The following is a 57,671-nucleotide window of genomic DNA, read 5'->3' as shown; positions in this document are numbered from 1 at the left end:
TGTTCTGGTGGGCCAGCGGACTGTCGCTGTGGCCGGGTGTCGCGATCCAGCTCGGTATCGCGGCCATTACCTTTGCAGTGTGCTGTGCGTTCTTCGCGATCCGCCAGATGGGCGGCGGCGATGTGAAACTGCTAACAGCGCTTGCCCTGTGGTTCCCGCCGACGAACTTCCTCGGCCTCGTCCTCATCATGGCAATGGTCGGCTGGGTGCTGACGCTGGCCATGGGCATCTGGGGCGTTGCACGCTCCAACGTTCTGGGCGGCAAGCCCGTGCGCGATACTTTTATACTGGTGGCCTGCACGCTGATCGCAGGCAACTTCGCCAGCGCCGTGCTCGGCGGGCCGAAGCTGGCGATCCCGTCCAGCGTCGTCCAGTCGCTCGGCACCAGCGAGACGGGTACCATCGCCATCGCGCTGATCCCGATTGCCCTGCTTGCAATCGCGACGCTCGTCTCGATCCGAATCATCCGCCGTCACAAGCACCAGCCGCGTGTTCCCTATGGCCTGGCCATCTCGGTCGCTGGCCTCTGGATGCTCGGCGGCAGCTTTCTTGCGGGAATTTCTACAACCGCCGCGGGCTGACAACCCGATTTTAACCAATCGCCACTTACAGATGGAAACCATAGCTGCCCGCATCCGATTCTGCGCGGGCCAACGAGGGGGCTGAATAGCCATGGATAGGAAGAAGCTTGTTCTGCTGGTAGGTGCACTGGTCATTGCGATCGGTACCGCGCTTGTTGCCCGCAGCATGATCGCCGGAGCCACCGCTCCGCAGGCAGAGGCCGCAGCGGTTGTCGAACCGCAGGGCCCGAAGGTTCTTGTCGCGCAGCGTGCTCTGCCGACCGGTACCATCATCACCGCAGATGCCATCGGCTATCAGCTGTGGCCGGAAGAGCTCGTCCAGGACGCATACTTCCTCGATGGTGAAGCCGATGTCTCCAAACTGATCGGTACGGTTGTCCGCCATGCAGTCACTGCAGGCGAACCGGTTACCCAGGGTTCGCTGGTGAGCCCCGGCGACCGCGGCTTCCTTGCTGCAGCCCTTACGCCCGGCATGCGCGCCATCACGGTGCCCGTCGATGCGAAGAGCGGCGTTGCCGGCTTCGTCTTCCCGGGTGACCGCGTCGACATGGTCCTGACGCAGACCGTCCAGGGCGAAGAAGGTGCTCCGCTGAAAACGTCGGAAACCATCCTTCGTAACCTTCGCATCCTCGCAACCGACCAGGCGACCACGCAGGTCACCGTCGACGGCAAGACCCAGGTCCGCCCGTTCCGCACGGTGACGATCGAAGTCACGCCGACGATCGCCGAGAAGGTGGCCGTGGCGCAGACCATCGGTACGCTCAGCCTCGCACTGCGTTCGCTGGCCGATAGCGAACACGAACTCGAACGCGCCATCGCATCGGGCGATCTCGTGATCCCCGACGACGCTTCGCCGGAAGAAGAAGAACGCCTGCTGCGCGAAGTCGTAGCGCGTCCCGACGATGCCAAGGGCACCTATGTGACCGGCGGCGACGTCTCGCGCTTCCAGCGCAGCTCGATGCCCGCCCAGCAGCGCCAGCGTGGCGGTGGTGGCGGCGGCGGTGACGGTGCAGCAGCACCGGTCCGCCAGGGCCCGAGCGTCATCGTTACTCGCGGCAAGGTGCAGGAACGCGTCACCGTGGGCCGTGCAGGTGCACTCAACTCCTCGGTTGCCTCGGGAACTCGCAACGCCGGAAGCACTGTTCCGGTCGCGCTGAGCACCGTCCGTTAATCCGATGATCAAGACAGGAAGCCATTCAGGGGGCCATTCCATGAAACGTCGTCTTACCGCAAAACTGCTGCTTGCCGGACTGGCGCTCGCGCCGCTGGCAGCCGCTCCGACCAGTGTGGCTACGGCCCAGGCGGTCGTCAGCCCGACCACGGACATCGTCCTTTCGATCGGCCGCGGCGAACTCGTCAACGTACCCGGCACCATGGCCGATGTGTTCATCTCGAACGATCAGGTCGCCGACGTACAGATCAAGTCGCAGCGCCAGCTGTACCTGTTCGGCAAGTCCGGCGGTGAGACCACGGTCTACGCCAGCAACGCCGCAGGTGACATCATCTGGGCAGCCAACGTCCGCGTCGGTTCGAACATCGGCAGCATCGACCAGATGCTCGCCCTTGCGATGCCCGAAGCGAAGATCAACGTCGCCACGATGGGCACCAACACGGTGCTCCTGACCGGCACGGTCGCCGCTCCGGAAGACGCAGCGGACGCCCAGGCACTGGTCGAAGCCTATGTCGGTGAAGGCACCAACGTCATCAGCCGCCTGCGCATGGCAACGCCGCTGCAGGTCAACCTGCAGGTGCGTATCGCCGAAGTCAGCCGCAGCGTCGTGCGCGCCATTGGCGTGAACCTCGCCTCGGTCGACGCATCGAGCGGCTTCAAGGTCGGTGTCGGCCAGGGTTCGGGTTCGTGGATCCCGCAGTATACCCCGGGTTCGCCTGCCGGTCTCGGTGTCGGCCTGACCGAAGGTCCCGACGGCAGCACGGTTATCCCGGGCAGCCAGCAGGGTTCGACCATCGGCATCGAGGGCAACCTCCTCGGCCTCGACATCGCATCGGCGCTCGATCTTGCGGAAACGCAGGGCCTCGTGACCACGCTGTCGCAGCCGAACCTGACCGCCCTCTCGGGCGAAACGGCAGAATTCCTCGCAGGTGGCGAATTCCCGATCCCGCTCAGCCAGGGTCTGGGTAACGTCTCGATCGAGTACAAGAACTACGGTGTGAGCCTCGCTTACACGCCGACGGTTCTGGCCAATGGCCGCATCTCGATCCGCGTTCGTCCCGAAGTGTCGGAACTGTCGAGCCAGGGCTCGATCACGCTGAACGGCTTCCAGGTGCCCGCTCTGGTCACCCGCCGTGCGGAAACGACCGTGGAACTCGGCTCCGGCCAGAGCTTCATGATCGCCGGCCTGCTGTCGAACAACTCGCAGAACTCGATCGAGAAGGCTCCGGGCCTCGGCGATGTGCCGCTCCTCGGCAACCTCTTCCGCTCGACCAACTACCGCAAGGGTGAAACCGAGCTGGTAATCGTGGTGACGCCGTACCTGGTGAAGCCGGTCAATGCGAACGACATCCGCCTGCCCACGGACGGCTATCTCAAGCCGACCGAGTTCCAGCGTCTGATCGAACTTCGCGAAGCTGACGGCGTTTCGGGCGCAAGCCGCCCGATGCCTTCGGCAAACGGCAGCGGTGCCGCACCGCAGCTTTCGCAGGGTTCGCAAGCCGACGGCGAACAGGGCGCAGCACAGGCGGACGCCCGCCGTAACGAGAAGACCGCTGCTGCCAAGCCCGGCTTCAGCTTCGAATAAGGGAGACGAGAACAATGCGTATCAACATCACTCGCAAGCTCGCCGCTCCGCTGGCAGCCTCGCTCGCACTCACCCTGGGTGCCTGCGGCGGCGTCAACATGGACAACCGCACGCTCTACAGCGTCAAGCAGCCGGTCGTGGAACGCTCGAACTATACGCTCGACGTCAGCACCAATGCAGACGGCCTGCCCGTCTCCGAACAGCAGCGGCTCGCCGGCTGGTTCGAGAGCATGGACCTGCGCTACGGCGACCGTGTCTCGATCGACGATGGCAACAACAGCCTCGCCGTGCGTGACGACATCGCCGCACTCGCAGCACGCCACGGCATTCTTCTGGCTGAGGGTGCCCCGGTGACCGTGGGTAACGCCCAGCCGGGCCAGGCACGCGTCGTCATCACGCGTTCGAGTGCTTCTGTTCCGGGTTGCCCGGACTGGTCGCACACGGCCGAAGCCAACGACAAGAACTCGACCAATCCGAACTATGGTTGCGCCACCTACAGCAACCTGGCTGCGATGGTCGCCAATCCGGAAGACCTCGTCCAGGGCCAGCAGGGCACCGGCGAGACGGTCGTGACCACTTCCACCAAGGCAATCCAGTCCTACCGCGAGATGGAACCGACCGGCGCGGGCGGCCTGCCTGAAACCAATAGCCAAGGAGGCAACTGAGCCATGAGCGCTTTTTCGAAACCCGGCATGCCCGGCAATCGCGATCCGTTTGCAGCCTATATCTGCGACGAAACGGCGCTGGACGTCCTGCGTCCGGTCGTGATCGAACTCGGCTGGCAGCCGGAAAAGTGCAACAAGGGCGGCCTGCGCAACGCAGTGCAGTCCCTGTCGGTCTCTGCCAGCCCGAACATCCTGATGGTCGACCTGTCGGAAAGCGGCGATCCGCTCAACGACATCAACGCCCTGGCCGAGGTTTGCGAACCCGGCACGGTCGTGATCGCCATCGGCCAGGTGAACGACGTGCGCCTCTATCGCGACCTGCTCGCGAGCGGCATCCACGACTATCTCCTGAAGCCGCTGTCGGCCTCGGTCCTGCGCGACTCGCTCAATGCGGCACAGGCCGTTTTCAGCGCACCTCGCGGCGGTGAGAGCGAACAGATCAAGCGTCACATCTCGACGGCCATCGTGGGTACCCGCGGCGGTGTCGGTGCCTCGACGCTGGCGACCTCGCTGGCCTGGTACTACAGCGCGGAAAAGAAGATGCCGACCGCACTGCTCGATCTCGACGTGCACTTCGGCACCGGCGCGCTCACGCTCGATCTCGAGCCCGGCCGCGGCCTGACCGACGCGATCGACAACCCGAGCCGCATCGACGGCCTGTTCATCGAACGCGCCATGATCCGTGCGAACGAAAACCTCGCCATCCTTTCGGCCGAGGCTCCGATCAACTCGCCGCTCATGACCGACGGCGCGGCCTTCCTGCAGCTGCAGGAAGAATTCCGCCACGCTTTCGAAATGACGCTGATCGACCTGCCGCGTAACATGCTGATCAACTTCCCCCACCTGCTCAACGACGTGAACGTCGTGACGCTGGTGACGGAAATGACGCTTGCCTCGGCACGCGACACGATCCGCACGCTGTCCTGGCTCAAGACCAATGCTGCGCACGCCACCCCGGTGGTCGTTGCCAACAAGGTCCAGCCCGGCGCTTCAGAAATCAGCAAGGCCGATTTCGAAGCCTCGATCGAACGCAAGATCGATATCTCGATCCCCTACGACCAGAAGGGCGCTGCCACGGCTGCCAAGCTCGGCAAGACTTTCCTCGACGCGAACGCCTCGGGCAAGGCCACTGCCGGCATGAAGCAGCTCGCCAGCCGCATCATCGGGCTGGGCGACGAAGAAAGCGACGAGGCAGCAGAAGCTTCCGGCAAGAAATCGCTGCTCGGCGGCTTCGACCTCAAGGGTCTGGTGTCGAAGAAGGACAAGGCAGCAGCCGAAGTCGAATAACCTTGTTTCCGGAGCGCTTGGGGCCCTGCCCTTCGCGCTCCGGGACCAACGAACGAATTATGACGGACGGGACGGAGTAGACAGATGAATTTGATCCAGCTCGTACTGGTTGCGGTCGGCATCCTTGCGCTGCTCGTCCTGGGCTATGTCGCATTCGCCGGCCCCAACGCTGCCAAGACTGGCCAGCGCCGCCTGCAGCAGGTGCGCTTCCGCCATTCGGAAAGCACCGATGCAAAGGTCGAATCGCAGCTGAAGAAGGCCATCGCGGCCCGTAAGCCCAAGCGTCACAAGACCGCGGGTTCGGATTCGCGCGTAGAAGCGCTCGCCATGCGTCTCGACCGGACCGGCAAGGGCTGGACGATCAGCCAGTACGCCTATGTCTCGCTCGGCATTGCGCTGGTCGTGGCAGTGATCATGTTCCTGCGCACCAGCTCGCTGCCGCTGTCCTTCGCGATCGGCATCTTTGCCGGCGCCGGTATCCCGCATTTCATCGTCGGCCGCGCGATCAAGAAGCGCACCAACGACTTCAACACGAAATTCCCCGACGCCATCGAACTGCTGGTTCGCGGTCTTCGCTCGGGTCTTCCCGTGACCGAGACGCTCTCGGTCGTCGCACAGGAAGTCGATGGCCCGGTCGGCCAGGAATTCAAGGGCATCGTCGAGCGCATCAAGATCGGTCGCACGATGGAAGAATCGCTCGAGGAAACCGCCAATCGTCTTGGCATCCCCGAGTTCAACTTCTTCTGCATCACGCTCGCCATCCAGCGCGAAACCGGTGGTAACCTCGCCGAAACGCTGTCGAACCTGTCGGACGTGCTGCGCAAGCGTGCACAGATGAAGCTCAAGATCCGCGCGATGAGTTCGGAATCGAAGGCCTCGGCCTACATCGTCGGCGCTCTGCCCTTCATCGTCTTCACCATGATCTGGTGGATCAACCCGGACTATGTCGGCAGCTTCTTCGTCGACGAGCGCCTGATCGTCACCGGCCTTGGCGGCCTCGTATGGATGAGCATCGGCGCCTTCATCATGGCCAAGATGGTCAGCTTCGAAATCTAAGGACCCGAGGGACAAGTCATCATGGAAAGCGGTAACGGACCCACACTCCTCGGCTTCGACGTCATCGTCGTCGGCTCCATCCTGATGGGCGTGGCAGCTCTCGCGGTTCTCTTCGCGATCTACACTGCGGTCACCATCAAGGACCCGATGGCCAAGCGCGTGAAGGCGCTGGAAGGCCGTCGTGAAGAACTGAAGGCCGGCCTCGTCACCTCGGGCGCCAAGAAGCGCCAGAGCCTGGTGCGCAAGACCGACACGGCCGACAAGGTGCGCGACACCCTCGGCAACATGAAGGTCCTGCAGGACAGCCAGGTCGAGGAAATGCAGCAGAAGCTGGCATGGGCCGGTTTCCGCAACAAGGAAATCGCAGTCGTCCTTATCGGTCTGCGCATGGTCCTGCCCGTGATCTTCGGCCTCATCGCCGGTGTGCTGCTCTATGTCGTCGAGATCTTCCCCGATTGGGAATTCAAGCGCGTCGCTGCGCTCTCGGCTGCGGTTTTCTTCGGCTACAAAGGCCCGGAAATCTACCTCAGCAACATCGCCAGCAAGCGTACCGATGCGATCCGCAAGGGCCTGCCCGACGCGCTCGACCTTCTGGTCATCTGCGCGGAAGCCGGTCTGACCGTCGACGCCGCATTCAACCGCGTGGCGAAGGAACTGGGCCGTGCCTATCCGGAACTGGGTGACGAGTTTACCCTCACCGCGATCGAACTGTCGTTCCTCAACGAGCGCAAGAAGGCCTTCGACAACCTCGCTTATCGCGTGAACCTCGAGGCCGTGAAGGGCGTGGTCACGACCATGGTCCAGACCGAGCGCTACGGTACTCCGCTGGCATCCGCGCTGCGTGTGCTTTCGGCCGAATTCCGTAACGAACGCATGATGCGCGCAGAAGAAAAGGCAGCGCGTCTGCCGGCGATCATGACCGTGCCGCTGATCCTGTTCATCCTGCCGGTGCTGTTCATCGTCATTCTCGGCCCTGCGGCCTGCGACATCTCGGACTCCTTCATGACCCAGTAGGGTCGGCGAAGAAGCTACCGAATATCGAACCAGGAAGGCCTGGCCGGCTACTCAGTCGGCCAGGCTTTCTGCGTCGAAGTCCCCGGCATTTTCGCGCAGGCGGGCGAGCATGTCGCGGAAAGCGTCCTGCTCCTCGGTGCTGAGTACGGAAAACATCTCCGCCTCGATCTTGAGCGCCAGCGGCATGATGCCGGCATGAACCGCCCTGCCCTCTGCGGTGAGTTCGAGCAGGTGCGAGCGACCGTCCTTCGCATTGGGCGTGCGCGCAGCCAGTCCGCGGCTCTCCAGGGTCTTGCAGGCGCGGTTGACCGGCACCTTGTCCATCAGCGTCATCTGCGACAGTTCACGCTGGGTCAGCGGACCGCTGTCGCCGAGGACAGCCATGATGCGCCACTCGGTCGTCTTCAGCGCGAACCGCTTACGGTACTGCTCTGCAATACGAGTCGAGATCGCATTGGACGCGATCGACAGCTGGTACGGCAGGAAATCGGCGAGGCGCTTGGCGGGCTTGCGTGACGACATGTCGCATAGCTGTAACCTTCCCGCGGCTGTTGGCAAGGTTTCAGCTGTGACTATCACATGTGCAACTATTCGTATTCAGGCTCGTCCCACCACGGGTAGAAGTCGGGCATGTTTTCGCCCACCGTGTCGGGATAGGCAGGCGGACGCTTCTCGAGGAAGCTCGCGATCCCTTCCTTCGCGTCGTTGCTGCGGCTGAGGCGGTAGATCGCGCGGCTGTCGATACGGTGCGCGTCCATCGGGTGTCCGCCCGCGCCGATCCGCCAGAGCATTGCCCGCGTCATGGCAACCGAAACCGCCGAGGTATTGTCCGCGATCTCGCGCGCTATGCCAATCGCTGCATCCATCAGTTCGCCCTGAGGATGGACCGATCGCACGAGGCCCCGATCTTTCGCTTCCGCTGCATCGAAGATGCGGCCGGTCATGCACCATTCGAGGGCGGTCTGCATGCCGACCAGCTTGGGCAGGAACCAGCTGCTCGCGGCCTCCGGCGTGATGCCGCGACGCGCAAATACGAAACCGAAGCGCGCATTGTCGCTGCACAGCCGCATGTCGAAGGGAAGCTGCATGGTCGCACCCACGCCAACGGCAACGCCGTTGCAGGCGCCGATCAGCGGCTTCTTCGAATTGAAGAGGCGCAGCGTCAGTCGCCCGCCGCCATCGCGCACGCGCTGGTCCGACAGGTCATCGACCGGATTGGGATCGGAGAAGACGTGCCCCCCGCCCTCCGGCGTGAGGTCGGCGCCGGCGCAGAAAGCCCGCTCCCCTTCGCCCGTCACGATGACCGCGCGCACGCTGTCGTCGGCATCGGTGACGTCGAGTGCATCGATGAACTCCTGCATCATCACCCGCGTGAAGGCGTTCATCTTCTCGGGACGATGCAGCGTCACGGTGGCGATACCGTCGGCGATGTCGAGCTTGATCTGCGTGTAGGCGTTCATTTGGATTTCCTCTCCGGTCTCTCCGCCAGGATGGAACACATGGAACACGGTCCTGGCAAGAAAATCGGTACCGGCAGGCGCATTTGATTACACGTGGCAGTGCGCTCCGGGCGACAGGCTTCCGGCAGCCTGCCTTCGTAAACCCCTCGGAAAGATTAGGAAATCCGGGCGCCTAGCCGGTTCCCGCCTCCTGCAAAAATTGTTTCCGGAACACGGTAGCGTGAGGGCCCGTTGGAAAGGCGAACCCCCATTCATCCCAAGGTGCCCCATGTCGCAGATCACAACCAACAACCCCGCAACCCGCGAGACCATCGAAACCTACGACCTGATGTCGAAGGACGAAGCCTTCGCCAAGATCGATGCCGCGCACGAAGCGTTTCTGGATTGGCGAACCCGCAGTCACGAAGACCGCGGCGAAGTCCTGCGCGAGATTGCGAAAGCCCTGCGCGACAATACCGACCGCATCAGCGACCTCATGACCCGCGAAACGGGCAAACTGCTGAAGGACGGCAAGACCGAGGTCGAGATCTGCGCACGCATCTTCGAATATAGCGCCGACAACGGCCCGTCCGAACTCGCCTGCGAGGAGCGCGAGCATTCGGGCGGCAAGAAGCGCGGCATCGTCACCTATTCACCGATCGGCGTGATCTATTCGATCCAGCCGTGGAATTTTCCGCTCTACCAGCCCGTGCGCGTACTGGCCGCAAATGCGATGGCGGGTAATGCCTGTATCCTGAAGCACGCCTCGATCTGCACCGGCAGCGGCCTGCTGCTGCGCGACCTGTGCCTCGAGGCCGGATTGCCAGAAGGCCTGTTCGACGTGGTCCTAGTCGATCACGACCTGTCCGACGAGATCATCGCCCATGACAAGATCCGCGCTGTCACCATGACCGGCAGCGACGGTGCCGGTCGCCATATCGGAAAGACTGCCGCCGAAGCACTGAAGAAGACCGTGCTCGAGCTCGGATCGAACGATGCCTATCTCGTGCTCGAAGATGCGGACATCGATCTTGCAGTGAAGACCTGTGTCACCGGCCGCCTCTACAACAATGGCGAAACCTGCGTTTCTGCAAAGCGCTTCGTCGTCACGGACGCCGTCTACGACCAGTTCGTCGAAGGCTTCGTCGAACGGATGAAGGCCACCAGGATGGGCGATCCGACCGACGAGGACACGCAGCTGGGCCCAGTTTCCAGCAAGGAACAGTTCGATACCCTGGTCGAACAGGTCGGCAAGAGCCTCGAGGGCGGTTGCACGCTGTTGTGCGGCGGCGACCCGGAAGATGATCCCGATGGCTGGTATTACCCCGCCACCGTGCTTGCCGACTGCAAGCCGGGCACGCCTGCCTATGACGACGAACTGTTCGGCCCCGTAGCCTCGATCATCCGCGCCAAGGACGACGAAGACGCCATGCGCATCGCCAATGACAGCCGTTACGGCCTTGGCGGCGGTATCTTCACCAAGGATCAGGACAAGGCGATCCGACTGGCCCGGGATCACTTCGACACGGGCATGATCCGCATCAATTCCTTCGGTGCGGCAGACCCGAACATGCCCTTCGGCGGGGTAAAGGACAGTGGATACGGCCGTGAACATGGCGGCTTCGGAATGAAGGAATTCGTCAACACCAAGGCCATTTTCCTGCCCTGAGCCGAACCCATTTTTTCAAGCTTTCTCCCAAGGAGCCCAATTCCATGAAAATTCTCGTCGCCGGAGCAACCGGCAATACCGGCACCCGTCTCGTCAACGAACTCTGCTCGCGCGGGCACGCGCCTGTCGCCCTTGTGCGGTCCTCATCCGATACAAGCGATCTTCCTGAAGGCGTGGAGCAGAGAATCGGCGACCTGACGTCGCTCGACGACGATGTCACCAAGGGATGCGATGCCGTCATCTTCGCTGCGGGATCGGGCGGCGATACCGACGAAGAGATGACACGGAAAGTCGACCGTGACGGCGCGATCAAGCTGATCGATATCGCCGAGAAATCCGGCGTCGAGCGGTTCGTCATGCTGAGCTCCGTCGGAGCAGGCGATCCCGATCCCGACAGCGACCTCGCGCATTACCTGCAGGCCAAGCACCTTGCCGACGAACGGCTGAAGGAAAGCTCGCTGGACTATGCGATCCTGCGCCCCGTCGCTCTGACGGACGACGGACCGACCGGTTCGGTCCGCCTAGGCGACGACGTCGATCCCAAGGGCGAAGCCGCTCGCGGCGATGTGGCTGTGCTGCTCGCCGATGCAGCCGAACAGGACGAATGGGTGGGCGCGATCAAGCTGATGGAAACAGTCAGCTAGGCACGAACGGCGGGGTAATGCCCCGCCGCCGCCCGCTGCGTCAGAAGCGCGCCAGTTCCATCCAGTGGAACTCGAACCGGTCCAGTCCGGAAGCAAAGTAGTCGCGGTGAGCGAGGTATTCCGGCATTTTCTGTACCTTCCGGAATCCGTCCAAGCTGTCCCACTCGACGAACGTCAACTGGCCGGGCGCTTCGTCTGGCGAGGCATGCGCTTCGAACCGCGGGTTGTAGATCTTGGCGATAAAACGGCCTCCGGCGCGCGTGACGGCCGGTTCGATCCCTTCAAGATAGCGGGTGTAGTCGGCACCGGTCTCGGCATCGGGCCAAGCGACGACGACCGTGTAGTATTTGTCCGGTGAGAACGTCAGCGACAGGTCCTCGGTGAGCTTCGCCGTGTAGATGGACAATTCGTCCCAGCCTTCCGGGCGGGTGGCCTTGTATGCCGGCCATTCCGGGTTCTGGGAAAAGCGCTTCTCGGCGGCCTCGTCGGGCCAGGCGAAGAAGGAGAACGCGTCGGGTTGGGTGTCGCTGATCACCGATTCCCTGACATTGAGCTGGGCCAGCCTGCGATATCCCTCCGCTTGCGCCAGCGGCAGTACCTTGGCGTAATAGTCGAGACGCGCCTGCCGTCCGTCCTCGCGGTTGTCGGAAGCGATGATCTGCAACACCTCGCCGCGCTTCAACGAGAAGGAAACAGCCTCGGTCGTGACCTCAGAAGCATCCTGAGCAGTGGCATTGGACCTGTCGCCTGCGGAAAGCGGAACGCCCGCAAGGCAAAGGGACAGGAAGAGCGTCGACTTGAATTTCGGGACCACCGTGATCTCCATCGATGAGTGAACTTTCTCGCACCAATAACAGCCAAATCGAGCCGTTTTCGGCTAGATTTCAGTGATACGCGGTGCAAAAACGTTCCAATGGAAACTTGGGACGACTACCGTATCATCCTTGCCCTCGCCCGCGATGGGACCCTGCGTGCAGCAGCCGGTTCGCTCGGACTGACGCATACGACCGTCGCCCGCAGGCTGGCTGCAGTGCAGGACCGCCGCGGCATATTGTTCGACCGCACGCCGACCGGATACGTGCCGACCGAACTGGGGCTGACGCTGGTCGAGGTTGCCGAGCGGATGGAAGCGCTGGCGCATGCTGGTGCGCGGCACAGCAAGGCGGCGGGAGAGGATATTTCCGGTCCCATCACGCTGTCGCTGCCCGAACCGATTGCGCAATATCTCCTGCTCGAGGACCTTTTTGCCTTCACCGAGCTCTACCCCGGGGTGGAGCTGACCGTGGAAACGGGTTTCGCCTTTGCCGATCTCGACCGGTCCGAAGCCGATGTCGTGGTGAGAGGCACCGATACGCCGCCTGACCACCTTGTCGGGCGACGGCTCTTTCCGAACCGCGTCACATACTACGCCAGTCGTGAGTATCTCGAACGCACGCCGCGCGATGAACTGCGCTGGATCGCGCCGAAGGTCGGCGGATTGTGGCCGGACTGGCTCGAGAGCTCGCCCTACCCCGATGTGCCGGTCGGTTTGCGGCTCGACGATATCACCGCACGCCACCGTGCGATGGTCGCTGGACTGGGCCTCGGTCGCGGTGCCTGCTTCATGGCCGATCCCGATCCGCGTGTCGTGCGGTTGACCGACGCTGCACCGGTCGCGCAGCAGGATCTATGGGTCCTCACCCATCCGGACCTGCGCGATACGCCGCGTATCAGGGCGCTCATGACCTTCCTGATCGCCGCGCTGGAAGCCAAGCGCGATCTGGTGTCCGGCAATCTTGTCATGGGCACCACATAGAAAAGCCGCCGCCACGCGGATTGCGTAGCGGCGGCCTCTCGTGCCTGTGCCGAAGGCGCTTAACGCGGTGCCATGCGGATCGCACCGTCGAGGCGGACGTCCTCGCCGTTGAAGTAGCCGCACTCGATCATGGTCATGGCGAGCATGGCATATTCTTCGGGATTGCCCAGGCGCTTGGGGAACGGCACCGATGCGGCCAGTGCTTCCTTCACCTGGGGCGGCGCGGCGTTCATCAGCGGAGTATTGAAGATGCCCGGCAGGATGGTGTTCACACGAATGCCTTCCTGCATCAGGTCGCGCGCGATGGGCAGGGTCATGCCGATCACGCCGCCCTTCGATGCCGAATAGGCCGCCTGGCCGATCTGGCCGTCTTCACCGGCAACCGACGCGGTGTTGACGATCGCGCCGCGGTCGCCGTCTTCCGAAAGCGGGTCCAGCGTCATCATGCCCGCGGCAGACTTGGCGATGCAGCGGAAGGTGCCGATAAGGTTCACCTGGATGACGAATTCGAAAGCGGACAGCGGGAAGTGGCTGATCTCGCCGGTCTGCTTGTCGCGCTTGGCGGTCTTGATGGCGTTACCGATCCCTGCGCAGTTGACGAGGATACGCTCCTGGCCATGCGCTTCGCGCGCCTTCGCAAAGCCCGCATCGACGTCTTCGTCGCTCATCACGTTGACCTTGCAGAAGATGCCGCCGATGTCCTTGGCGACGGCTTCGCCCTTCTCTTCGTTCATGTCGAAGATGGCGACCTTTGCACCCTTGGCGGCGATAGCGCGGGCTGTAGCTTCACCGAGGCCCGATGCGCCGCCGGTGACGACTGCGGGGGTATTGCTGCTGACTTCCATGGGGGTAATCCTCTCGTGATTCTAAAAATTTAAAGCGATTCAACGATGGTGACGTTGGCGACACCGCCGCCTTCGCACATCGTCTGGAGACCGTATTTCTTGCCGCGCGCCTTCAGGGCGTGGACCAGCGTGGCCATGAGCTTGGTGCCCGATGCACCCAAGGGATGGCCGAGCGCAATAGCGCCGCCGTTGACATTGAGCTTTTCGGGGTCCGCACCGGTATGCTTGAGCCATGCGAGCGGCACGGGTGCGAAGGCTTCGTTGACCTCGAACAGGTCGATGTCGGAGATCTTCATGCCGGCACGCTCCAAAGCGCGGTCGGTAGCGAACAGCGGTTCTTCGAGCATGATGACCGGATCGCCCGCCGTTACGGTGAGATTGTGGATGCGCGCCATCGGAGTGAGGCCGTATTCCTTCAGGGCTTTCTCGCTCACGACCAGCACCGCGCTCGAACCGTCGCAGATCTGGCTGCTGGTGGCTGCGGTGATAGTGCCTTCGGGGCTGAGGAGCTTCACGCTGGCGATGCTTTCGAGCGTCGCGTCGAAACGGATGCCCTCGTCAACCGTGTGCATTTCTGTGCCTTCGGGCGTCTCGATCTCTACCGGCACTATCTCGGCTTCGAATGCGCCCGACTTGGTCGCTTCGATGGCCTTCTGGTGGCTGGAAAGGGCAAAGCGGTCGAGATCGTCCTTAGTGAAGCCGTGCTTCTTGACGATCATCTCGGCGCCCATGAACTGGCTCCATTGGATGCCGGGATATTTCTCTTCGAGGCCCGGCGACTTGTAGTTACCGAGACCCTCTTTCATGTGGAACATCGCGGTCGAGCCCATCGGTACGCGCGTCATGCTTTCCACGCCGCTGGCAATCACTACGTCCTGCGTCCCGCTCATCACGGCCTGCGCGGCGAACTGGATCGCCTGCTGCGAGGAACCGCACTGGCGGTCGATCGTGACGGCGGGCACGCCTTCACCCAGATGCTTGGAAGCGAGCACGGCATTGCGGCCGACCTGCATTGCCTGTTCGCCACCCTGGCTGACACAGCCCATCACGACATCGTCGATCGCCTTGGCTGCAAGGCCCGAACGCTCCATCACCGCATCGAGCGATTTTGCGGCGAGATCGACGGGATGGACACCGGCAAGCCGCCCTCCCCTGCGTCCGCCAGCGGTACGTACGGCTTCGACGATATAGGCTTCAGGCATGGGGGAGAATCCTCTTTCCGTTTCGATTTGCGACTGGCCTATGGGCGGTTTCCGTTTACGTCAAGTGCGGCTTGAGGGGACTCGCGGGCAGCCGTGCTTGCGGGCAGCCGGAGCGCGTCGTAAGGCTGCGTCCATGGCCGCAAAGAAGCTCTTCGAAATCAATCCCGACCTCGACCGCAAGGCTTTGGCGGCGCGTTTCGCCGAGCGTGGGCGCGTACAGGTGCGCGACGTGCTGACCGAAGAAACCGCGCGCGAGATCCAGATGATCCTCGCCCGCGCCACCAAATGGGGCATGGCAGTGCAGGCGGGCGACGGTCCGGGCATCGAACCGCAGAGCTTCCGGCAAGAAGAAATCCAGGCACCGGGCGGTGCGGAAAAGGTCAATGCCGCCGCCATGGCCGCGCACCAGGCCTCCGCCCGCGGCGATTATGCTTTCCGCTTCGCCCAGTATCCCATCCTCACCGCGGTGCAGGAAGGCTGGGAGCCGGGCGGTCCGCACGAACTGCTGCTCGAATACATCAACGCGCCCGAGTTCCTCGACCTTGCGCGCGATATCACCGGCACCCGCACGCTGACAAAGGCGGACGGTCAGGCATCGCTCTATGCGCCGAACCACTATCTCGGACGGCATATCGACAGCCATGTCGCCGAAGGATGGCGCTATGCCTACGTCCTCAACTTCGCGCCGGACGACTGGCATCCCGACTGGGGCGGTTATCTCAACTTCCTCGACGAGGAAGGCGACATCGTCGAAGGCTTCCGCCCGCGCTTCAACGCGCTGAACCTTTTCGCCGTGCCGACCAGCCACATGGTCTCCTACGTCCCGCCTTTCGCGCCGATGGGACGCACCGCGATCGTGGGCTGGCTGCGCGACAAGTGACGACCGCGCCGCAGGACTGGCACGCCCGCGCAATCGCGGCAGAGAGGTCCGGAGATCGACCGAGCGGCCTCCAATTGCTGGCCGAAGCCCTTGCCGAACATCCCGAACATGCCGGGCTTCACAATACCGCCGGATCGATGGCGCTGCGGGGTGGTGAGCCCGTCGCCGCCGAAACGAGCTTCCAGCGTGCGTTGGCGCTCGAACCGGGCAACCTCGAATACGTGCTCAACCGCGCCATCGCGCTCGGACAACTGGGCCGCCATGAGGAAGTGCTGGCGCTGCTTGCCGAGAGTGAAGCAGCAGGTGCAACGCAACCGCGCTACTGGTCGGTTCGCGGGAACACCTCGCGCATGGCGGGAGATCTGGCGGCGGCGCGCGAAAGCTACGACAAGTGCCTCGCGCTCGATCCGCGCCATGCCAAGGCGCTTCACGGCCGCGCCCGCGTCGCGCTGGCGCGCGGCGAAAGGCAGGCGCCGCAGTTCTTCGATGCCGCCCTCGCCGTGGTAAATACCGAGGCAGATCTGTGGCTGGGCAAGGCGCAGGCGCTCGACGTGGCCGGTGAAACAGCACAGGCGCGTGGCATTGCCGAGCAGCTGGTAGCGCAGGCCCCGCATTGGCTCGATGCGCTGCACCTCCTTGCACAACTGAGGCTGGCGCAGGGCGAAAGCGATTTCACCGCCCCATATCGCGAGGCGGCGCAGCGACTGAAGCAGGACCCGTCGATCCCCATGGCACATGCCCAGACACTAGCGGGGCTCGATCATTTCGAACAGGCCGCAGAGGTCGCCGCGGATGCCCGGCGCCGTTTCCCCGACAATCCTGGCTTTGCGTTGCTCGAGGCGATCCATGCGGGCGAGGCGGGACAGGCAGAACGCGCAGAGGCGATTTTCGCGGAGTTGCCGATGCAGGGCAGCATGCGCAGCCTCCACGAAGCTCGCCACAGGATCAGGCTGGGCGAACTCGACCGGGCTCAGGCGCTACTCGACGAGGCGGTTCGCGATCCTTCGCTGGAACATTCCGCCTTCGCCCTTCTCGGCCTCGTCTGGCGGCTCAAGGACGATCCGCGCGCCGAGTGGCTGCATGGTCAGGCGGAACTGGTCCAGCTGCGCGAATTGCGCAATGCCGACACTATCCTGCCGCAGGCGATAGAGCGGCTCCACGAGCTGCATGACGGGTCCCCTCTCCCGCTCGGCCAGTCGCTGCGCGGGGGTACCCAGACGCGGCATATCCTTTTCCAGCGGCATGAAGAGATCTTCGCACGACTACACGCGGCGATCCGGGCGACGCTGGAAGACTATCGCGCACACCTGCCGCAAACCGATGCCGATCACCCGCTGCTGAGGCACCGCGACGATCCGTGGAAGCTGCAGGGGTCGTGGTCGGTACGCCTGCGCGGCGGAGGCGATTATCACACCTCGCATATCCACCCCGAAGGCATGTTGAGTTCCGCGCTTTACCTGATCGTGCCGCAGGATGCGCAGGGCGAGGAACGGCAAGGTTGGCTTGAGGTCGGACGCCCTCCACCCGACCTTGGACTGGATCTCGAACCGATCCGCACGATCCAGCCGAAGGAAGCGCATCTCGCACTGTTTCCGAGCACCCTCTATCACGGCACGACCCCGTTCGGGGATGGGCTGCGAATGACGGTGGCCTTCGACGTCGTGCCTGCGATATAGCGCGCGGCCATGAGCGGGAAGCCACAAGACGAGAAGGCCTGGGGCGAATTCTGGGCACGCAATGCACGCAAGGGCGGCGGCGGTTGCATGCCGCAGCGCTGGGCTGCGATCGAGCAGGCCCAGCAGGCCGCGTGGAAAGGCTTCATCGAGCAGGTGGGGGGCACGCCTCGTGTGCTCGACCTCGCCACAGGCGATGGCCGCGTTCTGGCCTGGCTGATGCAGATGCGCCCGGGTATCGAGGCCACCGGTACCGATCTGGCACCGCAGCTGCCACCGCCGCCTCCCGGCGCGAAAGTGATGGCTGGTGTGGCTATGGAAGAGCTACCCTTCGAGGATGCAAGCTTCGATGCGATCACCAGCCAGTTCGGCTTCGAATATGGTGATACCTCGCGCAGCGCCAAGGAAGTCGCGCGCATGCTTGCGGGGGACGGACGCGTCGGGCTGATGGTCCATCGCGGCGACGGCCCGATCCTCGAACACAATGCGGTTCGCCGCGAGCAGATTGGCTGGGTGCTGTCGGAGAAGGACCTCTTCACCCACGTCCGCAAGGCGCTGGACAGTGACGATGCCGATGGCGCGCTTGCGCTTGCTACGGAAGTCACCGGCGAAGGCAGCGAACGTTGGGGCCAGACATCTCCCGGATGGGAAATCCCCGAGGCGGTGCGTCGGACGCTGGTCTATGGCGCGCGTGGTTCGCGCCAGCAATTGCTCGGCACGCTCGACCAGATCGAGCACCAGGCCGGCAACGAAATCGGCCGGATCGAGTCCCTCGGCCGCGCTTGTGCGGCGGCGGACGATCGCGATACCTTGCTCGCGCATTTCAGCGATGCCGGGCTGGCGCTTATCGATACGGCAGAGGTGTGCGAGCCTTCGGGACGCGCCTTTGCAGACTTCCTCACGCTCGAACGGGCCTGAGCCCCACCCACAAATCAGTAGCGCGCGCTAGCCGCACGGCCATGGCGTGCGCCTTGCCACGTCTTGCGCGTATTGCGGACAAAGAAAAAGGGCGGCGGACCGAAGTCCGCCGCCCCTCTTGTGCGAGACGTCTCGCGGCTGCGCTTAGAACTTAAGCAGAGCCGAGACGAAGAAGTCGCGACCAAGCACTTCGTAGGTGCTCGGGTAGGTGTTGGCCTGCTCCTGGTTGTCACCAAGCAGCGTACCGTTGTTCGTCGACGAAACGAAGCCGTCGGCGTCGAAGGTCGGCGTCTGCGGCAGCGTGTCGAAGATGTTGTTCACACCAACGGTCACGGTGACGTTCTCGGTAGCCTCAGCCGAGAAGGTGAGGTCGAGGATGTCGTATGCCGGGATACGCTCAACACCGTTGAAGGCGTTGTAGTCGACCGTATCGTCGTCATCGTCGACAGCCGACAGGTGACGCCAGCGGATCGAGGTGGTCAGCGGGCCATCGACGAACGATGCACGCGCAGTCCACTTGAACGACGGGGTCGGTTCACCGCAGTTGATGCCGAACTTGCCAGCACATTCGACGATGTCCGCACCAGCGAACGGCTCGAAGAACGACTTTTCAGTCCAGGTACCGAGGAACGACAGGTTGAAGTCCTGTTCGCCCGTGTCGGTCATCAGCGAGAACGGAATGGTCGTGCTGTAGGTTGCCTGAAGGTCGACACCCGAGACGCCCAGCGTTGCCACGTTCTGACCACCGAGGACCGGCGGGTTTGCAGTGGTGATTGCGCCAGCAGCGTTACGGATCGGACCGTTGCCGAAGAACGCGCCGCAAGCCGGAGCATTCGGATCCTGCACCTGGTTGAAGCACAGGTCGAACGAGTTCTGCAGCGAGATCGTGGTGATCGCGTTTGCAATCTCGATGTCGAAGTAGTCGGCGGTGATCGCCAGGCCGGGCAGGAAGCTCGGCTGGAGAACGATACCAGCAGTCCAGCTGTCACCGGTTTCTTCTTCGAGGTTCGGGTTACCACCGAACAGTGCAGGGATCTGCGCGTTCAGCTGGATGCCCGGGTTACCGAGGTTGGCGACCGGAACACCGTTGGCGACACAGAGGTTGCCAAGTGCGCTGCCGGCAGTTGCTGCTGCGGTACCGCAGGGGTCGGTTGCGCCCGGGAAGCCGATCGACTGACCGCCGAAGAGCTCACCCACGTTCGGGGCACGAACTGCACGCTGGTACTGACCACGGAGCGTAACGTCCGGGATCGGCGAGAACTCGACACCACCTGCGTAGGTCCAGACACCGCCGACGTTGTCGAGCGAGTAGTCCGAATAACGACCTGCACCGGTGAACTCGAGGCGAGCCGAACCGAATTCGATCGGCACGTTAACTTCGGCGAACAGTTCCTTGACGTTGTACGAACCTTCGGTCGGGTTACCGGCGTTGAAGCCGATCACGTCTCCCGAAGCCAGTGCGGTGTCAGGAATGAACTGCGAAGCAACGCCGCGGTATTCAGCACCGACTGCGAATGCAACCGGCTCCGAGTCAGCACCGATGGCGAAATCGCCGAAGGTACCCGAAACGGTGGCAACAGCGTTTTCGAGGGTCGAGACGTCGCCGTTCTGTGCACGGATCGAGATCTGGTTGACCATGTCGTCCGTCAGGGTGCCGAGACCGAAGATGTTGATCGGTGCTGCGGTACCGTCGAGGCCAGCCTGGAAGGCCGAACGCGAGATGTTACCATCCTGGACGTTGGCGTTACGCGTACGTGCATACATGTAGTATGCGTCATACGAGAGGTAATCGCCGATCGGGCCGCTGATGCCGCCGAGGACGCGGAATGCGTTACGCTCGTCGAGCGAGTTACGCGCACCGGTTTCGATCGTACGACGCTGCAGGAAGAGCAGGATGTTGTCGGGATCGCCATCGGTTTCCGTAGCGTTCAGCTGCTGGAGCTGAGCGAAGTCGGCAGCGTTGAGGAACGGCTCGATCGTGTCGAGGTTGACGGTGAACGAACCGGTAACCGGCGTAGCAGCCAGTTCCTGTGCAACGCGGTTATTCACGAATGCGACTTCGGTGTAGAACGTGTGACCGCCACCGATGTCGTAGTCAGCGTAACCGCCGATCAGGTAACGTTCCTGCGGGATCTGCAGGTAGTTGACCGGAGCGTAGTTGTAGGTGTCGCCAGCGCGCTGACGGAAGTCACCTGCAACATCGTCGAAGACGACTGCGTTGTTGGCAGCGAAGTCCGTGCCGGTGCGGTCGCCGTCACCGAAGTAACGGATAACGCCGTTCGGGAGGGTCGACGAACCGAACTGCAGCTGGTTCAGGCCGAAGCTTTCACCGCCGAGTGCGAAGTTCGAGAAACCACGGTCGCCCTGGAAGATCGAGTCACGGTTGAAGTACTCGGCGAAGACGGTGGCGCTACCGCGGCCGTCGTCGAACGAGGTACCGATTGCACCGTGGACTTCGTAGCGAGCGCCGTCACCGCGTTCGGTGATCGAGTACTGGCCACCCATTTCGATGCCGTCGATCTGACGCAGGTTGAAGTTCACGACGCCCGAAAGTGCGTCCGAACCGTAAACTGCCGATGCACCACCGGTCACAACGTCGACCGAGTCGAGCAGGAACGAGGGGATCGTGTTAAGGTCGACGACCTGCGAGGTATCGTAGAACATCCAGCGACGGTCGTTCACGAGGACGAGGGTACGAGCCGAGCCGAGACCGCGAAGGTTCAGCGTTGCGGTACCGGTACCCGGGTTGTTCGAGTTCGAAGTGAAGCCCGGGACAACCTGCGGGAGCGTGTTGACCACGTTCTCGACGTTGACGGTACCCGAGAGCTTGAACTCTTCGTCCTGGATGACTGCGATCGGTGCAGCGGTTTCGACGTTGCGACGCGCAATACGCGAGCCGGTGACAACGATCGGTGCAGCTTCTTCAGCCTGCACGCCCGGCTGGGTTGCCGGTTCGTTATCCTGGTCGTCAGCCTGCGCCAGAGCGGGCGAAGCGATCATGGCACCTGCCATGACCGTGCCCGTCAGGAGCGAGGCCTTGGTGAAACGATAAGACATTAGTTTCCCCTCAATTTCAGATGCCACACATACGGCACCCCTAGAAAAGACTGGATTCAGACATGTGTCCGAATGTGGCGCATCTAGGCCGATGCGCAGGCGGGGAGCAATCGCAGACACAAATGATATAAACGGAATCTTGCCGGTGTGACATTCCGGTTACAGTTGAAACATCCTCCGGAAAGCGCGAGCAAAGCGGCCCGAAACCGCACCGATAAGCCTTCAAGCAGGCAGTGTGCACAAGAGAACCAAGCGAGTATGCGATCATGACCACGCTTCGAAAGAATCTTACCGCAACCGGTATCATCATACTCCTCGCGGCACCCCCTTCGCTCGGGCTTGCGCAGGATGCCGACGGGAGCGAACAGCTCGCAGCGCTGAAAAATTGCCAGTCGATCGAAGCCCCGGAAGAGCGTCTTGCGTGTTACGATCGCGAGGTTGCGGCCGTGGTCAGCGCGAGCGACTCCGGCGAGATCCAGGTCGTCGACAAGGAAGATATCCGCGAAACCCGCCGCGGCCTGTTCGGCTTTTCGCTGCCCAAGACCGGCATCTTCGGCGGCAGCGACGATGAAAACGACGATGCGATGACCTCGCAGATCACTGCGGTGCGCCAGGTGGGCCGCGAAGGTTACCAGATCACCATCAGCGAAGGCAGCGTCTGGCAGGTCAACGACCCGCCCCGCCGGTTCAAGCCCAAGGTCGGTGACGAGGTCGAGCTGGAACAGGCGGCGATGGGTTCGTTCTGGGTCCGCCTCAACGGCCAGAACGGCGTGAAGGGCCGCCGCGTCCGGTAAGGCGCCCGCCCCCAGCTTTCCATCACGGCAACGAAAAAGCCCGGCGGTTTCCCGCCGGGCTTTCTGTTTGTCGGTTCGAGAGCCTTAGAGGCCGCCCGGTCCGCAATCGTTGGCCAGGAAGTCCAGCATCTTGGTGTAGAACTGCTCCTGGTGCTCGTACATGAGCGTGCTGTAGAAGTGGTCCGCACCGGTCAGGGTGAGGAACTGGGCATCGGTCTTGCCTGCCTTCTGCATCGCGTCGCGATAGTCCTCGAAGTTGAAGTAGAGGACGCGCGCATCGACGTCGCCATGCACCATCAGCACGGGCACGTTGACCTTCGACACTTCGTTGATCGGGTTGATGCCGATCATGCCGCGACGCTGCGCCCAGTCATCGATCGCCTTCGGGGTCCACGGGTTGCTACGCAGCTTGTAGACCTTCTCGGGATCGGCAACGGCCGCACCGGCGATGACGCACTGGTACATGTTGGGCTCGCGCGAAGCGGCCACCAGAGCGGCATAACCACCATAGGACCAGCCGAACATCGCAACGCGATCCGGATCCACCATGCCCTGGTCGATCAGGTACTGCGCACCGTCGTCCTTGTCGTCCTGCATGGCGAGGCCGTGCTGGCCATAGGCGCTGTCGAACAGTTCCTGACCCCAACCCACCGACATGCGGTACTGCGGCTGCAGGACCATGTAACCGGCATTGGCGAGGAGCTGGCCCCACTCGTCATAGCTGATGACTTCGTTCACGTGCGGGCCGCCGTGCGGCAGGACCACCAGCGGGAACGGACCTTCACCCTTCGGCTTGGTGACGTACCCCGAGATCGTCTTGCCGTCGCGAGCCGGATAACGGATGAATTCGACATCCGAGAGATCTTCCGGCTTGAGCAGCGGGTTGCGGCTGCCGAGCTTGCTCATGCGGCCGTCCTTGACCAGCCAGAACGAACCCGGGTCACGCGGACCGCGGTTCTGGACGATCATGGTGTTGCCATCGCGCGAACGGCTCGAGATGCTGACCTCGTGCGCATGCGGGATCTGGGATTCGAGAGCTTCGTAAAGCGCCTTTTCCGTTTCGTCGAACCAGATACGGTTGCGCTTGTCCCACGGATAGCGGGCTGCGACCAGGGTGTCGTCACCCGGGATCGAGCTCGTCTGGATCCACATGATGTCGGCCTGGTCGGTACCGGCGAGCTTCTCGCCGAACTGACCCGTCTCGAAGTTGAACTCCCAGAGCGCAGCCTTGTCTTCACCGCGGTTGTCGATGACGTAACCGATGTTCGGATCGTCGGCCTTGAAGCCGCGCAGACCCATGAAGCCCGAAAGAACGCGATAGAGGTTCTCGTGCTTGTCCTGGTCGTAGCGCGCGAACTCGGTCCACGAACTTTCACCCGGCTTGCGGTAGTAGGTCACTTCTTCCTTGGTCGCGCGGTCGTAACCCGAGGTCCAGCGTGCGTTGCCTTCGCTGTCGAAGACTGCGGTCGGGTACTTCTCGCTACCCTTCAGGACGAGCTGCTTGCCGCCCGTCTTGAGGTTGAGCTTGGAATATTCACGCGGACGGAAAGCCGAGAAAGGATCGACTTCGATCGCGCTGCCGACCTCGCGGCCGGTTCCGATCAGGATGTGATCGGGCTCGTTCGGTAGCAGCGATGCGATGCTGAAGACGCCTTCGATACGGCGGAACTTCTTCTTCTTCACATCGAAGATGAACGAAGCGTAGTCGTAGGTGCCCTGTTCGGGACCGTTCACCTTGCTGCGGTTCTGCTGCCAGGCGGTGCCGAAGATGTAATCGTCGCTCACCCACTGTGCGCCGATGATCTCCATCGGGTCAGCTGCGATGCGGTACGGCTTCTTGCCGAGATCGTCGGTGTCGTAGAGTTCCATGAGGTAGTCGCCCTCACGGCTCTCGTTCTTGATCACCAGGATGTTCTTCCCGCTGGGCGAAACCTGTACCTGCGTCATGGAATCGCGAAGCGCCCAGACCTCGATCGGAACGGTGGGTTGGCCGGTGGTCTGTGCAGTAGAGGGTGCGACCCCCAGTGCCATGGTGCCAGCTACAGCTGCCAGCAGTACTGTTCGTAAAGTCTTCATCTCAGAACTCTCACAAGACTTGTCCCGCGGGACGGAATTTCCCCTTGAACGAAATGGGCGGCCCTACGCGATTCGCATAGGACCGCCCAGATTTGTTAGCTTATCAAAGCTGAACGGTATTAGAACTCTTTCGTAACTTCGAAGAAGAATTCACGACCGTTGTAGTCGTAGCCTGCACCGATCGCAGTGTTGGCGATGGCGAGAACTTCGTTGCTGTCTACGAGCGGCGGAGCCGTGTCGAAGATGTTGCTGACGCCGGCCAGGAAGCTCCAGGTGTCCGAACGATAGCGCAGCGAAGCGGTGTGCAGGAACTGCGCATCGGCGAAGCCAACGTCACGGCAGTAGATGCCGTCACCGGCAACCACACCGCTCGGCGAACCGCCACCAAGGCAGGTGTCGGAGACGAAGCCGGTCGGGTTACCGTCCGGGCCGTTGCCGAATGCGTCGCTGAATTCATCGATACCGTCAGCATCCTGTTCCACCGGACCGGTGTAACGGATGGTGTACGACAGGCGGAACTTGTCGATGTCGGCGGTCAGGGTGCTGCGGCCGGTCCACTTGGGAAGGCTGAATTCACCTGCGTCGTCATCGAATGCCTGCGAACCGTCATCGTTGATGAAGAGCGAGCTACGCTCGATCAGGTGGTTCGCACGAACGTTCAGGCCGAAGTCGACCAGCGTGCCGAACATTTCGACTTCCTTGCCGAAGTTGGCGTTGAAGTCCATGCCGCGGACGCTTTCCTGGTTCAGGTTGATGAACCCGGCGAAGACGTCGGAGACCAGGAAGCGCGAAGTTGCGCTCGTATCGTAGGAGATACGGTCACAGAACGGGCTGCGCTGGCCATCGTCACGCGTGAAACAGTCGTTCACGATGAACTGTGCCGACGGCTCGATGATCGAGTCCTTCACCTTGATGTCGAAGTAGGTCGCACCAAGGGCAACGTCGAAGCCGTCACCGAAGGTTTCCTCGAAGGCGAAACCGGCAGTCAGCGAACGCGAGGTTTCCGGATCGAGGTCGAAGCTACCACCCGAAGTGATTTCGACGCTTGCGCTCTGGAAGGTGTTCAGACCCTGGTTGTCGATACCGACGGTGGTCGGATCGCGGCCTTCACGGATACAGTTGTCGAGGACCGTCTGGTCACGCGTGTCCTGCGTCGGATCGTAGCCGTTGATCGAGTCGAACGCTGCATCGGGAACCGCGCAGGGGTCGAAAATCGTGTTGAAGCCCGACTGACCGGCCAGGAAGTTTTCACGCAGGTTCGGCGCACGGAACGACGTACCATAGGTGAACTTCAGCTGGAGCGGTTCGATCGGACGCCAGCCGGCGGCGAGCGAGTAGGTGAAGTTGGTTCCGTAGAACTCTTCGTCCGTCACACGACCTGCGAGCTTGAGGTTCAGTTCCTGAACCCAGGGCTTGCCTGCCTGCAGCGGGATGTCGATTTCACCGAAAGCTTCCTTCAGGTTCTTGCTGCCGACGGCACCGAGATCCTGGAAGAACGAGATCAGGAGACCGTTCGAAGCAACTTCGTCCGGACGCGAGTCGATCGAGTCTTCGCGGTATTCGGCACCAAGCACGACGCCCACGGGGCCGGCAGGGAGTTCGAACAGGTTACCCGTGATGTAGGCCGACAGGATCTTCTGTTCGATGATCGTGTCGAAGGTACGGACACCGAAGAGGTAGTCGCGCTCTGCCTGGGTAGCGAAGTCACCGATGGTCGAACCGAGCAGGCTCGGGGCGAACAGGTTGACCGGGACACAGCCCTGCAGGAGGTCGGCCGGAGCGAGATCGGGGTTGGCAAGGCCAGCCGCGTTACATTCGCCGATCCACTGCGGGTCACCGAAGGCGCCGAACACGTCCACGTTGGTGCTGTAGTCGTCGGCAATGCCGTCACCGTCGTTGTCGACGATGCCGTCGCCATCGTAGTCTGCCGTCGGGTCGAGACCCAGGGCGAAGGCGAGCTTGTCTTCACGGATACCGCGACGGACCGAGTCACCTTCGGAACGCGAATACGTACCGGCAACTTCGAAGGTCCAGCTCGGCGAGATGAACGGCAGGTCGCCGCGCACACCGAGAACACCGCGATACTGCTCCTGAACAACTTCGAAGTTGTTACGGTCGCCGCGGACGGTGACGATCGGAACGACAGGCGTAGCAAAACCGGTCGACAGAGCGAACGGAGTGCCGGTCAGGCCGTTGAAGTCGTTGTCCGCCGCACGGCAGTCGGTGCCGTTCGGGTTGGTGAAGATGTTACAGGGGTTGAACTGGTTGAGATCGGGCACGCTCGGGAAGAACTGAGCGAGGCCGGTGTTGTCCGATTCAATCTCTGCACGGCTGTACAGCGCTTCGAAGAACGGCGTGATGTTTGCCGCACCCGGGAAGGTGTACTCACCGTATGCAAGACCGCTGTAGAGCTTCTGCTGGCTCTGGAAGGTGCGGTCGAGGTTGGCAGCGTTGCCGTTCACGTCCTGGAAGTCGACGTCACGGATGCCATCACCGTTGCGGTCGACCGGGTCGCCGAAGGCGTCGGTGGATTCGCTGTAGTCGGGAAGCAGCGGGATGTTGCCGTTGCCGCCGCCGGTGAAGTAGATCGAGCCGAGACGGGTGAACGGGTTGAAGATACGGCCGTTGATGCCCTGGATCTTACATTCGCTTTCCGAAACGGTGATCGTGCCGCCGCTGTCTTCGAGGACGTTGGCGTTGTCGACTACACCGACGGTGTAGATGTTGCCGTTCTGGTCGACTTCGTAGTTGGTGTCGCAACCACGGAAGAAGTCACGATCGCGCAGGCGGATCGCGTCGGTGTACTGGTAGGCAGCACCGATACCGAAGAAACCGCGGTCGGTGTTGAAGCCCCAGCCAGCTGCGACAGTGTAGTCGTCGCCGCCGCCCTGCGGGTTGATGTTGCCGTTGGCGGTCAGTTCGAGACCGTCGAAGTCCTTGCGCAGGATGATGTTACCCACACCGGCAACAGCGTCCGAACCGTAGACCGACGATGCACCGTCGAGCAGGAGGTCGTAGCGATCGACCAGCGGGCTCGGCAGGAGGTTGATCGACGGAGCCGAAGGCGCGCCTTCCACACCGGCGGGCGCAACGCGGCGGCCGTTGATGAGAAGCAGCGTACGGTCGGCACCGAGGCCGCGAAGGTTCAGCGTCTGCGAACCCGGGCCGTTGTCGAGGACGAAGCCGTTGAAGGTTGCGTCGATCTGCGTACCGGCAGCACTTTCCGAGCGCTGGAGGATCTGCGAAGCGTCGAACAGGCCGGCTTCGTTTTCCGTTTCGGTGGTCAGGACCTGGAGCGGCGAGATGCTGCTGTAGGTGTCGCGCTTGATACGCGAGCCGGTAACGACGATGGCGCCAGCGGTCTGCGAGCCGTCGGCACCGGTTTCGGTTACGTCGACAACGTCCTGGCTACCGGGATCGTTGTTCGAAACACCGTCTACACCGTCCTGGACGATGCATTCGCCGTCGACTTCTTCCTGGCCTTCGGGGCAGTCAGCGTCGCTGGCCTGCGCAAAAGCCTGGCCACCCGAAACGAGCGCCAAGGCGGACGCCGAAAAGGCGAGACCCTTGATCGTGTTGAATTGAATTTTTCGCATTGAATACTCCAGTCGCGACAACCGGAACTGCGCTCGCCACCTACCCCGGACACACAATGCGACGCCCCCCTAGTGACGCCTGGATCCATTGCGTGGAATTATTCCGGGAAGACGGACCCCCAGTCCCAACTGCGCCGGTTTCTGCGTTAACCGTAGGTACAAGTCAAAGCGCCGGCGGCGGTTTTGGAGGTATTGTTGCCCAAATCACACAACTTTCGAGGCGCACCTAGGAGCCGGAGAATTACGGGCGTAAGAATCTAATATCGGGCTGCGAATTTTGGATTACTTTATTTCACGCCCGGGCGTGCCGGCATTTTGGCATTCGAATGCGACATGCGAATCGCCTGCCTTGTTGCGGCGATATGACAGGGCGCGCGAAGCGGGTCTTCGCGCGCCCCGTGTGTTCGATCAGGACACCTTCATTTCGAGCGCGCCATCGCCCTCGTCGATCTTCACCGTCGACCCGTCCGGCACATTGCCGGCAAGGATCATGTCGGCGAGCGGATCCTGCACGTAACGCTGGACCGCGCGCTTCAACGGGCGCGCGCCATAGACCGGGTCATAGCCCACCCGGCCCAGCCACTTTTTCGCTCCGTCGGTGAGGTCGAGAACGATCTTGCGATCCTTGAGCAGCTTCTGGACCCGCGCGACCTGGATATCGACGATCGGTGCCATGTGCTCCTGAGCAAGGCGGTGGAACAGGATGATTTCGTCCAGCCGGTTCAGGAACTCGGGTCGGAAGTGCCCGCGCACCACGTCCATCACCTGCGGCTCGACATCCTCGACCTTCTGGTCGTCGGTCATGCTGGCAAGATACTGGCTGCCGAGGTTCGAGGTGAGGATGATCAACGTATTGCTGAAATCCACAACGCGGCCCTGCCCGTCGGTCAGGCGACCGTCGTCGAGCACCTGCAGCAGCACGTTGAAGACATCGGTGTGGGCCTTCTCGACCTCGTCGAACAGCACGACCTGATAGGGCCTGCGCCGCACGGCTTCGGTCAGCACGCCGCCTTCTTCATAGCCGACATATCCCGGAGGCGCGCCGATCAGGCGGGCGACCGCGTGCTTTTCCATGAACTCGCTCATGTCGATGCGGACCATGGCGGTGTCGTCATCGAACAGGAACCCGGCGAGCGCCTTGGTGAGCTCGGTCTTGCCGACGCCGGTCGGGCCGAGGAACAGGAAGCTGCCCAGCGGACGACCGGGGTCCTGGAGGCCCGCACGCGCACGGCGCACGGCCTTGGACACGGCGTCGATGGCCTGGCTCTGGCCGATCACCCGCTTCGACAGGATATTCTCCATGTCGAGCAGCTTCTCGCGCTCGCCTTCCATCATCTTGTCGACCGGGATGCCGGTCCAGCGGCTCACGACACCGGCGATATCGTCTTCGGTGACTTCTTCCTTGAGCAACGCGTTCTCGGTGTGGCCGCTCGCTTCCTCGAGCTTCTTTTCGAGCTCGGGAATCTTGCCGTATTGCAGCTCGCCCGCCTTCTGGAGGTCACCGGCGCGCTGCGCCTGCTCCAGTTCGATCCGCGCATGGTCGAGTTCTTCCTTGATCCGCCCTTCGGCATGGATCTTGTCGCGCTCGTTCTGCCAGCGGGTGGTCAGTTCGCTCGACTGCTGTTCGAGTTCGGCCAGTTCCTTGCGGAGCGATTCCAAACGGTCCTTCGAAGCCTGGTCGGTTTCCTTTTGCAGCGCCTGCTCTTCGATCCGCAGCTGGATGATGCGCCGGTCGAGGCCCTCGATTTCCTCGGGCTTCGATTCCACTTCCATGCGGATGCGACTGGCGGCCTCGTCCATCAGGTCGATCGCCTTGTCGGGCAGGAAGCGGTTCTGGATGTAGCGGTTGGACAGCTGCGCAGCGGCAACGATCGCACCGTCGGTGATGCGTACGCCGTGATGCAGCTCGTACTTGTCCTTGATGCCGCGCAGGATGCTGATCGTGTCCTCGACGCTCGGCTCGTCGATGTAGACGGGCTGGAAGCGCCGCTGCAGCGCAGGGTCCTTCTCGACATACTTCTGGTACTCGTCGAGCGTGGTCGCGCCGATGCAGTGCAGTTCGCCGCGCGACAGGGCCGGCTTGAGCAGGTTGCCGGCATCCATGCTGCCTTCGCTCGCGCCCGCACCGATCAGCGTGTGCATCTCGTCGATGAACAGGATGATCTGGCCTTCGGCACCCTTCACTTCGTCGAGCACGGCCTTGAGACGTTCCTCGAACTCACCGCGATACTTCGCGCCCGCGATCAGCGCGCCCATGTCCAGCGACATGAGCGTGCGACCCTTGAGGCTGTCGGGAACGTCGCCATTGGCAATGCGCAGCGCGAGGCCTTCGGCGATCGCGGTCTTGCCGGTGCCGGGCTCACCGATGAGAGCCGGGTTGTTCTTGGTGCGGCGGGCGAGGATCTGGACCGTGCGGCGGATTTCCTCGTCGCGGCCGATCACCGGATCGAGCTTGCCGTCGCGCGCCGCCTGCGTGAGGTCGCGCGCGTACTTCTTCATCGCGTCATAGCTTTCTTCCGCGCCGGCGCTGTCGGCGGTGCGGCCGCCGGTCACTTCCTGGATCGCCTCTTCGAGCGACTTGGCGTTCACGCCAGCCGCCTTCAGCGCCTTGCCTGCGTCATTGTCGGCAAGCGTCAGCGCCTGGAGGATGCGCTGCACGGGGACGAAGCTGTCCCCCGCCTTTTCGGCAAGCTGTTCCGCCTGGTCGAGCGCGCGCACGGCATCATTGTCGAGGCCCGGCGTCTGCTGCGCGCCGCCGCCCGACACTGCCGGGATCTTGCCCAGTGCCGTGTCGACTTCGGTGATCGCCACACCGGCATTGCCGCCCGCGCGCTGGATCAGCTGCGCAGCCATGCCCTGCTCGTCATCGAGCAGCGCCTTCAGTAGGTGCGAAGACGTGATGCGCTGGTGGTTCATGCGGATCGCGACCGTCTGCGCGGCCTGCAGGAAGCCCTTGGCGCGGTCGGTGAACTTTTCGAGATTCATCGAGAATACCCCATCAAATTACCGCCTGAATATGGTGTGGCGCTTATGCAACACAAGACCCCGCCTGCAATTTTAGCGAGGTGTGTTAGTCGCATATAGGGGTGCCTTGCCGATTGGCGAGAGGCAAGGGCAAAATTATTCGGCCGGAAGCCCTTCCAGGCCCGGCACCATGACCGTACGCCCGCCGCCGAAATCCTCGCGCACGACGATCAGGCCCTGCCGCTCGAGGTGATCGAGCAGGCGGCGGATACGGCCCGGCGAGCTGGTGCCATAGGCGCGCGCCAGCTCGTTCTCGTCGACCTGCGTTTCGCCTGCATGCGCCGCCTTGGCGATGACGAGGAAGGGGCCGAGCAGGTCTTCGTCGACTGCACCGGCGAGCTGCATGATGCGCGCCGTCATCTCCTCGCCAAGATCGCCCAGCCCTGCTCCGGCAATCGCGAACTTCCGGCGGAAGGCATGCATGTCGGGCATCGGGCCGATGAGGCGTTCGCGGCGGCAGGTGGTGAGGAAGGTCTGGTACTGCGCGCTGGCAGACTGGAAGGCGATGCCTTCCTGCCCCGCGAGTTCGCCGATGATCTGCTCGATCCGCATCATGACTGCAGAGGGCTCGACCGGCTCTGCGGGCGCTTCGACCTGGCGCTCTTCAGCATGCGCGATGTTGTCGGCGATCTCGTCCATCGACGGCGCGGGCGGAGGAGCCGGCGGCGGCGTGGGCGTCGCAACATCGCTCGCCAGATCGCGCGTCAGGAGGTCGGCCATGTCCGCAGGCGCGGTATCAGGAAGCGCCATCAGCCCTTCGCTGCGTGCTTGGTGGCCGGTCTTCACAGGCCCGATCTTGCAGGCAATCGGCAGGCGCGTGATTGCCGGACCCAGCGCAAGGAAATGCCCGCGCTCGAGCTCGCGGATGCGTTCCGCCTGACGCCGCTCCATCCCGAGCAAATCGGCGGCGCGCACCATGTCGATATCGAGGAAAGTGCGGCCCATGAGGAAGTTCGATGCTTCTGCGGCGACGTTCTTGGCGAGCTTCGCCAGCCGCTGCGTCGCGACGATACCCGCAAGCCCGCGCTTGCGCCCGCGGCACATGAGGTTGGTCATCGCGGTGAGCGTCATGCGGCGCGTGTCTTCCGCCATTTCGCCAGCGGCGGCTGGCGCGAACATCTGCGCTTCGTCGACCACCACCAGAGCGGGATACCAGTGCTCGCGCGGGGCATCGAATAAAGCGGTCAGGAACTGTGCGGCGCAGCGGATTTGCTGTTCGACCTCCAGCCCGTCGAGGTCGAGAACCACGCTGGCGCGATGTTCGCGGATGCGGCGGGCGAGCGCTTCGATCTCTCCGGGCGAATAGGCCGCGCCATCGATCACGACATGCCCGAATTCCTCCGCAAGCGAAGGAAAGTCACCTTCCGGGTCGATCACGATCTGCTGGACCAGTCCCGCGCTCTCTTCGAGCAGCCTTCGCAGCAGGTGCGACTTGCCGCTTCCCGAATTGCCCTGGACGAGCAAGCGGGTGGCGAGGAGTTCCTCGATGTCGAATTCGACCGGCTTGCCGGACGTTTCGTGGCCGATGGTGATCTGCGCTGTCACGAGGGCTTGGCTAGCGGGCCGAATCCGCAAAGTGGAAGGGTGCTAACCATTGTTTTGCCCAGCATGATCGCAGCCCTGCCGATTGCGACTCCCGCACAGCATCGCTAGGCAGGTTTCGAGAGAGGACTGAATTCTATGTGGAAATGGTTCGGGCGGATCGGATTCGCCCTTCTGGCACTCGCACTCGTGGCATTCGTGGCGCTGGCGAGTTGGGAACCCTTCTGGGCCAAGCGCGACGATGTAGCACGCAGCACGGAAAGCTATTCGGCGGAAATCATCCGTGACGATTACGGCGTGCCGCATATCTATGGCGAGCGTGATCGCGACGTCGCCTACGGTGTCGCCATTGCCCATGCCGAAGACGATTTCGCCACCCTGCAGGACGTAATCGCCATGGCCCGCGGGCGCTATGGAGCCATCGCGGGCGAGGACGGCGCGGCGATCGACTACGTCTATCACCTGCTCGATGCGCGCGGTACGGCGGAGCGGCATTATCCGCAGCTGCCCGAAGATACGCGCGCCTTGTTCGAAGCCTATGCCACCGGCCTCAACGACTATGCGCAGCAGAACCCCGACGAGCTGAAACTGGCGAACCTCTTTCCGGTCGACGGGAAGGACGTGGCCGCCAACTTCGCGCTGCGCCAGCCGTTTTTCTTCGGTCTCAACGGCGTGATCCAGCCGCTGGTCGAGGGCAGCGACCTGCGCCCGGAACAAGGCCCGGACATTCCCGGTTTCCCGCGCCCCGACGCACCCCCGCCCCCGACGCTAGAAGACGATGCTCCGCCCCCGCCCGCGCTGCCCGAACGCGGCGAACAGGCCCGCGCCCTGCCGCTGCACATGGGCGAGGACGGCGCGCTTTCCGGCTCCAATGCCTTTGCCGTACGGCCAGAAAAGTCCGGCGGCCCGACCACGCTCATTTCCAACAGCCACCAGCCGCTGCGCGGCGGCGTCGCCTGGTACGAGCTGGTCGTCGAGAGCGAGGAAGGCTGGCACTATGCCGGCGCGAACTTCCCCGGCTCGCCCTTCCCCTTCCTCGGACACAATAGGAACCTCGGCTGGACCAATACGGTCAACACGCCCGACATGGTCGATGTCTACGAACTCGAAATGGACGAGAGCGGGACCCGCTATCGCTTCGGCGGCGAGTGGCGCGAGCTTGAGACGAAGAGCGTGACGCTTCCGGTCCGCATCGGCCCCGTGACCCTGCCCATTCCCCGCGACATTCTGCGCAGCGTCCACGGCCCGGTGATCCAGAACGACAAGGGGTTCTTTGCATTCCGCTATGGCGGGATCGACAATCTCGGCCAGCTCGACGCCTATTACCGGCTCAACAAGGCCGAAACGCTCGAGGAATGGGAAGGCATCCTTGCGCGGATGGACATCCCCTCGACCAACTTCATCTACGCCGATGCAGACGGCAACATTGCCTATGTCTACAACGCCGCCATTCCCGACCGGCCCGAAGGTGCGAACTGGCGCGGCGTGCTCGACGGGACCGATCCCGACCTCGTCTGGGACGGTGCGGTCGATTACGAGGAACTACCCCGTCTCGTGAACCCCGCCTCGGGCTGGCTCTACAACGCCAACAACGCGCCCTTCACCGCAGCGGGTGACGGCAGCGACTTGTCTCCGCAGGACTTTGCACCCGAACTGGGCGTGGAGCTGAAGCAGACGAACCGGTCACGGCGCGCATTCAAGCTGCTGAGCGAAAGCGAACTGCTCGACCGCGAGGCGCTCCGGCGGATCAAATACGACACCGGCTATGCCCGCGAAGGTTATGTCGCGCGGCTGTGGGACGATCTCGAAGCGCTCGACCTGTCGGACGACGGCAAGCTTGCCGAGGCACGCGACATGCTGATGGGCTGGGACTTCGATGCCGATAGCGAGGGCCGCGCAGACGCGCTCGCCCTGCTGATGATCCGCGAGTTCATGTCCTCGTCCTACCAGAACAAGGAATGGCCCGACGTCCGTGCAGAGCTGGAAGCCCATGTCGCACACCTACAAACCCATTTCGGCCGGATCGATCCGCCGATGAGCGAGCTGCTCCGACTGCGGCAGGGCGACATCGACCTTCCGCTCGACGGCGGGTCGGACACGCTTCGCGCCTCGACGCTCTGGGATGTGAACGAGGACGGCCGCCTCGCCGTGCGCCACGGCGACAGTTTCATCCAGTGGGTGGAATGGATGCCGGGCGAACGCGTCACATCGCAATCGATCCAGCCCTATGGCGCTGCCACCACGCGGCCTGAATCGCCGCATTACGCAGACCAGATGGAGCTGTTCGTCCAGCACCGCTTGAAACCGGTCTACTTCTGGCGCGAGGATGTCCTCGCCAATGCCGTCAGCCGGAAAAGGGTGACGCACAATCCGTAATTGCCTAAGCAGCCCGTCTATTTCACTGGAGAGAGCCACATGAAGCGCCTAATTTCGACCAGTATTATTGCCCTCGCCGTCTCGGCGTGTTCGTCCTATTCTTCCGAGCCGGTTTCCAGTGCCTCGGTCGCGACGGAGCAGGTTGCAGAGACCGAGAGCCTGACCACGCTGGTCGACCAGGTCGCCATCCCCTACGAGAAATTCACGCTGGCCAACGGCCTCGACGTGATCGTCCATGAGGACCGCAAGGCCCCGATCGTCGGCGTCGCCGTGTGGTACAATGTCGGTTCGAAGGACGAGCCCGAAGGCAAGACCGGCTTTGCCCACCTGTTCGAACACCTGATGTTCAATGGCTCGGAAAACGCGCCGAACGACTACTTCCAGTACCTGCAGGAAATGGGCGCGACCGATTATAACGGCACCACCAATTTCGACCGTACCAACTATTTCCAGACGGTGCCGCGCCCCGCGCTCGAACGCGCGCTGTGGCTGGAAAGCGACCGCATGGGCTACCTGCTTGGCGCAGTCACGCAGGAGAAACTCGATAATCAGCGCGGCGTCGTGCAGAACGAAAAGCGCCAGGGCGACAACCAGCCCGGTGGCCTCGTCTTCTATGAGATCCTCGAGAACATGTTCCCCGAAGGCCACCCCTACGGCCACTCGGTGATCGGTTCGATGGCCGACCTCGACAGCGCATCGATGGACGATGTGCAGAGCTGGTTCCGCGACAAGTATGGCCCGAACAACGCCACGGTTGTGCTGGCGGGCGACATCTCGGCTGCCGAAGCCAAGCCGCTGATGGAAAAGTGGTTCGGCCCGATCAATCGCGGCCCGGTGAACGACCCGGCCGAAGCAGCGATCCCCGTGCTTACCGAAGACAAGCGCAGCGTCATGCGTGACAATGTCGCAGCGACGACCATCACCAAGTACTGGGCCGTTCCCGGCATCACGAGCGAGGAACTGACCGCGCTCAACGTCGGCGCCAGCGTCTTCGGCGGGCTTGCTTCGAGCCGCCTCGACGAAATCCTCGTTCGCGACGAGCAGCTTGCCGTGGGTGTCGGTGCAGGCAACTACGATTTCCAGCGCGTCGGCATCCTGCTGGTCAGCGCTACGCTCAAGCCGGGCGTAGAGCTTGAAACGCTCGAGGCCCGCCTCGACGAGCTGATCGCCGAATACATCGCGGAAGGCCCGACGGCTGATGAAGTCCGCCGCGCTGCCACCAGCGATCTTGCAGGCACCATTCGCGGCCTCGAACAGGTCGGCGGCTTCGGCGGCAAGGCAGTGACGCTTGCTCGCGGCGAAGTGCTCGCCGGCGATCCGGGCTTCTACAAGAGCCAGTTCGACACGCTCGCGACGCTGACGCCGGAAGACGTCAAGACCGCAATGCAGCGCTGGATGACCCGTCCGGCCTTCACCCTCGTCCTCGAACCGGGCGAGCGTGACGACAGCTACGAGGAAGCTGCCTCGGTTGCTTCCGACGATGAGAACGCCAGCGAGCGCAACCGCGATGCGGAAGAGCTGACCGTCACCACGGTGCGCCCCGCCCCGCCGATCGACACGATCGCCTCGCTCGACTTCCCCGATGTCGAACGTGCGACGCTCGCCAACGGCATGCAGGTGACCTACGCCATGCGTGACGCGGTCCCCGCGACCTATGTCACCATGTCGTTCAATGCCGGCAGCGCAGCCGACCCGGTCGGAATGCGCGGTCTCGAAGACCTGACGATGAACCTATTCGACGAAGGCACGGCCGACATGACCAGCCAGGAGATCGCCGAAGAGCGTGAACGCCTGGGCCTGACCATCTCGACCGGCGGCGGCAGCGACCGTTCGACCTTCACCCTGTCGGCTCTGTCTTCGAACCTCACGCCCTCGCTCGAACTGATGAGCGACATCATCCGCAACCCGGCATTCAACGAGGCCGATCTCGAGCGTGTCCGCACGCAGACGATCACCGGCATCCGCCAGCAGATGAAGTCGCCCAACGGCATCGCCTTCAACGCGATGCCTGCAGAGATCTTCGGCGAGGCCAATCCCTATGGCGGGACGAGCACGGTCGAAAGCGTAAGCGCGATCACCCGAGCCGACCTTTCCGCCTTCAAGGATCGCTGGATCCGTCCGGACAATGGCGAAGTTTTCGTCGTCTCGGACAAGCCGCTGGCCGAAGTCGTCGCCTCGCTCAACGCGGTGTTCGGTGACTGGAATGCACCGGCAGCAGCAAAGGGCACCAAGACCTTTGCCGCGACCGGACAGGCCACGCAGGGCAACCGCATCATCCTCTACAACCGCCCGAACTCGCCGCAGAGCTACATCGTGGGCGCACAGCTCACGCCGCTCGATGCGCGCGACGAGAACTACATCGACTTCACCAATGCGAACAATTCGCTGGGCGGCAACTTCCTCGCGCGTCTCAACATGAACCTGCGCGAGACCAAGGGCTGGAGCTACGGCTATCGCGGTGGTGCGCAGACCTTCGAAAACGCGGTGGTCTACTTCACCGCCGGCGGCGTCCAGGCCGACCGTACGGGGGACAGCCTCGCCGAAGTGCGCCGGGAAATCTCCGAGTTCCTGACCACCCGCGGCGTGACCGATGAAGAGCTGGCCCGCAACGTCGCCTCGGAAGTCGGCGAACTGCCGGGCCGTTTCGAAACTTCGGGCTCGGTGCTCGGCGCGCTGCAGAACAACGCGCTCTATGGCCGTCCGGACGACTATTACGAAACGCTGGTCGAGAAGTACCAGGGCCAGACCACGGCCAGCCTCGATGCTGCGGCCCGCGCCGCACTGAACGAGGACGATTTCATCTGGCTGGTGGTCGGCGATGCCGAACAGGTGATGGAACAGCTCGAACCGCTCGGCCTGCCGATCGAGGTTCGCGAACTTCCCGCCGACGAGTAAGCACGGCGCAACCTTTGAATAATCGAGGGGCGGGAACACAGAGCGGTTCCCGCCCCTTTTTCGCCTATGGGCTTTGCAGTTGAACGTAACTGACACACGTGTAAACAAGCCCGCAGAGTTTGCGCGGTCCACTCAGCTGAGCGACCGCATCCATAAGGAGAATACGCATGTCCGTAGCAGGAACCTATGACACCGTCGTCAAGAGCCCGATGGGCGACCAGAAGGGCACGTTCACCGTCGTTCCGGGTGACGATGGCAACACCTTCACCGGCTCGATGGCCGGCGGCATGGGCTCGATGGACGTCAAGGACGGCAAGATCAACGGCGACGAGCTGACCTGGGCGATGGACATGACCGTGCCGATGCCGATGACGCTGAACTGCAAGGCAACCGTCAATGGCGACCAGCTGACGGGCACCGTCAACGCCGGCGCATTCGGTGACATGGCACTGACCGGCGAACGCCAGGGCTAAGCTCCCTCACAGAATACGGGAAGGGCCGCGGGAGGATTGCTCCCGCGGCCCTTTTTGTTTGCCTGCCGGGCTCAATCCGTCCCTACCCGCGCGCGATCCCGACGCACTAAATGCAACGCCGGTCACCTTATTGCCCCATTCCGGCCATTTTTCACCTTAGTGTGCCTCGCATAACGATTTTTCGGGTCGATTCGCATTCTGGCAGCGGCGTCATTTTGACGATGGCGCAAGGGAGGAAGCATGACCCATATCTCGAAGATCGTAGTAGCTAGCATCGCCCTCGGTTCGATGGTTGCCGTTCCGGCAATGGCGGAAAAGGCCAGTGAACTGACATTCATCAACGGATCGCTCGGCCGCGATGCCGAATACCAGTTGCGCGATCGCGGCTTCACCCATGTTTCCACGCACAAGCAGTCGAACGGCTATGTCTACAGCTACTGGTGGGATTCCGCAGACGACGATTGCGTCAATGTCGAGGTCTACGATGGTCGGGTGATGACCATCAACGATGCCAGCGACCAGGATTGCGGACACCACAAGGGTGCCGATGCCGCAGCCGCTGTCGGTGTCGTCGCTGGTGCCGCCATCCTCGGCGCGATCCTCGGCCACAAGTCACACCACCACGACGACGGCAAGCACAACGACGATCGCGAAGCTGACCGGCAGTTCGAACGCGGTCATACCGACGGTCTCTACCACCACCCCTTCCACAATCCGGACAAGTCGCAGGATTACGTCGATGGCTACCATGCCGGGGTGGATGAGCGCCGGGCCAATGCGGAACACCACTACGGTCGCGGCGGCCATGCCGAAGTTGCAAGGTTCAAGGACCTCAAGGACGCACGGGCAGCGGGCGGAATGAGCGAGCTGGAACGGCGCGGCTTCCGCCAGGTCGATAATTTCACCAGCGGTAATACCCGCTACTCGATCCAGTGGCGCGCGCAGTCGAACCAGTGCGTCCAGGTGACCATTGCCGATGGCCGTTTCTACGACCTGCGCGACATCGGTCGCCATCCCAAGTGCCGCTGAACGCAGGAGTAGTCAGCATGAAGTTCAAGCTTATTGCGGCGGGCGCTTCGGCGCTCGCCCTTGCCGCCTGCGGTGGCGGTGAAACCGAGCCTGAGGCTCCCACGACCGACGAGATGGTCGCGATCCCGGACAGCCTTGCGCCCTTCGGTGAAGGCTATCCCAACGCGGGCGATCCCTGCCGGAATCTCGGCGAGAGCGCTGCCACCTCCAACTATCTCGACGACAGCGCGATGCTTGTCGGCTGCCCCAACCAGGCTTCGGCCGAAGCGCTGGGCGGCACGATTGTCGACACCGTCGACGGCGTGCGCCTCGTCAGCGTGCCGATGGGCGATGCGAATGCCGGGATGGGCGAAAACGGCCCGGTAGAGCCAGCCTATGGCGAGGGCGATGCCACGGTCGCGGGCACCGACTACAACGCCACCACGATGTTGAGCTGCGGATTCGACAACGGACCGCCCACTCAAACCTGCGACGCGGGGGTCAAGCGCAACTGGGGCGAGGACGGCACGCATCTGGTCGAGGTCACCAAGCCCGACGGCCGCAAGCGCGCGATTTTTTTCAACGGCACCACCCCCTATGGCGCGGACAGCGCACAGGCGGACGGTTCGGCCGGCTGGGACCTGACCTCGACGCGCGACGGCGACCAGGTAACGATCCGGTTCGGCCCGGAAACCTACGTTGTCGTGGATGCGCTTATTACGGGGGGATGAGCCCTACCGCTTCCAGAGCCAGTAGAGGATCCCCGCGTTGATGGCCGGTGAAAGGATCGCGAGCAGCGGTCCGCCGAGCCCCAGCCTGTCGCCCAGGATGTTCCACGGAAGGCCCAGTGGCATCAGGAAGACGCCGGAAAGCGGATCCCGCTCCTGTCCGAACCAACCGAATGTGCCCACTGCCAGCAGGAAAACCGCCAGTACGTAGAGCACCACGAAGACGATAAAAATCCACTTCATGGGGCGAAGCTACATCGCTTCTCCAGAAACACAAAGGGCCGCCGGTTTTCACCGGCGGCCCTTCCTGTTTTCGGGAGGCAGCGGCTTAGTCGACCACGTCCATTTCCTCGATCAGGCCCTGCGCGCCGTCGACCTTGTCCATCACCCACAGCATGTAGCGGGTGTCGACATGGATCGTGCGCGTGGTGCGCGGATCGAAATCCCAGTCCGAATTGACGCTTTCGAACGTACCGTCGAACAGCAGGCCGACGAGTTCGGCGCGCGCGTTGAGCGTCGCCGAGCCGCTGTTGCCGCCGGTGCTGTCGAGGTCGGACAGGAAGTTCACCGGCACCGAGCCGACTTCGGCCGAGTAGTACTTGCCGTAGTCCTTCTCGCGGATTTCCTGGAGCTGGCGCTCGGGCGCGTTGAACGGGTCCTCGCCCGTGTCCTTCTCGGTGATGCCCTCGAGCGTGGTGAACGGCAGGTAGGCCATGCCGTCCTTGGGCGAACCGCCGAGTACGGTGCCGTAGGTCACACGCAGCGTCGAGTTCGCATCGGGATAGGTCAGCAGGCCTTGGCTGCGCTGCCACTGGGTGATCGCTTCCATGTAGGCCGGACGAAGCGCCTGTGCGCGGCCAGCGCGTTCCTCGCCCTCGGCTTCAAGGCCGCGCTCGTATTCGTAGAGCGCAACAGCCAACTGCATGAAGGGATCGTCGAGCGCTTCGAGCTCGGCCGGGGTCGCTTCCATCAGCGCGAGGCGCGTGTCGACGTCGCCCAGCGTGGTGCCGGCATAGTAGGCGTCGAGCTTGGCCGACAGCGCCGCTTCGTCGAGATCGCCGGTCAGGCCGAGCGCCTCGTCGAACACGGCGACGCGGTTGCCCGCGGGCTCATCCATGTAGGTGTCGAGGAACAGCAGCCACTGCGCCTTGTCGACCGAGGCATCGTAGCGACGGTCGATCGCCTGCATGCCCTGGCGGAAGAAGGTCATGTCGCGGTCCTGGAAGCCGGGATCGCGAAGCGCGTCTTCCTTCTGGCGCTCATGCGCGAGGCGGTAGAGGCGCTGAGCGGTCGAGAGCAGCGTCGGGCGCGTCGCGAAATTGTACCAGAAGGCCTGGCGGGCCTTGGTCGCGCTTTCTTCCGAGAGCGCCTGCAGGCCGGCAATCGCCTCGCCATAGGCAGCGCGGCTATCGTCGGCAGCGATCCAGGCGGCGAGCGCTTCTTCACGCTCCGCACGGCGCTCGACAAGGCCGACGCGGCGTGCGCCTTCGAGCTGGCCGCGGGTGTTCTTCTCGAAGTTGTTGAGGCCGGCGAGAAGCGATTCATACTTCACGCGCGCGTCCGAACCTTCGGGAGCGGCTTCCTCGATCGTGTCGATCCAGTCGTTCACCAGCGTGACGTAGGTGGGGTAGGACCAGCTGAAAGTGTTTTCCACCTCGGCCAGCGTCGCATAGCGCGAGGTCGAACCCGGATAGCCGGCAGCCATCACGAAATCGCCTTCCTTCAGGCCCGATGCGCTCACCTTGAGGTGGTGCTCGGGCTCGTAGGGGACGTTGTCTTCCGAATAGTCGGCAGCCGAACCGTCGGGTGCGACATAGGCGCGGTAGAAGGCGAAGTCGCCGGTGTGGCGCGGCCACATCCAGTTGTCGATGTCGCCGCCGTATTTGCCGATGCTGTCGGCCGGAGCGTAGACGATGCGCACGTCGCGGATTTCGAGGCGCTCGATCAGCTTGTACTGCGCGCCGCCATAGAAGCTGGCGACCTGGCAGCGGTAACCGGCCTTTTCCTCGCACTCGGCGGTGATGTCCTTCTGCCGCTGCTCGATCGCGTCGTAGCGCTCCGTCGGGCTCATCGTGTCGATGCCGTCACGCACGCGGTCGGTCACGTCCGACAGGGCGGTGGTGACGTAAATGCGCGAGCCGGGGGCTGCGGGCAGTTCGTCGGTGAAGGTCTTCGCGAGGAAGCCGTTTTCGAGATAGTTGTTTTCAGCTGTCGAGTTGAACTGGACCGAGCCCCGCGCGCAGTGGTGGTTGGTGACCACGAGGCCCACTTCCGAAACGAAGCTGGCGGAGCAACCGCCGAGCGAAACGATTGCGCCCATCGGGAAGCCGGTCAGGTCCGACAGTGCCTCGGCATCGATTTCGAGGCCGGTCGCGCGAAGGTCTTCGGCGATTTCGGGCAGCTGGTCGGGCGTGAACATGCCTTCCTTGGCGGCAATAGGTGCGGAAGCGGCGCACGCCAGAAGGGCGGCGACAGTGGCGGTTTTACGCATGGAAAGTGAGTCCCCTAGAAATAACGCGCGACCCCTCGCGCGGGATGTTTCAACTCCTAGGAAGGATGGCCGAAGGCCGCAAGCAATCAGGCTTGTCGTTCGTCGAACAGCCGCCCACGACCGTCAAACGGGCATGGCGCAACGAAAAAGGCACCGCGAGCAGTGCGCCCGCGGTGCCTTGTGTCTGGCTCGACTGCCTGAAACGTCAGTCTTCGGTCTGTGCCGTTGCCTGCGCCTCGGTAGCCGCTGCAGCCTCTTCCAGCGCAGCTTCCGCTTCCTCGATCGCCTCGGCGGCTTCGGCGACAGCCTCGGCCGCTTCTTCGATAGCTTCGGCTTCGACTTCCATCTCAGCCGTTTCTTCACGCGCCTTCACGTCGATGATGCGGTCACGTTCGTAGGCGAGCACACCGTCCACCGGCGGGTGACGTCCGATCAGGATGCCGAAGAAGTTGTTCATCTTGCCGGCAGCACGGAGATCGGCCTGGACGACGTCGTAGTCAGCCAGGCTGCCGAAGTTCGAATACTCGACCGGCTTCGGCTCGCGACCCGTAGCTTCGTAACCTACGGTGGCCATCTTCATGTCTTCGTCGCTGGCCCATTCCTGCGCGAGGAAGGTACCAAGGTCAGTGACTTCACCGGCTTCGACCTCGAATTTGACCGTACCCATGCAGTAGCAGGTTCCGAGGGTCTGGCCATTGGGCATGTAGAAGATCGGACCATAATAGGTGTAGGTGCCCGGCTCGACCTGGATCATGTAGGAATAGCTCTTCTCGCCATCCGTATCCTTCGAGAACACGTATTGCGGGCCGAACGACACCAGCATGCGGCGCTCGATATCGCCGATGCTGAAGGTCTCGCGCGTTACGACTTCAGGCGCTTCGGGACGCGGCGAGCGCTTGGTGCGCTGGCCTTCCCAGATCTTCAGTTCCTTCTCGTAGCGCGCCTGACGGCTTTCATACCGCTTGGCTGCCTTCTCGTACTTCTCTTCCCATTCCTCGGTGTATTCCGCGATGTCGTCCGCATCGGGAGTTTTCACGAAGAGGCCATTCCCGCGATTGGGAAGCGTGAGGAGAATGTAGCCCTTGTCGGCTTCAATCGAATCCTTGCCCTTGAGGAGGTTCTTTTCCTCGATCTGCTTGTATTCGACTTCCTGCGCGACGGCGGGAGCAGCGACTGCGAGTGCTGCGCCGGTGGCGACAGCTGCGATTGCCTTGCGGATCATCTTCACGGTTCGACCCTCCCCTGCTCGGGCTTGGGACCGGATGCGACACGCGCCTGCATGAGCAGCTTGTTCTCGCGCTCGGTCGCCTCGGTCTGGCTGTTGCCTTCTTCGAAATTGAATTCCTGCCACAGGTCCTTTTCGAGACCGTAACGGTCATAGCCCTTGTAGAACATGCAGTTGCGCATGTTCACACGGCGCTGCTTGCGGCGCTCGCCCGATCCGAAGATAGCATCGGCCATAAGGCCGCCAATCGCGCCGCCGATGCCGCCTGCCAGCACGCCGTACTGCAGCATGTTCGCAGCCATGTCTCCGGCCGTGGGGCCTGCATAGAAGCTGATCCCGCTTGCTAGAGCATCACACTCGGTGATGTCGTAGTAAGCCGTCGCGAAATCGGTTTCCGGACGGTGGAAGTAGAAATACTTCTCGAAATCGTCGACATTGGCCTCAGCCATGTCGAACTGAAGCGCGGGCATGGGCACGGCTTCGATTTCTGCTTCGGTGAATTCCCGCTGCGGTTGCGGTTCGTCGACATATTGCGCCTGCGCAGCCACGGAAAGTGGCAGGGCAAGCAGAGCTAGACGGGCAAGACCCATTAGCGACCCCCAATACTGATGTTGAACTTACGATCCGAGCGAAGATTTAGCCGAAACGCCCGGATCGTCAACTTAATAAGGGTCGCCCAAGAGGCAGTTATTAACCGTCCAGTTTTGCCTTGAGGATCTGGTTTACAACCGCGGGATTGGCCTTGCCCTGCATCGCCTTCATCGTCTGTCCGACGAAGAAGCCGAACAGCTTGTCCTTGCCGCCGCGATACTGTTCGACCTTGTCCTCGTTATTGGCGAGGATTTCGTCGATCGCAGCTTCGATCGCGCCGGTGTCGCTGACCTGCTTGAGGCCCTTTTCGTCGGCAATGGCTTCGGGATCGCCACCGTCCTTGAGGACGAATTCGTAAATTTCCTTGGCCTGTCCGCCCGAGATTTCGCCCTTGTCCTGCATCGCGAGGATGCTGGCCTGCGCTTCGGCGGTGGCGTTGGCCATGTCCGCTTCGTCACCCAGGGACTTGGCGACACCTGGTGCGACCGAGAGCGCCCAGTTGGCGACCTGCGTCGCGACCTTCGCCTCGGGCTTGCCGATCTTGGCAGCAGTCGCCGCCAGCAGCGTCTCGAAGCGACCGAAAGTCTCGACTTCGGCGGTCAGTTCGCGCGCGTTGTAGGGCGTGAGGCCCAGCTCGTTCTCGTAGCGCGCACGCTTGGCGTCGGGGAGCTCGGGAAGCGAGGCGCGGCAGTCCTCGATGAAGCTGTCTTCCAGTTCGAGCGGCAGCAAGTCGGGATCGGGGAAGTAGCGATAGTCATGCGCATCTTCCTTCGAACGCATCGTCCGCGTGGTACCCGTGTTCGGATCGAACAGGCGCGTTTCCTGATCCACCGTGCCGCCGTTCTCGATCACGTCCACCTGGCGGTTTGCTTCGTATTCGATGACCTGCATCACGAAACGGACCGAGTTCACGTTCTTGGTCTCGGTACGCGTGCCGAATTCCTCGCCCGGGCGGCGGACCGACACGTTCACGTCGGCGCGCATCGAGCCTTCTTCCATGTTGCCGTCGCAGCTGCCGACATAGCGCAGGATCGAACGCAGCTTGCGAACATAGGCGCCAGCCTCCGCGGGGCTGCGCATGTCGGGCTTGGAGACGATCTCCATCAGCGCGATGCCCACACGATTGAGGTCGACATAGGACATGGTCGGATGCTGGTCGTGCATCAGCTTGCCCGCGTCCTGTTCGACGTGGATGCGCTCGATACCGATGATCTTGTCTTCCGGGATGCCGGCCTTCTCGTCCGCCTCGATATGCAGCGCGCCCTCGCCCACGATGGGGTGGTAAAGCTGGCTGATCTGGTAGCCTTGCGGCAAATCGGCGTAGAAGTAGTTCTTGCGGTCGAACCGGCTCCATTTGTTGATCTGCGCCTCGATCGCCATGCCGGTTCGCACCGCCTGGCGGATGCATTCACGGTTGGGAACGGGCAGCATGCCGGGCATCGCCGCATCGACGAGGCTGACCTGCGTGTTCGGCTCCGCGCCGAATGCGGTCGAAGCGCCCGAGAACAGCTTGGCGTTGGAGGTTACCTGCGCGTGGACTTCAAGGCCGATCACGACCTCCCATTCGCCGGTTGCGCCCTGGATGCGGTAAGTACTCATATCGTCTGCTCCTCGCGGCGGATGTAGACCAGGTTTTCACCCCTGATCAGCAGGTCGAAATTGCGCCTGCCCATTTCCGCCTGGAAATTCCTGCTCGTGCCCCGGTCGGGGAAAATGTGATCGTGCGGCTCGATATAGACCAGCGCGGCGCGGTCAAGCCAGCCGGTATTCGCAGCGAAAAGATCGTCTTCGAAACCCTCGATATCGACCTTCACCGCAAACAATTCGCCGCCTTCCACCATAGCGACGCAATCGTCGACAGTGACCACGCGGCAACCGCTGTCGGCGCGCTTGGTGGTGACCGCATAGGCCTCGACCTCGCTATCGACCGAGACGAAACCGCCCTCCCCGCCGATCGCCGCCTCGACGATCTCGATGCGTTCGCGGCCCGCACAGTTCTTTCGCGCCATGGCCGCATTCGCCGCATCGGGTTCGACGGCCACGATGCGTGCCTCGGGCCACTCACGGGCGAACCAAAGAGCCGCCGCGCCGATGTTGGCCCCGGCATCGACGATCACCGGCACATTGCCGCGCGACCGAATGGCCGCTTCGAAGCGCTTGAGACGGGCCACCTGCTCGTCCTGCGGGATGACATATTGCTCGTCGCGCCAGACCTGACGGACGACTTCGACATCGCTCGTGCCCGGACGCACCGAAATGCTCTCGCCCCTGCCGAGCGGAAGGTCTTTTCCGAAAACCGCCTTGGCAGTGAAGATCGGCCCGCCGCGAAGCAGGTCCTTGGCGGCGTCTAGGGCGCCGCCTTTCAAGCTCACCACCACTTCTCCGGCTGCGCTTCGAAACCGGCGCGCTGCTGGATCGCGAGGCCTGCGTTGAGAACGCCCTGCTCGTCGAACGGCTTGCCGACCAGCTGGAGGCCAAGCGGCAGTCCGTCGGAATTGATCGTGGCCGGAACGCTCATTGCGGGAAGACCTGCAAGCGATGCGGGAACGGCGAATACGTCGTTCAGATACATCGTCAGCGGATCGTCGTTGAGCGAGCCCAGCGGGAAGCTGGCCGTCGGCGTGGTCGGCGCGAGGATCACGTCGCACTGCTCGAACGCCTTCTCGAAGTCCTGCGCCACCAGCGTGCGGATTTTCTGCGCCTGCGTGTAATAGGCATCGTAGAAGCCGGCGCTCAGCACATAGGTACCGATCAGCACACGGCGCTTCACCTCGTCGCCGAAACCGGCAGCGCGGGTGGCGGCGTACATGTCCTGCAAGCCAGCGCCCTCGGGCAAATCGCGCAGGCCGTAACGCACGCCGTCATAGCGCGCGAGGTTGGACGAAGCTTCCGCCGGAGCGATGATGTAATAGGCGGGCAGCGCATATTTGGTGTGCGGCAGCGAGACGTCGACGATCTCCGCGCCAGCGTCGCGAAGCATCGCCTTGCCCTGTTCCCAGCTGTCGAGGATCGCCTGGTCGGTGCCGTCCATGCGGTATTCGCGCGGGATGCCGACCTTCTTGCCCTTCAGGTCTGCCGAAAGCGCCGCTTCCCAGTTGGGCACGTCCATCTGGAGACTGGTGGCATCCTTCGGATCGAAACCGGCCATCGCTTCGAGCATGATCGCACAGTCTTCGACCGAGCGCGCCATCGGGCCTGCCTGGTCGAGGCTGCTAGCAAAGGCCACGACGCCCCAGCGGCTGCAACGGCCATAGGTCGGCTTGATGCCGCAAATGCCGGTGAAGGCTGCGGGCTGGCGGATCGAGCCGCCGGTATCGGTGCCGGTCGCGGCAGGCGCGATGCGCGCGGCGACAGCGGAGGAGGAACCACCCGACGAACCGCCCGGGCTCATCGCGGCATTGGTGCCTGCCTTCTTCCACGGCGAATTGACGTTGCCGAAATAGCTCGTCTCGTTCGACGAACCCATCGCGAACTGGTCGAGATTGAGCTTGCCCAGCATGCCCGCACCCGCGTCCCACAGCTTCTGCGATACGGTGCTCTCATACTCGGGCTTGAAGCCTTCGAGGATGTGGCTGGCAGCGGTCGTCTGCACGCCCTTGGTGGCGAAGAGGTCCTTCATGCCGATGGGCACGCCGCCCATCTTGCCCAGATCCTCGCCTTTCGCGCGCTTGGCGTCCGTGGCATCTGCCGCGGCGAGCGCATGGTCGGGCGTGGTGACGATGAAGGCGTTGAGTTCGGCAGCCGCAGCAACGGCGGCGTTGAAGCTTTCGGCCACTTCACGCGCGGTGAAATCGCCGCCGGCCACGCCGTCGCGGATCTGCTTGACGCCAAGCTGGGTAAAGTCGGTCATTATTCGATCACCTTGGGCACGCCGAAGAAGCCGTGTTCGGCAACCGGTGCATTGGCGAGGACATCATCGCGGCGGCCACCCGAGGTTTCGGGGATCGCATCGACGACATCGTCGCGCAGGCGCAGCGTGTTCGGGATGACCGCGGTCATCGGCTCGACGCCCGAGGTATCGACCTCGCCGAGCTGTTCGACCCAGTCGAGGATGTTGTTGAGTTCGGGGACCATGCGATCCAGCTCCTCGTCGCCCATCTTGATACGGGCGAGCGAGGCGATCTTGGCCACTTCTTCGCGTGTGACTGACATGGGCAGCGCGTTAGCCGCGCGTGCCCATGTCTTCAAGCGCGTAAACGCCTACTGGGGCGCTTCTTCGCCCTCGGGAGCGCCTTGCCCACCCGGACCTGCACCCATCATCGACTGAAGGGCCGCTGCACGCGCCTGGAAATCTTCCTTGCTCATGAAATCGACGACCTCGACTTCGAAGGTGAGCGCGGCGTTGGGCGGGATCGGCGAACCGGGAGGCGGCTCTGCGCCATAGGCCATGTCGCCGGGAATGGTCAGCTCGTACTTTCCGCCCTTCTGCATCTGGGAAAGACCCTCGATGAAGCCGGGAATGATCGCGCCTTCTTCCAAGAGCAGCGGGTTGCCCTCGGGGAAGATGCCCGGCGGAATCGGGAGCGGCTGGGAACGGTCGAACTCGGTGCCGTCGGCCAGCTTGCCGACATATTGCACGAAAACGACGTCGCCGATCTGCGGATTGGGTCCGGTGCCTTCGGTGATCGTGTCGACGCTCAGGCCCTTGGGCGCTGCCGCCCATGCAAGGCCTGCGCCCAGCAGGATGGCGACGATGACGCCCAGCCAGAGTTTGGCGAGCGATCCCTTCTTGATGGGCTGGAGCGGTACGCGGGTGATCTCGGTCATGAAAATTCGTCCTGATACGCAAAGGGCGCGGATTTCTCCGCGCCCTCATGGCTTAGCTTAGGTGCTGGTGCAACGGCTTACTTGATGCCGTCACGCTCCATACGCTTACGCTCGAGCTTACGGGCGCGGCGAACGGCAGCAGCCTTTTCACGGGCGCGCTTTTCGCTGGGCTTCTCGTAGTGGCGGCGCAGCTTCATTTCGCGATACACGCCTTCACGCTGCAGCTTCTTCTTGAGCGCGCGGAGGGCCTGGTCGACATTGTTATCGCGAACCATGATCTGCATAAACTTCAATACCTCGACTTTACGGGCCAGAGCCCGCGTCAGTAGCGGGGTATGCCTCCTTGAATAGGGTGTCGCTTAATCAACGAAAAGCGCGCCGAATCCGTTCCGGACCGGCTCGAATGGCGCGCACATACGGATTCGCGATGAAAAAGGCAAGCGTGCTCTATCGCCTTTCATAGCAGGCCATGAGCGGCTAGGGGCTGGGACGATGTCCACCCTGTCCCCCATTGTCGCAACCCTGCACGTCGCCCTTGGCGGCGCGGCGGGCGCTGCGCTGCGTTACCAGACGGGGCGCGCCATGACCAACTGGCTCGGCGCCCCTATCGTGACCGCGTTTCCTTTCGCCACCCTCGCCGTCAATGCGGTGGGCAGCCTGCTGATGGGCCTGCTCGCCGGCTGGCTTGCCCGGCACGGCGGCGAAAACAGCGAACAGCTGCGCGTCCTGCTGGGTGTCGGCCTGCTCGGCGGCTTCACCACCTTTTCCGCCTTCAGCCTCGAAATGGTGCTGATGATCGAGCGCGGGCAGTACCTGTTCGCCTCGCTCTATGCGATTTTATCGTTCGCGCTCGGTATCAGCGGGCTGATGGTCGGACTGGCCGTAATGAGGATTGCAGCGTGAAGACCTCCGACGAAGTACGCAATTTCACCGTGGAAGCGGATGATGACGGCATCCGGCTGGATCGCTGGTTCAAGCGCCACCTCCCGCAGATCGGCTTCGGTACGGTCAGCAAGTGGGCGCGCACCGGCCAGATCCGCGTCGACGGAAGTCGCGCCAAGCCTGACGATCGCCTGCAGGAAGGCCAGCAGATCCGCGTGCCGCCGGGCGGCGATGCCCCGCACAAGAAGCCCAAGGAAAAGCGCGAGCTGACCAAGGCCGAGCTCGAACAGGCCGAGGCGATGCTGGTCAAGAAGACCAAGAGCGCGCTTGTCATCAACAAGCCGCCGGGCCTCGCGACGCAGGGCGGCACCAACACCTTCAACCATGTCGACGGCCTGCTCGACGCCTATATGGAAGACGGCGACGAGCAGCGCCCGCGCCTCGTCCACCGGCTCGACAAGGATACGTCGGGCATCCTGCTGGTCGCCCGCACCCCGGGTAGCGCGGCATACTTTTCCAAGCGGTTTTCCGGCCGCAGTGCCAAGAAGATCTACTGGGCGCTCGTCGTCGGCGTTCCCGACATCAAGCAGGGCGTGATCGAGGCTCCGCTCGCCAAGCAGCCCGGTTCGGGCGGCGAGAAGATGCATGTCGACCACGAAGGCGGGCAACCGGCCAAGACCAAGTACCGCGTCGTCGAGACCGCGGGCAAGAAGGTCGCCTGGCTCGAGCTCCAGCCGATGACCGGCCGCACCCACCAACTGCGCGTGCATTGCGCGGCGATGGGCCATCCGATCGTGGGCGATGGCAAGTATGGCGGGAAGGATGCCTTCCTGACCGGCTCGGTCAGCCGCAAGATGCACCTGCACGCCCGCCGCCTGATCATCGACAGCCCCGATGGCGGCAAGCTCGACGTGACGGCAGACCTGCCCGAACATTTCGCGGCCAGCATGGAGCAGATCGGCTTCAACGAGAACGCCAGCGACGCCACACCCATGCGTGACGATCCTCCGCCCGCAACGCGCGAGGAGAAAAAGCAGAAGGCCCGCCAGCACGCGAAGGCCTATCGCAAGTCGCAGCGCGGACCGCGCCGCGCGCGCGGTGGTACCGGCGGAAAGCCCAAGGGTCGTCCTGCGCCAAAGGGCAAGAAGTGAACCGCCTCGTCGTATTCGATTGCGACGGGACACTCGTCGACGGACAGGCGGCCATTTGCGACACGATGGACGACGCCTTCGCCGCCGCGAAGCTCGGACCGCCCGATCGCAACGAGGTGCGCCGGATGGTCGGGCTGAGCCTCCCGCAGGCGCTCGGCATCCTTGCCCCCGATGCGAGTGACGAGCAGCGCGCGGTCGCGCTCGAGGCTTACAAGGCCGGTTACCGCAGCAGGCGCGAGACAGGAATTCTCGAAGAGCCGCTCTACGAAGGCATGGCCGCGCTGATCGAGCGGCTCGATGCGGCCGGATGGCTGCTGGGCGTGGCTACCGGGAAGAGCGACCGGGGTCTCCATGCCTGTCTCGACACGCATGGCATCAAGCATCGCTTCGTCACGCTGCAGACTGCCGACCGCCATCCGAGCAAGCCGCATCCAGCGATGCTCGAACAGGCGCTGGCCGAGGCCGGTGTGGAAGCGGGCCATGCCGTTATGATCGGCGATACCAGCTTCGACATGGACATGGCACGCGCGGCGAACGTGCGTGCCATCGGCGTCGCCTGGGGCTATCACGAGCCGCGCGAACTGATCGCAGCGGGGGCTGTCGGCGTGGCCGATACGATGGAACAACTGGAGGAATTGATAGGTGGCTGAACCCGATCCTGCGGCGCGCAAGTTCTGGATCCTTCAGGCGGCCCGTTTTGGAGCCGTACTGATGGTCTTCATCGGCGCCCTGATCATCGGCAAGATCCTCGATCTGCCCGAAGCTGTCGGATATGTGCTGCTCGTCATCGGCGCGGTGGAGTTCTTCCTCGTGCCCCGGATCCTGATGAGAAGCTGGCAAAAGAACGGACAATGAAGCGTTTCTATAAGGAAGTTACGACCGCCAGCACCGAACTAGGCTGGACGGTTTCTCTAGATGGCCGCCCGATCAAGACGCAGGGCGGACAGCCGCAGGTCGTGCCGGGCGAGGAACTTGCCGAGATGCTCGCCGCCGAATGGCGCGAACAGGGCGAGGACATCGACCCGAGCACGTTCCGCTATCGCGACATGACCGACTATGCGCTCGACGTGATCGCCCGCGACAAGGATGCCGTGGTCGAAAAGCTGCTCGGCTATGCGGAGACCGACACGCTTTGCTACCGCGCCGATCCGGAAGAGGCACTCTACCGCCGCCAGCAGGAAGTGTGGGAGCCGATCGTCGCCGGAATGGAAGCGCGCGAAGGCGTGGCGCTGCACCGGATCAGCGGCATCCTGCACCGCCCGCAGACCGAGGAAACGCTCGCCAGGCTGCGCAGCAGGCTGGAAGCGCTCGACGCCTTCACCCTGACGGCGCTCGAACAGACCACCTCGCTCGCAGCTTCGCTCTGCATCGGGCTCGAGGCACTGGAAGACAGTGCCGATGGCGAGGCGCTGTGGGATGCGGCGAATCTCGAAGAGGACTGGCAAGCGGACCTGTGGGGCCGCGACGAAGAGGCCGAGGAGCGCCGTGCAAAACGCAAGGGCGATTTCCTCGCAGCAATCCGCTTCGCGAAGGCAGGCTGACGCCGGCAGGTTGCCGACCAGGGCGGGTCTATTCCTGACTTAGCAGTTCCGCCTGCTTGCGTTGGCTCATGATCCCCATGCACATGAGCGGCCCCGTCCTGTCCTCCAGCTTCGGATCGACGAAAAGCCCGACCCAATCCGGTGAGGTTTCGCCAGTGACGGCAATTTGCTGCTCGGGGGTGGCGGGCCCCAGACGCGCACCCCTGACTCCGCATTCGCGTGCTTCCGCCAGATAGTGCTCGAGCACGTCGCGAGGTCCGACCCCGACCACGATGACGTCGTCGTTCTTGTCCACCCGCAAACCGTAGTGGTCCGCTGGCAGGTCGCAGCCGCCGCTAGTTTCACTGCGGTTTGCCGAGGGCGTCACAGTCGTTGCTACCGCCGAAGTTGCATCGCGCACCTCGTCGGGCGAGTTTTTCCACGGCCACCAGCCCGGTGACAGCCTGACAACCGTCATTTCGCCGGAGCTGCCGCGGCAATCGATCGTCCAGCCATGCTCGGAGACGATGTCCTCGATCAATGCGATCTGCGGTGGCATGCCTGTCGCCAGCAAGCTCTCGTCGGTCAGCTCGCGCTTCGACCACACGAGATCGTAGGCGAGGAGCGCGAGGCCCAGCGCACAAATAATCCAGAAGACGTTCTTCAAGTCAGCGATCCAGATTGCAGCGTCGCTCGAAAGCGGAACAAGTCAGTCCGTGGGGGCGAGAATTACTCCACCCACTCCGCGACCTGTCCCGCCACATCGTTTGCCGCGCGGTTGAGCGCCGGTCCCACGCTGCCGACATCGGCGGCAACGCCCGGCACGCTGGCTTCGAAGCGCCGCGTCTCGACCGCACTGCCTTCGCCCGGGCGGACGGCGTCGAAGACGACGACCACGCTGCCGCTGCGCGCGTCATAGCCGAACTGGCGCAGTGTCCCGGTCAGGCGATTGGTGGCGAGCGCACCCGGATCGTCGCCATCCACCACCACGCGGTTCGAGCGGGTGCGGATCGTTTCGGCGATCAGGCGGCGGAACAGGCGCGCGGGCCTTTCGACCCACACCGCATCCTTGAGATAGGCGATCTCCGTGTCGGAGACCTGCACCGGCACGCGGGTGACGTTGAGCGCCGCCGGAGCCTGGAATTCAACCAGCGAGATCGCCGTGTCCGCCGTGCTCGACCCGCCGGTGCCCGCAGGTGCGGTCGCGGTCGGCGTCAGCGTAAGCAGGCTCTCGGGCGGTTCGCTACCGAAAGACAGGCACCCGCCCAGCAGCAATGCAGGGGCAAGGACGGCGAGTTTGAAATGCGTGGTCATCGCAGCTTTGCCCCTTCTCACGGCTCGTACTCGGGCAGCGGCTGCCCTTCGAGGAGCGCGCCAGCGCCCTTCTCGTCGATCTTTTCGGTCACTTCGCGCAGCGCCTTGCTGGTCGCGCGCAAATCACGCAGCGTAGCCTCGGCCGCCGGAAGCGTGCTTTCGGTAAGCTGCTTGGTAGCGGGACGCACCTCGGCGAGTACGCCCTGCAGTTCTTCCGATGCATCACCGGCCTGCTTCAGCGTGGTGCGCAGCTGGTCGGCCAGTTGCGCGCCTTCCTGGTTGAGCAGGCGGTCGGTCGAAGCCGTCACCTTCTCGAACTGGTCGAGCGCTTCGGATGCTTCGCGCAGGGTCACCTGCAGTTCGGCCATGGTCCGTTCGAACTGCGGCGCGGTCTGCGCAAGGTCGGCTGTCATGCGGTTGGTATTCGCAAGGATACCGGCGATCTCGCCTTGGTTTTCCTCGTCGAGCAGCTGCGTCAGGCGTTCGGTCAGCGTGGCCAGCCGTTCCAGCAGCAGCGGGGCGTTGGACAGCAGCGCGTTCACGCCGCCGAGCTTGGGCGGGATGATCGGCACGCCTTCGGTGCAGGCGGTGGTATCGCAGGAAATCGCAGGAGCGCCGCTGCGTGCACCGTCGAGCAGGATGGTCGACACGCCGGTAAAGCTTCCTTGGATGGTCGCGGTGGTGCCGACGAGGATCGGCACATCTTCCTTCACGCTGATGCGCACGCGGACGAATTCGGGGTCCTTGTCCCACAGGACGATCTGGCTGACCTGCCCGACGGGTACACCCGCAAAGCTGACCTGGCTGCCGTTGGCGAGGCCCGACACGCTTTCTTTGAAGAAGATGTCGTAGTCCTTCTGCGCGCCTTCGCCCCAGCGCGCGATCCACACGATAAAGAGCGCCAGCGCCGCCAGCACTGCGAGCGTAACAGCCCCCACCCAAACGTAATTTGCCCGCGTTTCCATTGGTTACGCCTTATCCTTGGTTGAGGACGCATTGTCCAACGCTTTGACCGCATGCTGAGCGATCGGCAGGTCCATGTGCTTCCTGAGTTCGTCGAGCGCCTGCGCTGTGAGCGCCGCACGGCCGCGCGGACCGTTGAAATATTCCTGTATCCAGGGGTGGTCGAGTTCCATCAGGTTCGGAACCGTGTCGACCGCGATGATCTTCCTGTCGGCGATCACCGCAACCCGGTCGCAAATCTCGTGCAGCGTATCGAGGTCGTGGGTGATCAGGAATACCGTCAGGCCGAGCGTTTCCTTCAACTCGCGCGTCAACCGGTCGAAAGCTGCTGCACCGATCGGGTCGAGGCCTGCGGTGGGCTCGTCGAGGAACAGGAGTTCGGGATCGAGCGCCAGCGCGCGGGCGAGGCCTGCGCGTTTCTTCATGCCGCCCGAAAGCTCGCTCGGATATTTGCGTACCGCCTCTTCGGGCAGGCCGGAGAGCAGCACCTTGTAGCGCGCGATTTCCTTGCGCAGCGTATCCTGGATGTCCGGGTAGAACTGCTTGAGCGGGACCTCGACATTCTCGCCCACGGTAAGCGTAGAAAACAGCGCGCCGCCCTGGAAGAGCACGCCCCAGCGGTCGCGCACGCCGATCTGCTCGTCGGGTTCGGCATGGATGATCGACTTGTCGAAGACCCTTACATCGCCCTCGTTCGGCGTTTGAAGGCCGATGATCGAGCGCATCAAGACAGACTTGCCGCTGCCAGAGCCGCCGACAACGCCTAGAATCTCGCCGCGCCTGACCTTGAGGTCGAGGTTTTCGTGCACGGTAATGGGACCGAACCGGTTGGTCAGCCCTTCAACCACGATGGGGTATTCGCCCTCGTAGCGCTCGTGCTTGTGGGTTTGCTTCGATGCGTTCATCAGCCCCACCCCAGCTCGGTAAAGAAGACGGCGAAGAAGGCGTCGAGCACGATCACGGCGAAGATCGCCGAGACCACAGACATGGTAGTCCGCGTGCCCACCTCTTCGGAATTACCGCGCACCTGGAGCCCGTGATAGCAACCGGCAAGACCGATGATCAGTCCGAAGACCGGCGCCTTGATGAGGCCGACCCACAGGTCGTAGGTCGGCACGACCTCCTGGATACGCGAGAGGAAGGTCCAGAAGGGAATGCCCAGCATCACGTCGCCGATCACCGCGCCGCCGATGATTGCCATGCACGAAGCGTAGAAGCCGAGCAGCGGCATCATCAGCACCGCAGCCATGATCCGCGGAATGACCAGCGCCTCCATCGGGGCGATGCCGATCGTGCGCATCGCATCGACTTCCTCGGTCAGCTTCATCGTGCCGAGCTGGGCGGCGAAAGCACTGCCCGAACGGCCCGCGACCATGATCGCGGTCATCAGCACGCCGAGTTCGCGCAGGGTAATGCGCCCGACGAGGTTGATCGTCAGCGTCTCCGCGCCGAACTGCGCGAGCTGCACAGCACCCTGCTGGGCGATGACGATCCCGATGAGGAAGCTCATCAAGCCGATTATGGGCAACGCCGACACGCCGACCAGTTCGGCCTGCCTGACGAGGGCAACCATTCTGAAGCGGCGCGGATTGCGGATCAACGACCAGGCGGCGATCAGCAGGGAGCCAAGGAAGCTCAGAACGCCGTAAGTTCCGGTCCGCAGCTGGAAAACCTTCTCCCCCAGCGCTTCGGGCACGCGGCTCCAGACCGGCAGGCGCGGCGCGGAAAGATCGTCTTCCGCATCGATATCCTCGAGCGCGCCGAGCAGCCGCTGCGCGCGCTCGCCCGCTCCGGAAATTTCGGCACCGAGGCGCGAGGCGACTTCGCGGGCAAGCCATGCCCCGACGGTGTCGATCTCGGAGACTTCCGAAATATCGACACTGACGATATCGCCTTCGAAGACGCGCAGGTCCTGGTCGATCGGGCCGATCGTAGACACGAGGTACGGCCCGGTGAGCTTCAGCACCGATCCCCCATCGCCCTCTTGCAGTTCGTATTGCGCCAAGCCTGTCATGCGGCTCGCGGTATGCGGGGAAACGCCTCGCTAAACAAGCGCGTATCCTTTCTCCTCCCCTACGGCGTTGCATCGCACAAAATGGGCTGGCAAAGGCCCTGTCATGACCACCGAGCTTTCAAAGACCTTCGATCCCGCCGATATCGAGCAGCGCTGGTACGCGCATTGGGAAGAAAACGGCCTGTTCCGCCCCGAGCGGCCCGATGCCGAGCCCTTCACCATCGTGAACCCGCCGCCCAATGTCACGGGCTCGCTCCATATCGGCCACGCGCTCGACAACACGCTGCAGGACGTAGTGATCCGCTACGAACGCCTGCGCGGCAAGGATGCGCTGTGGGTGGTCGGCACCGACCATGCGGGCATCGCGACGCAGATGGTGGTCGAACGCCAGATGGAAGCGAAGCAGGACAAGCGCACGAACTACTCGCGTGAGGATTTCGTGGGCAAGGTCTGGGAATGGAAAGAGGAAAGCGGCGGCACGATCACGCGCCAGCTGCGCCGCCTCGGCTGTTCGATGGACTGGAGCCGCGAGCAGTTCACGATGGACGAACATTTCTCGAACGCCGTGCTCAAGACCTTCGTCGATCTGTACAACGACGGCCTGATCTACCGCGACAAGCGGCTGGTGAACTGGGACCCGAAGCTGAAGACTGCGATCTCGGACCTCGAAGTCGAGACGACCGATGTGAAGGGCTCGTTCTGGCACTTCAAATATCCGCTCGAGGACGGCGTCACGACGTCGGAGGGCAAGGATCACCTC

At 63.1% G+C, this 57,671-nt stretch carries 50 protein-coding genes (2 of these 50 running past the window's edge); 25 read left to right on the top strand and 25 right to left on the bottom strand.

Features of this window, described 5'->3' with window-relative positions; all coding sequences use genetic code 11:
• The 7 genes from K3165_RS09590 to K3165_RS09560 form a co-directional block, all read left to right on the top strand.
• A protein-coding gene (locus tag K3165_RS09590) for an A24 family peptidase (protein ID WP_221548662.1) crosses the window boundary here: on the top strand, positions 1-581 show its 3' portion. Its footprint begins 133 nt before the window's first position; only the last 581 of its 714 coding nucleotides appear in the window; the start codon falls outside the window, past its left edge; the stop codon is at positions 579-581.
• 91 nt (positions 582-672) lie between these two features.
• The gene (cpaB, locus tag K3165_RS09585) at positions 673-1,752 is read left to right on the top strand and encodes a Flp pilus assembly protein CpaB (RefSeq protein ID WP_221548661.1); all 1,080 of its coding nucleotides are present in this window, start codon (positions 673-675) and stop codon (positions 1,750-1,752) included.
• A 40-nt stretch (positions 1,753-1,792) separates the two neighbouring features.
• Positions 1,793-3,337: a type II and III secretion system protein family protein gene (locus tag K3165_RS09580; protein WP_221548660.1), complete on the top strand. Its 1,545-nt coding sequence runs from the start codon at positions 1,793-1,795 to the stop codon at positions 3,335-3,337.
• Between the two features lie 14 nt (positions 3,338-3,351).
• Entirely contained in the window at positions 3,352-4,002 is a 651-nt protein-coding gene (locus K3165_RS09575; RefSeq protein WP_221548659.1) for a CpaD family pilus assembly protein, read from the top strand.
• A 3-nt stretch (positions 4,003-4,005) separates the two neighbouring features.
• The gene (locus K3165_RS09570; protein WP_221548658.1) at positions 4,006-5,289 is read left to right on the top strand and encodes a pilus assembly protein CpaE; all 1,284 of its coding nucleotides are present in this window, start codon (positions 4,006-4,008) and stop codon (positions 5,287-5,289) included.
• Between the two features lie 84 nt (positions 5,290-5,373).
• Positions 5,374-6,345, top strand: coding sequence for a type II secretion system F family protein (locus tag K3165_RS09565; RefSeq protein ID WP_221548657.1), 972 nt, complete (start codon positions 5,374-5,376; stop codon positions 6,343-6,345).
• A gap of 21 nt (positions 6,346-6,366) precedes the next feature.
• Positions 6,367-7,359 carry a type II secretion system F family protein gene (locus K3165_RS09560; RefSeq protein ID WP_247714057.1) on the top strand — a complete coding sequence of 331 codons (993 nt, stop codon included), beginning with the start codon at positions 6,367-6,369 and terminating at the stop codon, positions 7,357-7,359.
• 51 nt (positions 7,360-7,410) lie between these two features.
• On the opposite strand, the gene K3165_RS09555 is transcribed toward K3165_RS09560, so the two are convergent.
• Both K3165_RS09555 and K3165_RS09550 read right to left on the bottom strand, forming a co-directional pair.
• Complete coding sequence (locus tag K3165_RS09555) at positions 7,411-7,881, bottom strand: MarR family winged helix-turn-helix transcriptional regulator (RefSeq protein ID WP_221548656.1); 471 nt, start codon at positions 7,879-7,881, stop codon at positions 7,411-7,413.
• 65 nt (positions 7,882-7,946) lie between these two features.
• Complete coding sequence (locus tag K3165_RS09550) at positions 7,947-8,819, bottom strand: crotonase/enoyl-CoA hydratase family protein (RefSeq protein WP_221548655.1); 873 nt, start codon at positions 8,817-8,819, stop codon at positions 7,947-7,949.
• Between the two features lie 268 nt (positions 8,820-9,087).
• On the opposite strand from K3165_RS09550, the gene K3165_RS09545 reads away from it, so the two are divergent.
• Positions 9,088-10,467: an NAD-dependent succinate-semialdehyde dehydrogenase gene (locus K3165_RS09545; RefSeq protein WP_221548654.1), complete on the top strand. Its 1,380-nt coding sequence runs from the start codon at positions 9,088-9,090 to the stop codon at positions 10,465-10,467.
• A gap of 44 nt (positions 10,468-10,511) precedes the next feature.
• Positions 10,512-11,111, top strand: a complete 600-nt coding sequence (locus tag K3165_RS09540; protein WP_221548653.1) for an SDR family oxidoreductase — start codon at positions 10,512-10,514, stop codon at positions 11,109-11,111.
• Between the two features lie 40 nt (positions 11,112-11,151).
• Here K3165_RS09540 and K3165_RS09535 read toward each other — a convergent pair whose 3' ends face one another.
• Entirely contained in the window at positions 11,152-11,937 is a 786-nt protein-coding gene (locus K3165_RS09535; RefSeq protein ID WP_221548652.1) for a hypothetical protein, read from the bottom strand.
• 87 nt (positions 11,938-12,024) lie between these two features.
• On the opposite strand from K3165_RS09535, the gene K3165_RS09530 reads away from it, so the two are divergent.
• On the top strand, positions 12,025-12,906 hold the full coding sequence (locus K3165_RS09530) for a LysR family transcriptional regulator (RefSeq protein WP_221548651.1): 882 nt from the start codon (positions 12,025-12,027) through the stop codon (positions 12,904-12,906).
• 59 nt (positions 12,907-12,965) lie between these two features.
• Here the strand turns inward: K3165_RS09530 and K3165_RS09525 are convergent, their stop codons facing one another.
• Both K3165_RS09525 and K3165_RS09520 read right to left on the bottom strand, forming a co-directional pair.
• The gene (locus K3165_RS09525) at positions 12,966-13,751 is read right to left on the bottom strand and encodes an SDR family NAD(P)-dependent oxidoreductase (RefSeq protein WP_221548650.1); all 786 of its coding nucleotides are present in this window, start codon (positions 13,749-13,751) and stop codon (positions 12,966-12,968) included.
• A 29-nt stretch (positions 13,752-13,780) separates the two neighbouring features.
• Complete coding sequence (locus tag K3165_RS09520) at positions 13,781-14,953, bottom strand: acetyl-CoA C-acetyltransferase (RefSeq protein WP_221548649.1); 1,173 nt, start codon at positions 14,951-14,953, stop codon at positions 13,781-13,783.
• A gap of 133 nt (positions 14,954-15,086) precedes the next feature.
• On the opposite strand from K3165_RS09520, the gene K3165_RS09515 reads away from it, so the two are divergent.
• From K3165_RS09515 to K3165_RS09505, 3 genes are read left to right on the top strand one after another with little or no spacing between them, the layout of a single operon-like run.
• On the top strand, positions 15,087-15,833 hold the full coding sequence (locus K3165_RS09515) for a 2OG-Fe(II) oxygenase (RefSeq protein WP_221548648.1): 747 nt from the start codon (positions 15,087-15,089) through the stop codon (positions 15,831-15,833).
• Positions 15,830-17,509, top strand: a complete 1,680-nt coding sequence (locus tag K3165_RS09510; RefSeq protein ID WP_221548647.1) for a 2OG-Fe(II) oxygenase family protein — start codon at positions 15,830-15,832, stop codon at positions 17,507-17,509. Before K3165_RS09515 ends, K3165_RS09510 begins: the two co-directional genes overlap by 4 nt.
• Positions 17,510-17,518: 9 nt before the next feature.
• Positions 17,519-18,424, top strand: coding sequence for a class I SAM-dependent methyltransferase (locus K3165_RS09505; RefSeq protein WP_221548646.1), 906 nt, complete (start codon positions 17,519-17,521; stop codon positions 18,422-18,424).
• Positions 18,425-18,568: 144 nt separating this feature from the next.
• Here the strand turns inward: K3165_RS09505 and K3165_RS09500 are convergent, their stop codons facing one another.
• A complete protein-coding gene (locus K3165_RS09500) occupies positions 18,569-21,481 on the bottom strand; it encodes a TonB-dependent receptor domain-containing protein (protein WP_221548645.1) in 2,913 nt (970 codons plus the stop codon).
• 266 nt (positions 21,482-21,747) lie between these two features.
• Between K3165_RS09500 and K3165_RS09495 the strand changes: the two genes are divergently transcribed.
• The gene (locus K3165_RS09495) at positions 21,748-22,275 is read left to right on the top strand and encodes a type VI secretion protein (RefSeq protein ID WP_221548644.1); all 528 of its coding nucleotides are present in this window, start codon (positions 21,748-21,750) and stop codon (positions 22,273-22,275) included.
• Between the two features lie 84 nt (positions 22,276-22,359).
• Here the strand turns inward: K3165_RS09495 and K3165_RS09490 are convergent, their stop codons facing one another.
• From K3165_RS09490 to K3165_RS09475, 4 genes are all read right to left on the bottom strand, one after another.
• Positions 22,360-24,351, bottom strand: a complete 1,992-nt coding sequence (locus K3165_RS09490) for an alpha/beta hydrolase family protein (protein WP_221548643.1) — start codon at positions 24,349-24,351, stop codon at positions 22,360-22,362.
• Between the two features lie 119 nt (positions 24,352-24,470).
• Positions 24,471-27,947, bottom strand: coding sequence for a TonB-dependent receptor domain-containing protein (locus K3165_RS09485; protein ID WP_221548642.1), 3,477 nt, complete (start codon positions 27,945-27,947; stop codon positions 24,471-24,473).
• A gap of 408 nt (positions 27,948-28,355) precedes the next feature.
• Entirely contained in the window at positions 28,356-30,932 is a 2,577-nt protein-coding gene (gene clpB / locus K3165_RS09480; protein WP_221548641.1) for an ATP-dependent chaperone ClpB, read from the bottom strand.
• Positions 30,933-31,067: 135 nt separating this feature from the next.
• Positions 31,068-32,516: an ATP-binding protein gene (locus tag K3165_RS09475; RefSeq protein WP_221548640.1), complete on the bottom strand. Its 1,449-nt coding sequence runs from the start codon at positions 32,514-32,516 to the stop codon at positions 31,068-31,070.
• 135 nt (positions 32,517-32,651) lie between these two features.
• On the opposite strand from K3165_RS09475, the gene K3165_RS09470 reads away from it, so the two are divergent.
• The 5 genes from K3165_RS09470 to K3165_RS09450 all read left to right on the top strand — a co-directional run bounded on the left by K3165_RS09470 (position 32,652) and on the right by K3165_RS09450 (position 39,996).
• The gene (locus tag K3165_RS09470) at positions 32,652-34,889 is read left to right on the top strand and encodes an acylase (protein ID WP_221548639.1); all 2,238 of its coding nucleotides are present in this window, start codon (positions 32,652-32,654) and stop codon (positions 34,887-34,889) included.
• Positions 34,890-34,928: 39 nt separating this feature from the next.
• Complete coding sequence (locus K3165_RS09465) at positions 34,929-37,784, top strand: M16 family metallopeptidase (RefSeq protein ID WP_221548638.1); 2,856 nt, start codon at positions 34,929-34,931, stop codon at positions 37,782-37,784.
• 167 nt (positions 37,785-37,951) lie between these two features.
• Positions 37,952-38,257, top strand: a complete 306-nt coding sequence (locus K3165_RS09460) for a hypothetical protein (protein WP_221429168.1) — start codon at positions 37,952-37,954, stop codon at positions 38,255-38,257.
• Between the two features lie 240 nt (positions 38,258-38,497).
• Positions 38,498-39,286 (top strand): hypothetical protein, encoded by a 789-nt coding sequence (locus K3165_RS09455; protein WP_221548637.1) that lies wholly within the window; start codon positions 38,498-38,500, stop codon positions 39,284-39,286.
• Positions 39,287-39,303: 17 nt separating this feature from the next.
• Positions 39,304-39,996 (top strand): hypothetical protein, encoded by a 693-nt coding sequence (locus K3165_RS09450; RefSeq protein ID WP_221548636.1) that lies wholly within the window; start codon positions 39,304-39,306, stop codon positions 39,994-39,996.
• Positions 39,997-39,999: 3 nt separating this feature from the next.
• On the opposite strand, the gene K3165_RS09445 is transcribed toward K3165_RS09450, so the two are convergent.
• The 10 genes from K3165_RS09445 to rpsU all read right to left on the bottom strand — a co-directional run bounded on the left by K3165_RS09445 (position 40,000) and on the right by rpsU (position 49,351).
• The gene (locus K3165_RS09445) at positions 40,000-40,236 is read right to left on the bottom strand and encodes a hypothetical protein (protein WP_221548635.1); all 237 of its coding nucleotides are present in this window, start codon (positions 40,234-40,236) and stop codon (positions 40,000-40,002) included.
• 85 nt (positions 40,237-40,321) lie between these two features.
• On the bottom strand, positions 40,322-42,484 hold the full coding sequence (locus K3165_RS09440) for a S46 family peptidase (RefSeq protein WP_221548634.1): 2,163 nt from the start codon (positions 42,482-42,484) through the stop codon (positions 40,322-40,324).
• A gap of 205 nt (positions 42,485-42,689) precedes the next feature.
• Complete coding sequence (locus K3165_RS09435) at positions 42,690-43,706, bottom strand: hypothetical protein (protein ID WP_221548633.1); 1,017 nt, start codon at positions 43,704-43,706, stop codon at positions 42,690-42,692.
• Between the two features lie 2 nt (positions 43,707-43,708).
• The gene (locus K3165_RS09430) at positions 43,709-44,257 is read right to left on the bottom strand and encodes a hypothetical protein (protein WP_221548632.1); all 549 of its coding nucleotides are present in this window, start codon (positions 44,255-44,257) and stop codon (positions 43,709-43,711) included.
• 142 nt (positions 44,258-44,399) lie between these two features.
• Positions 44,400-45,899 carry an Asp-tRNA(Asn)/Glu-tRNA(Gln) amidotransferase subunit GatB gene (gene gatB, locus K3165_RS09425; protein WP_221548631.1) on the bottom strand — a complete coding sequence of 500 codons (1,500 nt, stop codon included), beginning with the start codon at positions 45,897-45,899 and terminating at the stop codon, positions 44,400-44,402.
• The gene (locus K3165_RS09420) at positions 45,896-46,672 is read right to left on the bottom strand and encodes an FkbM family methyltransferase (protein WP_221548630.1); all 777 of its coding nucleotides are present in this window, start codon (positions 46,670-46,672) and stop codon (positions 45,896-45,898) included. The genes gatB and K3165_RS09420 overlap by 4 nt, the downstream gene beginning before the upstream one ends.
• On the bottom strand, positions 46,669-48,150 hold the full coding sequence (gatA, locus tag K3165_RS09415) for an Asp-tRNA(Asn)/Glu-tRNA(Gln) amidotransferase subunit GatA (RefSeq protein ID WP_221548629.1): 1,482 nt from the start codon (positions 48,148-48,150) through the stop codon (positions 46,669-46,671). Before gatA ends, K3165_RS09420 begins: the two co-directional genes overlap by 4 nt.
• On the bottom strand, positions 48,150-48,452 hold the full coding sequence (gene gatC, locus K3165_RS09410; RefSeq protein ID WP_221430504.1) for an Asp-tRNA(Asn)/Glu-tRNA(Gln) amidotransferase subunit GatC: 303 nt from the start codon (positions 48,450-48,452) through the stop codon (positions 48,150-48,152). The genes gatA and gatC overlap by 1 nt, the downstream gene beginning before the upstream one ends.
• Before the next feature lie 48 nt (positions 48,453-48,500).
• Positions 48,501-49,067: an FKBP-type peptidyl-prolyl cis-trans isomerase gene (locus tag K3165_RS09405; protein WP_221548628.1), complete on the bottom strand. Its 567-nt coding sequence runs from the start codon at positions 49,065-49,067 to the stop codon at positions 48,501-48,503.
• A gap of 77 nt (positions 49,068-49,144) precedes the next feature.
• On the bottom strand, positions 49,145-49,351 hold the full coding sequence (gene rpsU, locus K3165_RS09400; protein ID WP_006834591.1) for a 30S ribosomal protein S21: 207 nt from the start codon (positions 49,349-49,351) through the stop codon (positions 49,145-49,147).
• 208 nt (positions 49,352-49,559) lie between these two features.
• On the opposite strand from rpsU, the gene crcB reads away from it, so the two are divergent.
• Genes crcB through K3165_RS09375 form a run of 5 tightly spaced genes read left to right on the top strand, consistent with a single transcriptional unit; the run spans position 49,560 to position 52,641 of the window.
• Complete coding sequence (gene crcB / locus K3165_RS09395; protein WP_221548627.1) at positions 49,560-49,970, top strand: fluoride efflux transporter CrcB; 411 nt, start codon at positions 49,560-49,562, stop codon at positions 49,968-49,970.
• On the top strand, positions 49,967-51,100 hold the full coding sequence (locus K3165_RS09390; RefSeq protein WP_221548626.1) for an RluA family pseudouridine synthase: 1,134 nt from the start codon (positions 49,967-49,969) through the stop codon (positions 51,098-51,100). The genes crcB and K3165_RS09390 overlap by 4 nt, the downstream gene beginning before the upstream one ends.
• The gene (locus tag K3165_RS09385) at positions 51,097-51,750 is read left to right on the top strand and encodes an HAD-IA family hydrolase (RefSeq protein ID WP_221548625.1); all 654 of its coding nucleotides are present in this window, start codon (positions 51,097-51,099) and stop codon (positions 51,748-51,750) included. The genes K3165_RS09390 and K3165_RS09385 overlap by 4 nt, the downstream gene beginning before the upstream one ends.
• Positions 51,743-51,955, top strand: a complete 213-nt coding sequence (locus K3165_RS09380; RefSeq protein WP_221548624.1) for a hypothetical protein — start codon at positions 51,743-51,745, stop codon at positions 51,953-51,955. The genes K3165_RS09385 and K3165_RS09380 overlap by 8 nt, the downstream gene beginning before the upstream one ends.
• Positions 51,952-52,641 carry an ATP12 family chaperone protein gene (locus K3165_RS09375; protein WP_221548623.1) on the top strand — a complete coding sequence of 230 codons (690 nt, stop codon included), beginning with the start codon at positions 51,952-51,954 and terminating at the stop codon, positions 52,639-52,641. The genes K3165_RS09380 and K3165_RS09375 overlap by 4 nt, the downstream gene beginning before the upstream one ends.
• 28 nt (positions 52,642-52,669) lie before the next feature.
• On the opposite strand, the gene K3165_RS09370 is transcribed toward K3165_RS09375, so the two are convergent.
• The 5 genes from K3165_RS09370 to K3165_RS09350 all read right to left on the bottom strand — a co-directional run bounded on the left by K3165_RS09370 (position 52,670) and on the right by K3165_RS09350 (position 56,911).
• Positions 52,670-53,287 carry a hypothetical protein gene (locus K3165_RS09370; protein WP_221548622.1) on the bottom strand — a complete coding sequence of 206 codons (618 nt, stop codon included), beginning with the start codon at positions 53,285-53,287 and terminating at the stop codon, positions 52,670-52,672.
• A 62-nt stretch (positions 53,288-53,349) separates the two neighbouring features.
• Positions 53,350-53,934, bottom strand: a complete 585-nt coding sequence (locus tag K3165_RS09365; protein WP_221548621.1) for an ABC-type transport auxiliary lipoprotein family protein — start codon at positions 53,932-53,934, stop codon at positions 53,350-53,352.
• A gap of 17 nt (positions 53,935-53,951) precedes the next feature.
• Complete coding sequence (locus K3165_RS09360; RefSeq protein WP_221548620.1) at positions 53,952-54,899, bottom strand: MlaD family protein; 948 nt, start codon at positions 54,897-54,899, stop codon at positions 53,952-53,954.
• A gap of 3 nt (positions 54,900-54,902) precedes the next feature.
• The gene (locus tag K3165_RS09355) at positions 54,903-55,802 is read right to left on the bottom strand and encodes an ABC transporter ATP-binding protein (protein ID WP_221548619.1); all 900 of its coding nucleotides are present in this window, start codon (positions 55,800-55,802) and stop codon (positions 54,903-54,905) included.
• On the bottom strand, positions 55,802-56,911 hold the full coding sequence (locus K3165_RS09350) for an MlaE family ABC transporter permease (RefSeq protein ID WP_221548618.1): 1,110 nt from the start codon (positions 56,909-56,911) through the stop codon (positions 55,802-55,804). Before K3165_RS09350 ends, K3165_RS09355 begins: the two co-directional genes overlap by 1 nt.
• A 103-nt stretch (positions 56,912-57,014) precedes the next feature.
• Here K3165_RS09350 and K3165_RS09345 point away from each other — a divergent pair, with 103 nt between their 5' ends.
• Positions 57,015-57,671: the beginning of a valine--tRNA ligase gene (locus K3165_RS09345; protein WP_221548617.1), read on the top strand. 2,052 nt of this gene lie beyond the right edge of the window; the window shows 657 of its 2,709 coding nt (coding positions 1-657); the start codon lies at positions 57,015-57,017; its stop codon lies off the right edge, out of view.

This window comes from Qipengyuania xiamenensis (genome assembly GCF_019711495.1).
Taxonomy (GTDB): domain Bacteria; phylum Pseudomonadota; class Alphaproteobacteria; order Sphingomonadales; family Sphingomonadaceae; genus Qipengyuania; species Qipengyuania xiamenensis.
The sequence above is the reverse complement of the archived record's forward strand: the minus strand, read 5'-3'. Positions and strand labels throughout refer to the sequence as shown.

Coding starts and splice junctions, on each gene's coding strand:
- clpB (WP_221548641.1), bottom strand. CDS start 30,932: ATGAATCTCGAAAAGTTCACCGACCGCGCCAAGGGCTTCCTGCAGGCC.
- K3165_RS09460 (WP_221429168.1), top strand. CDS start 37,952: ATGTCCGTAGCAGGAACCTATGACACCGTCGTCAAGAGCCCGATGGGC.
- K3165_RS09565 (WP_221548657.1), top strand. CDS start 5,374: ATGAATTTGATCCAGCTCGTACTGGTTGCGGTCGGCATCCTTGCGCTG.
- K3165_RS09405 (WP_221548628.1), bottom strand. CDS start 49,067: ATGACCGAGATCACCCGCGTACCGCTCCAGCCCATCAAGAAGGGATCG.
- K3165_RS09500 (WP_221548645.1), bottom strand. CDS start 21,481: ATGTCTTATCGTTTCACCAAGGCCTCGCTCCTGACGGGCACGGTCATG.
- K3165_RS09490 (WP_221548643.1), bottom strand. CDS start 24,351: ATGAAGACTTTACGAACAGTACTGCTGGCAGCTGTAGCTGGCACCATG.
- gatB (WP_221548631.1), bottom strand. CDS start 45,899: ATGAGTACTTACCGCATCCAGGGCGCAACCGGCGAATGGGAGGTCGTG.
- K3165_RS09570 (WP_221548658.1), top strand. CDS start 4,006: ATGAGCGCTTTTTCGAAACCCGGCATGCCCGGCAATCGCGATCCGTTT.
- K3165_RS09555 (WP_221548656.1), bottom strand. CDS start 7,881: ATGTCGTCACGCAAGCCCGCCAAGCGCCTCGCCGATTTCCTGCCGTAC.
- K3165_RS09450 (WP_221548636.1), top strand. CDS start 39,304: ATGAAGTTCAAGCTTATTGCGGCGGGCGCTTCGGCGCTCGCCCTTGCC.
- K3165_RS09580 (WP_221548660.1), top strand. CDS start 1,793: ATGAAACGTCGTCTTACCGCAAAACTGCTGCTTGCCGGACTGGCGCTC.
- K3165_RS09440 (WP_221548634.1), bottom strand. CDS start 42,484: ATGCGTAAAACCGCCACTGTCGCCGCCCTTCTGGCGTGCGCCGCTTCC.
- K3165_RS09350 (WP_221548618.1), bottom strand. CDS start 56,911: ATGACAGGCTTGGCGCAATACGAACTGCAAGAGGGCGATGGGGGATCG.
- K3165_RS09470 (WP_221548639.1), top strand. CDS start 32,652: ATGTGGAAATGGTTCGGGCGGATCGGATTCGCCCTTCTGGCACTCGCA.
- K3165_RS09435 (WP_221548633.1), bottom strand. CDS start 43,706: ATGATCCGCAAGGCAATCGCAGCTGTCGCCACCGGCGCAGCACTCGCA.
- K3165_RS09515 (WP_221548648.1), top strand. CDS start 15,087: ATGGCCGCAAAGAAGCTCTTCGAAATCAATCCCGACCTCGACCGCAAG.
- rpsU (WP_006834591.1), bottom strand. CDS start 49,351: ATGCAGATCATGGTTCGCGATAACAATGTCGACCAGGCCCTCCGCGCG.
- K3165_RS09495 (WP_221548644.1), top strand. CDS start 21,748: ATGACCACGCTTCGAAAGAATCTTACCGCAACCGGTATCATCATACTC.
- K3165_RS09355 (WP_221548619.1), bottom strand. CDS start 55,802: ATGAACGCATCGAAGCAAACCCACAAGCACGAGCGCTACGAGGGCGAA.
- K3165_RS09505 (WP_221548646.1), top strand. CDS start 17,519: ATGAGCGGGAAGCCACAAGACGAGAAGGCCTGGGGCGAATTCTGGGCA.
- K3165_RS09550 (WP_221548655.1), bottom strand. CDS start 8,819: ATGAACGCCTACACGCAGATCAAGCTCGACATCGCCGACGGTATCGCC.
- K3165_RS09375 (WP_221548623.1), top strand. CDS start 51,952: ATGAAGCGTTTCTATAAGGAAGTTACGACCGCCAGCACCGAACTAGGC.
- K3165_RS09540 (WP_221548653.1), top strand. CDS start 10,512: ATGAAAATTCTCGTCGCCGGAGCAACCGGCAATACCGGCACCCGTCTC.
- K3165_RS09520 (WP_221548649.1), bottom strand. CDS start 14,953: ATGCCTGAAGCCTATATCGTCGAAGCCGTACGTACCGCTGGCGGACGC.
- cpaB (WP_221548661.1), top strand. CDS start 673: ATGGATAGGAAGAAGCTTGTTCTGCTGGTAGGTGCACTGGTCATTGCG.
- K3165_RS09560 (WP_247714057.1), top strand. CDS start 6,367: ATGGAAAGCGGTAACGGACCCACACTCCTCGGCTTCGACGTCATCGTC.
- K3165_RS09535 (WP_221548652.1), bottom strand. CDS start 11,937: ATGGAGATCACGGTGGTCCCGAAATTCAAGTCGACGCTCTTCCTGTCC.
- K3165_RS09525 (WP_221548650.1), bottom strand. CDS start 13,751: ATGGAAGTCAGCAGCAATACCCCCGCAGTCGTCACCGGCGGCGCATCG.
- gatA (WP_221548629.1), bottom strand. CDS start 48,150: ATGACCGACTTTACCCAGCTTGGCGTCAAGCAGATCCGCGACGGCGTG.
- K3165_RS09360 (WP_221548620.1), bottom strand. CDS start 54,899: ATGGAAACGCGGGCAAATTACGTTTGGGTGGGGGCTGTTACGCTCGCA.
- gatC (WP_221430504.1), bottom strand. CDS start 48,452: ATGTCAGTCACACGCGAAGAAGTGGCCAAGATCGCCTCGCTCGCCCGT.
- K3165_RS09455 (WP_221548637.1), top strand. CDS start 38,498: ATGACCCATATCTCGAAGATCGTAGTAGCTAGCATCGCCCTCGGTTCG.
- K3165_RS09530 (WP_221548651.1), top strand. CDS start 12,025: ATGGAAACTTGGGACGACTACCGTATCATCCTTGCCCTCGCCCGCGAT.
- K3165_RS09465 (WP_221548638.1), top strand. CDS start 34,929: ATGAAGCGCCTAATTTCGACCAGTATTATTGCCCTCGCCGTCTCGGCG.
- crcB (WP_221548627.1), top strand. CDS start 49,560: ATGTCCACCCTGTCCCCCATTGTCGCAACCCTGCACGTCGCCCTTGGC.
- K3165_RS09485 (WP_221548642.1), bottom strand. CDS start 27,947: ATGCGAAAAATTCAATTCAACACGATCAAGGGTCTCGCCTTTTCGGCG.
- K3165_RS09545 (WP_221548654.1), top strand. CDS start 9,088: ATGTCGCAGATCACAACCAACAACCCCGCAACCCGCGAGACCATCGAA.
- K3165_RS09445 (WP_221548635.1), bottom strand. CDS start 40,236: ATGAAGTGGATTTTTATCGTCTTCGTGGTGCTCTACGTACTGGCGGTT.
- K3165_RS09575 (WP_221548659.1), top strand. CDS start 3,352: ATGCGTATCAACATCACTCGCAAGCTCGCCGCTCCGCTGGCAGCCTCG.
- K3165_RS09365 (WP_221548621.1), bottom strand. CDS start 53,934: ATGACCACGCATTTCAAACTCGCCGTCCTTGCCCCTGCATTGCTGCTG.